Origin of the sequence: Novosphingobium sp. ZN18A2 (assembly GCF_036784765.1) — a bacterium.
GTDB lineage: Bacteria > Pseudomonadota > Alphaproteobacteria > Sphingomonadales > Sphingomonadaceae > Novosphingobium.
Window position 1 is genome coordinate 1,743,670 of record NZ_CP136651.1, and the last position, 57,671, is coordinate 1,801,340.

Here is a 57,671-nt window from a genome sequence, read left to right on the forward strand (position 1 = left end):
GGTTTGAAGCATTTCAAAGAAATGGCCCTTGGGGCTTGCATTAGAAAAATCTGAAATGCTAATCTACGACTCACGCACAAGAATGCATGCAGGACCGATCCGAACGACAGGCGGACTGCAAGAGGAGAGAATTTGATGGCGGAAAAGCTGATCATCGTCATGGCCAATACCGACCCGCGCAACGGCGAGGAGCTGGGCGCGCCGATCTTCCAGGCCACCGTCGCCGCGGCGATGGAATACGAAGTCGATGTGATCTGCACCGCCACGTCCGGTCGCCTGATGAAGAAGGGTGTTGCGGAAAGCCTGGTGGTAAAGCCCGGCTCTCCCAAGACCGTGTACGACTTCATCAAGGACGCGCACGACGCGGGCGCCAAGTTCTATTGCTGTTCGCCCAACCTCGACCTGTTCGACATGACCGAGGATGACCTCATCCCCGAATGCGAAGGCATCGTGGGCGGTGCCTACCTGATCGAAGAGGTCATGGAAGGCGATACCAAGGTCATGACCTACTGACGAGAGGCCGGGCAACAAGAACAGGCACTCCGGGGAGCTGAGACAGGATGCACGCGGGCACACGAGTTCAGGAGTTCATTGGCGATCCGGTCGCCGACAATCCCATTGTATCGCGCGATGCGCTTGAGGAGATCTTCGCCGATATCCAGGCGGATGAGCGTTACGATCACGAGCTGAACGGCTGCCTCAACTGCGGCATCTGCACGGCGACGTGCCCGGCGGCGCACTATTACGATTTCAGCCCGCGCGAGATCGTGCAGCTGCTGTGGACCGAAAATCTCGAAGGCATCTACGATGCGATGCAGGAAAAGATCTGGGCCTGCGCCCAGTGCTATACCTGCGCCGCGCGTTGCCCGTTCGAAAATTCGCCGGGCGGCCTGGTCATGCTGATGCGCGAAACGGCGATCAAGCACGGCATGGAAAGCGCGAAGAACGTGCTTCGCCCGTTCAGCCGCGTGATGCTGAAGCTGATTTCCACGGGCAACCAGCTTTCGCCGGACATGATCAACCCGGACGGTTTCGCCGACTGGGGGCCGAACATCGCGAAGATCGATGCGCCACTGAAGGTGCTGCGCTCGGCCATCCCGATGCCCACGCTCAACACGATCAAGACCGCGTGGGAAACGAACCTCAAGACGTCGGTCGAACTCTATACGATCTGGGAAGAAACCGGCGTTCTCGACCAGCTCGAGACCATCGACGAGAACCTGTTCGACGTGATTTCCGACATCATGGACGAGAAACGCGAGGACTGGGAAGACTTCCTAGACGAGCAGGACGACGACTGAATTTCGCGACCGGCCCTGCGAACCGGGCCGAACCCCAAAGTTGGACGGGGCCCCAGTTGACGGGGGAAGGAGAAACAAGATGACCAACGGAACCGGCGGAGAACGTTTTACCGGCCACGGCGCCGAATGGCGCGACAGCAACCTGAACGCAGCCGATGCGCAGGTTGCGACCGCGTGGGTCGAACAGCGCATCAACAAGCGCGCCATGCTGACCACCAAGCAGCGCGTCGATGACGTGCGAGACCAGATGTGGCAGCTTGAAAAGGAAGGCGAAATCGTCGTCCATCGCGTGAATGACGGCAACCAGCCGGTCATGGCGAAGACGCTTTACGGGTGGGACAAGAAGATCCCGACCAACCGGTTGTGGCACCACAAGAGCTGCGGCCAGTGCGGCAACATCCCCGGCTATCCCACGTCGCTGCTGTGGATGATGAACCAGTTCGATCTGGAGTATCTGGACGAGACGGACCAGACCAGCTGCACCGCGTGGAATTATCACGGATCGGGCATCGGCAACCTTGAAAGCCTTGCCGCGGTATTCCTGCGCAATTTCCACCAGGCCTATGTGGCCGCGAAGGCGGAAGGCAAGCCGGAAGGCTATTACTATCCGCTGGTCCACTGCGGCACCTCGTTCGGCAACTACAAGGAAGTGCGCGGCTACCTGCTCAGCTCTGCCACGTTGCGCGAGAAGGTGAAGAAGATCCTCGGCAAGCTGGGCCGCCTTGTCGACGGCAAGCTGCTGATCCCCGAAGAGATCGTCCACTATTCGGAATGGGTGCACGTGATGCGCAAGCGCATTGCAGAGCGCCAGGTGATCGACGCGTCGAACATCCGGGCGACCATCCACCCCGCCTGCCACGTGTACAAGATGGTGCCGCAGGACGTGATCTATGACGAGGAAGTGCTGGAAGGGGATCGCGTGGCGGTTTCCACCGGCGTCGTTGAGGCGCTGGGCGCGCAGGCGATCGACTATTCGACGTGGTACGATTGCTGCGGCTTCGGCTTCCGCCACATCATTTCCGAACGTGAGTTCACCCGCAGCTTCGCCATCGACCGCAAGATCAAGGTCGCCATCGAGGAAGCGAAGAGCGACGTGATGATCGGCCACGATACCGGCTGCATCACCACGCTCGACAAGAACCAGTGGATCGGGAAGGCCGAAGGCAAGGATTACGAGCTTCCGGTGCTGGCCGACATCCAGTTCGCGGCGCTGCTGTGCGGTGCGCATCCCTACAAGATCGTCCAGTCGCACTGGCACGCCTCGGCGACCGAAAAGCTGTTCGAAAAGCTGGGCATCGACTGGGAAGCGAAGAAGGCCGAGTTCGAAAAGTATCTCGAGCAGATCCAGGCGGGCGGCGAGCGCGAGACGCTCTACGATCCGCGTCGCATGATTACAGGTGGCCCGGGCTACAAGCCGGTGCACCAGATCGAGGGGTGAGGGAATGAGTGAACCTATTCTGGTTGTCGGCGGCGGCCCTGCCGGCCTGAGTGCGGCGCACTCGCTGGCTTCGGCGGGTCAGAAGGTCATCCTTGTCGAAAAGACCGATATCCTTGGCGGCGCGCCGATCCATTCGGGCTATGCCAAGCTGGTGCCGTCGGGCGAATGGGCCAAGGATGCGATCGGTTCGATGGTCGATCGCGTGACGGGCAACGCCGATATCGAGGTGGTGACCGGCGACGTGGTGCAAACCTTCGACGGCAAGCCGGGCGATTTCTCGGTAACGCTGAAAGGCGGCCGCACGTTCAAGACGCCCGCCGCGGTGCTGTGCACCGGCTTCACCCACTTCGACAGCGTGAACAAGCCGGAATGGGGCTTTGGCCGTTTCCCGGACGTGGTGACGACCACCCAGGTGGAACAGATGATCTCTAGCGGGGCCGGCGTGCGCCGCCCGTCGAACGGCGAGGCGCCCAAGCGCGTCGCGATCCTGCTCTGCGTCGGTTCGCGCGACCGCCAGATCGGCCGCGACTGGTGTTCGAAGATCTGCTGCTCCGTCTCCGCCAATATGGCGATGGAGATCCGCGAGGAACTGCCGGACTGCCATGTCTACATCTACTACATGGACATCCGCACCTTCGGTCTGCTCGAAACCAAGTACTATTGGCGCAGCCAGGAAGAGTTCAAGGTCAAGTACATCAAGGCGCGCATCGCCGAAGTGACGAGCGACGGCGACAAGGTGATCGTGAAGGGCGAGGACACGCTGGTGAAGCGCCCGATCACCATTCCGTTCGACATGGTCGTCCACGCCATCGGCATGGACCCGAATACGGACAACATGACGCTGTCGAGCGTGTTCGGCATCGATCTTGAAAGCCACGGCTTTATCGACCGGCAGAACACCTATGGCGTGTTCGGCGGCACCACGCGCGAAGGCGTGCTTGTCGCCGGATCGGCCACCGGGCCGGAGACGATAGACGATTCCATCAGCCAGGGTGCGGGCGCTGCCATGTCGGCGCTCGGCTTCGTCCGGTCGCTGACCGCCGCCTGATCCGATGGGACTGTTCTCCGCCCAGAAACGCGAACCGGAAATGCCAAGGCCGGTGCTGGAATTGTCCGGCCCGGCCCTGACGGCCGCGATAGAGCGTCTTGCGGCGGGATGCGAACAGACCGGCGGCGTGGAAGGCTATGTCAAGGCCTTGCGCCTGAAGGGCGAGGCTTTCCGCAAGATGTTGGACGAGGCCGGACCGGACGGTCCGGATGCGGAGCAGTTCGCCGTGCTTGCCGGGCTGATGCCCACGGTGCGCCGCAGGATAGGTTCCTATCTTGAAGGCGAGAAGTTCGAGGAATTGCGCGCGGCCGTCATGCGCCTTGTCAAAGGGCAGCACGATCCGGCCACGGTCGACCGCCGCATCGCCGAATTCTGCGTGACGTTCCCCACAGACCGCGCGCACCGCTGGGTACGCGATCTTGCGGGCGAAGTGCTCCACGCGCTCGATCCCGAACGCTATCCGCTGATGTGCCGCTGGGTGTGGGATGTGAAGGCCAACACCGGCGTATTGCGCGAGATCTGGCACGGCGACGTTGACCGCGCGACGATCGAAGTTGGCGACGGCTATGCGATGCACGTCATGCTGCGTGAGGAGCTTTCGCAGTTCCTCGCCGACAACGGCGTGTTCCGCGACACGCTTTATTACGTCGATCTGGTCCTTGCCCAGGTCTACGCCGAATACATCGCGGCGCAGGGCGGAAGTTACCTGCGCGCCGATTTTTCCGCCGCCGAGGACAGCAACGCCTATCTCAGGCGGCTGTTGGGCCTTGACGGCGTTCGCATAAAACATCCGGATCCGGCGTTGGCCGAGGCCGCCCGCGCGGCATTGCCGGGACTATAGGGGAGAGCACGTCAGGCCATGCCCATTCATGAAAAGAACCTGATCCGGCCGGAGAACCTTTCGACGCACGAGAACCTCGTGATCGACGGGGTCGACGTGTCGGGCGACTGGAGCACGTTCATCAAGACGCGCGTCGTTCCGGATTACAACGAGGAAATGCAGGAAGAGATCGCCGCGCTTCCCGGCGGCGAGAACATCCACCGTTGCTGGCAGTGCGGATCGTGCACCAATTCGTGCACGGTCAACGGCCTGAACCCGGATTTCAACCCGCGCCACTGGATCTACCTGATCCGCATGGGGTACGAGAGCGAGCTGGTCCGCGACAAGGACATCATCTGGCAGTGCGTTTCCTGCAACAAATGCACTTATGCCTGCCCGCGCGACGTTGTGCCCGAAGGCGTGATGAAGGCCACCGCGCACTGGCTCGAACTTAAGGGCTATACCGAACGGTCACCGTCGAGCGAGTTCGACGAGGAGTTCTCCAGCCAGGTCTTCAAGACCGGCAAGATCGAGGACGGCCGCGTGATGATGGGCTTCTTCAAGCGCACCGGCCAGCCGCTGATGCAGGACTGGCTGGTGGACATGGTGAAGAAGATGCTTCGCGGCCTGCCGGTAAGCTGGCTGATGAAGATGGGCATGGCCACGGTCATCCACCCGCGCACCAAGAACTGGGGCCCGGCCCGCGACGCTATCGAGGAATACGCGCGCGAGCAGGAAGAGAAGCACGCCGCGGCGGTGAAGGGCGCTCACCGCGACGCCATGTTCCACGCCGCCGACTAGACCCGCCGAGTAGGACCGAGAGATGAGCACCAAGAAAGACGCATACAAGAAGGTCGCCTACTACCCCGGCTGCGCGCTGGAAGGGACGGGCCACGCCTACAACAAGTCGACCAAGGCGCTGGGCAAGGCGCTGGGCCTCGAGCTTGAGGAAGTCGACAACTGGAACTGCTGCGGGGCGATGGAGGTCAAGAACATCGACCCCAAGATCCAGACCTATCTTTCCAGCCGCGTGATGAGCATCGCGGCCAACGAGATGAAGCACGACACCGTGATGGCGCCATGCAACGGCTGTTATCACAACCTGAAAAAGGCGGAATACGACCTGGCGAATGACGAAAAGTCGCGTGAGGTGGTAGAGCGCCTGTCGTCGAAGGCGGGGCACGAAACCTATCAGGCGGGGCAGATCGAAACGATCCACGCGCTTGACTGGATCAAGGATGCCATCGGCGAGGAAGAGCTTAACAAGCGAATCAAGAACTCGCTGAAGGGCCTGAAGGTCGCGAACTACTATGGCTGCATGTACACCCGTCCGCGCCACATTTTCCCCGAGAAGGACCAGGGCGAAGGGTCGGAATCGACAAGCAAGCCGCACTTCATGGATGACCTGCTGGAAGCGGCCGGTGCCGATAACGTGGACTTCGCGCTGAAAACCGCGTGCTGCGGCGGCGCGCACACGCTTTCGGACGCCGATACCTCTACCAAGCTGGTGACCAATATCATCCAGGCGGCAGAGGAAGCGGGCGCGGAAGTGATCGCGACCGAATGCCCCACCTGCCATTCCGGGCTTGAGATGCACCAGATCCGGGCCGAGAAGAAATTTGGCATCAAGAGCAACGTGAAGATCATCTATTTCACGCAGCTTCTGGGCATCGCGCTGGGGCTTTCGCCCAACAAGGTAGGGCTGAACCAGAACGTGTCCGACGGCAAGGCGGCGCTGCGCGCCCGGCAGATCGCCTGATCGTCATGCGCTCGCTTGGGGAAATCGAACGCTGGATGGAAGACTGGTCGCTTGCCGAAGCGGCCACGCTTGGCTCTGCCGCGCCGCGGCAATTGCTGGCCGCCGGCGAAGAAGTGATGGAACACTGGCTGACGGCCAACGGCAAGGAACCGACGTTCGATACGAAGGAAGGATTCCGCATCCTTGCCATGCACCGCCAGGCGGCGCAGGGCGATCCCAGCTTCAATGCCTGCCGCGAAACCTGCCGGGAATTGTGCTATCGTTTCAACCTTGCTGAAACAGAGCTTGATCCCGAAGGCTGGCGGAGCAATCTTTCGACTATGCGGCGGGTGGCCCAGCACCTGCTCTATTTCATCGCCGGCAAGATGCAGAATGCGGCGATAGGTGAGTTCTGCTGTTCCTCGCGGCCGGTGCGCAGCGCGGATACGGCCCAGTTGCTGGAAGGTGAGGAAACGAAATGACCCAAGTGCGCGGATGCAACCTGCCCGACGATCTGCTTTACGACGTCGACAACCACACCTGGTTCCAGGAAACCGGCGATGGCAAGGTCAAGCTTGGCATGACCACGGTCGCAACGGCCCTGGCCGGCGAAATCGTGGCCTTTACGCCCAAGAAGGTCGGCCGGTCGGTCTCGGCCGGAAAGTCGGTTGCCACGATCGAATCCGGCAAGTGGGTCGGTCCGGCGAAGTCGGCGGCGGCGGGCACCATCGTCGAGGTCAACGAAGCGATGGTTTCCAAGCCCAATACGGCGAACGACGATCCATATGGCGCGGGCTGGCTGGTCATTCTCGATCCCGAGGACTGGGCGAGCGTCAAGCCCACGCTGACGCCGGGTAGCGAAGTCGCTGCGCCCTATGAGGCCAAGATGGATGCTGACGGTTTCGCGGGCTGCGAAGCCGCCTGACCGGGCGAATATCGAAACACAGGGAAGGGGGCGTGCAGGAAACTGCCGCCCCTTTTCCCGTGTCTGCCTGTGGTCAAGGCCTACAGGCAGTGAATCAGGATGCGCATCCGCTCTGCATTGAACGCGTGCCAGGCGTCGAGCAGGCGCTCGTCGTCGATGTCGCCGTCCTTTTCGGCCCATAGCGCATCCAGCAACGGGGCAAGCGGTTCGGCCAGTTCCTTGCTTCGGAGGTCGCCCGGCGTCCAGCCCACGAACGGCGCCTGTTTGGCAAAGGCATCGTAACTGTCCGCTTCGCGTGCCAGTTCGCGTAACTTCGCAAGGCGCAGGGCATCCTCGCGGGCGAGGGCGGCGCGGAAATAGCTTTCGGTCTGTTCCGCTTCGGCGGCGATGTGCTGGTCAAGCGTAGTCATCGGGTTCCTGCCAGTGTTTCAAGGTCTTCGGCGCTGCCGTCGAACGGAACGTGCGGCAGCATCGCCGGTCCCGTTTCGACAAGAAAATCCTTCATGGCCCGTGTGGCCGGGGCAAGTGGCCGCCCCGCCGGGGCGATGCAGAACCACTGGCGGACAATGGGCATTCCGGCCACGTCCAGAACCGAAAGCCGGCCGGACTCCACTTCCAGCGCAATCGTGTGCGCGGAAATCATCGCGATGCCCAGTCCGGCCATCACAGCCTGCTTGATCGATTCGTTCGATCCCATCTCGAGCCCCGGATTTTCGGTCTTTTCCGGGATGTCCGAAAAGAACAGTTCAAGCGAACTGCGCGTGCCCGATCCGCGTTCGCGCAGCAGGAAGGTTTCCTGCGCCAGGCGCTCCTTGCGGATGCGGTGTTGCCCGACAAGCGGATGGTCCGGCGGGGCGATGACCACGAAGGGATGATCGCCGATTACCGATGCCTCGAACGGCTGACCGCGCGGCGGACGTCCCATGATCACAAGGTCGAGCTCACGCTGGCGAATCCTGTCGATCGTTTCCGACCGGTTGCCCACAAGCAGCGTCACCTCGATTCCCGGATGGGCGGCCTGGAAACCGGCGATCATGCTGGGCACGAAATACTTGGCGGTCGAAACCGCGCCCAGCCGCACCCTGCCGAGCCTTCCCGCGACGAGTGCGCCGATCTCGTCATCCAGCGCGCGCATCCGTTCGTGAACGTCGTGCGCGGCGGCAATCGCGACAAGGCCGATTTCCGTCGGCACCAGTCCTCCGCGTGTCCGCTCGAACAGTTCTGCGCCGATTTCCGCCTCCGCCTGCTTTACCTGCAGGGTGACGGCAGGTGGCGTAAGCCCCAGCTTTTCCGCCGCTTCGTTGATGCGGCCCACTTGCGCGACAACGCGCAGGGCCTGCATCTGTCGAAGGGTGAGGTTCAGCATCCGCTAAGATTAGAAAACCTTATTCATACCGTCAATCAATTAAACTTGGCATATCTTAGCAAGTGCTGGAATGTCTCTCCCGAGGAGAAGAGGGAGAGGCAATGTGACAACACTGGATGAAGCGTTGGGGCGGCTTGCCGAAGGCGGTTCCTGCCACGCGGATATCGCCGCCATCATTTCAAAGCTGGCCCAGGCGGCGATCACGGTTCGCGGCGTCATTACCGACGGCGCGCTGGGCAGCGCGTTTGCCGGACCGCGATCGAGCCGCAACAGCGGGGGCGACATCCAGCACGAACTCGATGTGCGGGCGGACGAACTGTTCATGGCCGCGATGCACAAGGCGCCCGTCGCGCTTTATGCCACTGAAGAACTCGACCGTCCGGTGCAACTCGATCGCCGCGCGCAGCTTGCCGTGGCGATCGATCCGCTGGACGGGTCATCCAACATCGACACCAACGTCTCCATCGGCACGATCTTTTCCATCCTGCCTGTTGCCGGCAATCCCTCCGAAGATCCGATGGCAACCTTCCTTCAGCCGGGTTCGGCCCAACTGGCGGCCGGGTTCTTCATCTATGGCCCGCAACTCGCGCTGGTGCTGACCTGGGGCGAAAAGACCGAGATATACATTCACTCCGCGCGCCACGACGCGTTCGTGCGTGCTCATGCCGAACGCCAGATTGCGCGCAAGGCGGGCGAGTTCGCGATCAACGCTTCCAACTATCGCCACTGGGACGAGCCGATCCGGCTCTACATCGACGATTGCCTTCAAGGTTCGGACGGCCCGCGCGAAAAGGATTACAACATGCGCTGGATCGCGTCGCTGGTGGCCGATTGCTATCGCATCATCATGCGCGGCGGGGTGTTCCTCTATCCCGGCGACAAGCGCCCCGGCTATGCCAAGGGGCGGCTGCGGCTGGTTTACGAAGCCAATCCGATTGCCATGCTGGTGGAAAACGCGGGCGGCATGGCGACCGACGGCCAGCGCAAGATCATGGACCTGCAGCCGTCCGAACTGCACGAACGCACGCCGCTGATCTTCGGTTCGGCCGACGAAGTGGCGCGCATCGGCCGCTATCACGCTCATCCGTCGGACATTCCCGAACGCGCGCCGCTTTTCGGCCTGCGCGGGCTGTTCCGGGTCTGAAGGGGGCGCGGGCGATGTCGCAGAAGCACCCCATCGTGTCGATCACCGGTTCGTCCGGCGCGGGCACGACCACCGTGAAGGACACCTTCACCAAGATCTTCGCGCGGGAAAAGGTGAAAGCCGCCTTTATCGAGGGCGATGCCTTCCACCGCTATGACCGCACGGGCATGAAAGCCAAGGTGGCCGAGGAGAAGGCCAAGGGCAACGAGTTCACCCACTTCCATGCCGACGCCAACGAGTTGGAGACGCTGGAAGGGATCTTCGAGGAATACGGGTGCCAGGGCACCGGTCGCACGCGGCACTATATCCACGACGAGGCCGAACGCGCGTTTCACGGCCAGGAGCCGGGCACCTTCACGCCGTGGAAGGATTTTGGCGAGACGGACCTGCTGTTCTACGAAGGGCTGCACGGTTGCGCGGTAACCGACAAGGTGAATGTCGCGCAGCATTGCGACCTCAAGATCGGCGTAGTGCCGGTGATCAACCTGGAATGGATCCAGAAAATCCACCGCGACCGGGCGACGCGCGGCTATTCCACCGAAGCGGTGACGGACACAATCCTGCGGCGGATGCCCGATTACGTGCACTACATCTGTCCGCAGTTTTCGCAGACGGACATCAACTTCCAGCGCGTGCCGATTGTCGACACGTCGAACCCGTTCATCGCGCGCTGGATACCGACGCCGGCGGAATCGATCCTGGTGATCCGCTTTTCGAACCCGCGCGGCATCGATTTTCCGTACCTGCTGTCGATGATCCACAACAGCTACATGAGCCGGGCGAACTCCATCGTTTGCCCTGGAGACAAGCTCGACCTTGCCATGCAGCTCATCTTCACGCCGCTGATCCACAAGCTGATCGAACGAAAGATCCGGGCGAGCTGAGAGGCGCCCGGTTTACCCGCCCCGCAATCGAGGGAGAGGACGATGGCCCGAATTACCCTGAGGCAAATGCTCGATCACGCCGCAGAGCGTGGTTACGGCGTGCCCGCCTTCAACATCAACAACATGGAACAGGCGCTTGCGATCATGGATGCGGCGCAGGAATGCGACGCGCCGGTGATCCTGCAAGCCTCTCGCGGCGCGCGATCCTATGCGGGCGACCTGATGTTGACCAGGATGGTCGATGCCCTGGTCGAAATGTATCCGGACACGCCAGTGTGCATGCATCAGGACCACGGAAACAGCGAAGCGACGTGCCTTTCCGCGATCCGTGGCGGCTTTACCTCGGTGATGATGGACGGCTCGCTGGAAGCCGACGCGAAGACGCCCGCCAGTTATGATTACAACGTGGGCATCACGGCCCGTGTCGCCGCAATGGCGCACGCCGTGGGCGCCTCGGTGGAAGGCGAGCTGGGCGTTCTCGGCTCGCTGGAAACCGGGCAGGGCGAGGCGGAGGACGGCCACGGCGCCGAAGGCGTGCTGAGCCACGACCAGTTGCTGACCGATCCCGACCAGGCGGTGGACTTCGTGCTGCGAACCGGCGTCGATGCGCTGGCGATTGCCTGCGGCACATCGCACGGCGCCTACAAGTTCAGCCGCAAGCCCGATGGCGATATTTTGGCGATGGGGGTGATCGAACAGATCAACCGCAAGCTGCCCGGCGTCCACCTGGTGATGCACGGTTCGTCCTCCGTTCCGCAGGAATTGCAGGACATCATCAACCGCTATGGCGGGGAAATGCCGCAGACCTTCGGCGTTCCCGTGGAAGAGATCGTGCGCGGCATCCGCCACGGGGTGCGCAAGGTCAATATCGATACCGATTGCCGCATGGCGATGTCCGGCCAGTTCCGCCGCGTGGCGATGGAAAACCCTGCGGAATTCGACCCCCGCAAGTTCCTGAAACCCGCGATGGACGCGATGCGCGAGCTTTGTCGCAACCGTTTCGAGGCATTCGGCGCGGCCGGCAATGCCTCGCGCATCAAGCCCGTTCCCATGGCCGAGATGGCCCGCCGCTATGCAGCGGGCGTGCTCGCCCCCGCAACCGCGCGATCCGACGCAGCCTGATCGAACGAACCGACCTGTCCGAAGGAAAGGACGAAACAATGAACGCTGAAACGCAGATCACCGGCAAGGCCCGCTATGCGGCGGGTGTCATGAAGTATGCCCAGATGGGCTATTGGCAGCCCGATTACGATCCGAAAGACACCGATATCATCGCGCTGTTCCGTATCACGCCGCAGGATGGCGTGGACGAGATCGAGGCCGCGGCGGCGGTTGCGGGCGAAAGCTCTACCGCGACGTGGACCGTGGTGTGGACCGACCGGCTGACCGCTTGCGAAAAGTATCGCGCCAAGGCCTATCGCGTCGATCCGGTGCCCAACGCGCCGGGCGAGTTCTTTGCCTATATCGCCTATGATCTCGACCTGTTCGAACCGGGTTCGATCGCCAACCTTACCGCGTCGATCATCGGCAACGTTTTCGGCTTCAAACCGCTGAAGGCGCTGCGGCTTGAGGATATGCGCCTGCCGGTCGCCTATGTGAAAACCTTTCAGGGTCCGGCCACCGGCATCGTTGTCGAGCGTGAGCGGCTCAATTGCTATGGCCGCCCGCTGCTGGGCGCGACGGTCAAGCCCAAGCTGGGCCTCTCGGGCCGCAACTATGGCCGTGTTGTCTATGAAGCGCTGAGGGGCGGGCTGGACTTCACCAAGGATGACGAGAACATCAACAGCCAGCCCTTCATGCACTGGCGCGACCGGTTCCTCTACTGCATGGAGGCCGTCAATCGCGCCAGCGCGGCGACCGGCGAAGTGAAGGGCACGTACCTGAACATCACCGCCGCGACGATGGAAGACATGTACGAACGCGCGGAGTTCGCCAAAAGCCTCGGCTCGGTCGTCGTGATGATCGATCTGGTGATCGGATATACCGCGATCCAGTCGATGGCGAAGTGGGCGCGGGCCAACGACATGATCCTGCACCTCCACCGCGCGGGCCATTCCACTTATACACGCCAGCGCAGCCACGGCGTTTCGTTCCGCGTGATCGCAAAGTGGATGCGGCTGGCTGGCGTGGATCACCTTCACGCCGGCACCGTGGTCGGCAAGCTGGAAGGCGATCCGGCAACGACCAGGGGGTATTACGACATCTTCCGTGAAGAGTTTAACCCGATGGCGCTGGAAAACGGCATCTTCTTCGATCAGGACTGGGCCAGCCTCAACAAGATGATGCCGGTCGCTTCGGGCGGCATCCACGCGGGCCAGATGCACCAGTTGCTCCATTACCTGGGCGAAGACGTGGTGCTGCAATTCGGCGGCGGCACGATCGGCCATCCGGACGGGATCGCGGCGGGCGCCACCGCCAACCGCGTCGCGCTGGAATCGATGGTCTATGCCCGCAACGCAGGGCGCGACATCTGGAACGAAGGGCCGGACATCCTGCGCGACGCGGCGAGAAACTGCTCCCCGCTCGAACGCGCGCTGGAGACATGGAAGGACGTGACCTTCGACTATGCCTCGACCGACGCGCCCGACTTCGCGCCCACGCCCGAAGTCGCGATGTAAGCGCCCGAACACACGGAGACATGACAATGCGCCTGACCCAAGGACAGTTCAGCTTCCTGCCCGATCTGACGGACGACCAGATCCGCACGCAGGCCCAGTACGCGATAGACAACGGCTGGGCGGTATCGGTGGAATATACCGACGATCCGCATCCCCGGAATTCCTATTGGGAAATGTGGGGCCGCCCGATGTTCGACAATCCCGATGCCGCCGCGCTGGTGTTCGAAGTGAACGAATGCCGCAAGGAACATGGCGGCAAGTACATCCGCGTGATCGCGTTCGACAGCGCGCACGGATGGGAATCGATCCGGATGAGCTTCATCGTCAACCGGCCTGCCGAAGAACCCGGCTTCCGCCTTGTGCGGCAGGAAGGGGAAGGGCGCTCTATCCGCTACACCATAGAAAGCTACGCCGTGCGTGAGCCGGAAGGAAGGCGTTACGCCTGATTCCTGAATGGGAGGAGCGGCGGTTCCTCTTCCTCTTGCCGCCGCTCCGACCCAGCGGGAAAGGATTGACCGGTCATGGACGATACGATGACAGCCGAAGACGATATCCGCACAGCTGAGGCCGGTCCGCCGCAGTCGGTGGACCTTGCCGCCGCGTTCGAGGACAGCGGCGTGAAGGACGTTCTGGCCGGGATCGACCGGACGATGATCGGCCTTGCCCCGGTAAAGCAGCGCATCCGCGAGATGGTGGCGCTGTTGCTGGTCGATCGCGCGCGCCGCGACATGGGACTGGCGACCGAAACGCCCACGCTGCACATGAGCTTCACCGGCAATCCCGGCACCGGCAAGACCACCGTCGCGCTGAAGATGGCGGACCTGCTCCATCGGCTCGGCTATGTCCGCAAGGGACATCTGGTAACGGTGACGCGTGACGATCTGGTCGGCCAGTATATCGGCCACACCGCGCCCAAGACCAAGGAAGTGCTGAAAAAGGCGATGGGCGGCGTGCTGTTCATCGACGAGGCCTATTACCTCTACCGGCCGGAGAACGAGCGTGACTATGGGCAGGAAGCGATAGAGATCCTGTTGCAGGTGATGGAAAACAACCGTGACGATCTGGTGGTGATCCTGGCCGGATATGGCGAACGGATGGACCGGTTCTTTTCCAGCAATCCGGGCTTTCGCTCTCGCATCGCGCACCATATCGACTTTCCCGATTATTCGGACGATGAACTGGTGCGGATTGCGGATGTCATGCTGGCGCAGCAAAACTATCACCTGGACGGAGAGGCGCACGCCGTGCTGCTTCGCTATGCGGGCCTGCGCCGCGCGCAGCCGCATTTCGCCAATGCCCGGTCGATCCGCAACGCGCTTGACCGGGCGCGGTTGCGGCAGGCCAACCGCCTGTTCAGCCGCGCCGATGGTCCGGTTTCTGCTGAAGACCTGTCCACGATCCGCGCGGAAGACCTGCTCGCCAGCCGCGTGTTCACGATGGGCGAGCCGGACGGGGAGGCCAAGCGAGCATGACACTGTTGACGCCGCCGCGCGCCCTGCTTCTCGACCTTGATGGAACGCTGATCGATTCCGCGCCCGACCTTGCCGATGCGCTGAATGCGGTGCTCCGTGCGCGCGGGCTTAACCCGCTGGCCGTGCAGGATGTGCGTTCGCGCGTGGGCCACGGCATTGGCCGCCTTGTCGATAGTGCGTTCAATGCCGCCGGCGCTCAGCTGAATGGGCGCGCGCTGGAAGAGGCGCGGGAAGACATGATGGCGCGCTATGGCGCGAGGCTTACCGAAAGGACGCAGCTTCTGCCCGGCGCGGCAGGGCTGATCGCAACCTGCGCGCTGCGCGGCATCACGCTCGCCTGCGTGACCAACAAGCCTGCTGAAATGGCGCGAACGATCCTGCGGCACTTCGGCATCCTGCACCGGCTGTCGCTGGTGCTGGGCGGTGACGGACCGCTGCCGCGCAAACCCGCGCCCGATCCCCTGCTGGCCGCCGTCGCCGCACTGGGCGTAAAGCCCGCCGAAGCGTGGATGATCGGAGACGGAATGCCCGACATGGAGGCCGCGCACGCTGCCGGAATCGCGCGTGTCGCCGTGCGAAGCGACTATGGCGACCAGCGCCCGGACATGCGCCATTGCGACGTGCTTGCGGACGATCTGGACGATGTCGTGCTGCTGCTCGATCGGGCATGCACGCAGTTGGCCTGACGGGCGCCGCCGCGATGGACTGGCCGCGCGCGATCATTTTCGACGTTGACGGCACGCTGGCCGAAACCGAGGAGTGGCACCGCAAGGCCTTCAACGAAGCGTTCCTCACGCATGGGCTCGACTGGCATTGGGACCGTGCGTGTTATCGCGACCATCTGAAGGTGACCGGCGGCAAGGAACGCATCCGCCATTTCGCCGGTGAACGATCGGCCGCGATTGACGTCGCGGCAATTCATGCCGCCAAGAACGCGATCTACCGCGAGTATGTGGCGAAGGGACATATCGCGTTGCGACCGGGCATTGCCGACCTGGTTTCGCATGCGCGGAAGCACGGCATCAGGCTGGCTATCGCGACAACCACAAGCCGCGAAAACGCATTTGGGTTGCTTGAGCGCGCGTTCGGCGGCGCGGGCCTGTTCGATTCCGTGGTGACGGGAGAGGACGTTGCGAGGAAAAAACCCGATCCCGAAGCCTATCGCCTGGTTTTAAGCGAACTGGGCCTGCCCGCCGATTCCTGTCTTGCGGTCGAGGATTCGCACAACGGGCTGCTGGCGGCGAGCGGTGCGGGGATCGATTGCCTGCTGTCGCCGTCCCAATATTGCCCGGTGGAAAATGTGACCACCGCCTGGCGGGTGGTCAATTCGTTTGCCGAGATGCCTCCCGGTCGCTTGCTGGCGCGAGATATGGGGTAGCCGCAGCCACCGGTTGGCGCCCGCGCTAAAACAATTTTGCTTTTCACATGAAAATATGATAATATTCTAATGCACAAATTTTAGGAAATGTGTGTTTCCATAGGGTGACATTCGGGTTGCAAATCCGTACATGCGCGGCAAACTTTGCCCTGCGGGACGCGAGAAAAAAGAATGGACGCAATGCTCCAAGACGTTGAAATCGAAATCCTTCGCAGCAGTGCGCATCGCGCATCGCGGCTTTTGAAGCAACTTGCAAACGAACAGCGGCTGCTGATCCTGTGCAAGTTGATGGAAGGCGAATGCGCGGTTTCCGATCTGGCGGATCACGTGGGCCTGGCGCAATCGGCCACGTCGCAACACCTTGCCAAGCTGCGGGAGGCGGGGCTGCTCAATACCCGGCGCGATGCCCAGTGCGTCTATTACCGGATAGAGGACGAAGATACCGTGCGGGTGCTGCGCACGCTTTGCGATATCTATCAGCCCGAAGTTCCGATCGACAGCGAAGCGGCCTGACGGCCTCCCCGATCCGGCCCTTCCTGAAATCCAGCCTTATCTTTTCGGGCCAGATTTTTCGGGCCAGATTTTTCGGGAACGCACGGCTTCCAGCGTGTATGGGGGCAGGCAAGCCGCATCGGGCGGCCTGAACCGCGAACGATGAACGCTCATACCATGTCCAAAGGTATCACCGGCACGTCCGGCAAGGTGTTGCTTGCCTCTATCCACGATGTGGGCCCGCGTTTTGAGCGGGAGGTGGATATTCTGGCCGAAAAGCTGTCTGCCCTGCTGGGCGGTCCCAACTTCGCCATGCTTGTCGTGCCCGATCACTGGGGCGAAGCGCCGCTGGCCGATGCACCCGCGTTTCAGCGCAAATTGCGCGAATGGGCCGATGCGGGAGTGGAAATGTTCGTCCACGGCTGGTTTCACAAGGATCTGGCCGAACACGACGGGATGGCCAGCTTCAAGGCGAAGCACATGACCGCGGGCGAGGGCGAGTTTCTTGGTCTGAGCCGCGAAGTCGCCGCGCAGCGCATGCGCGATGGCCGGGCGCTCGTGGAAGACGCCATAGGGCGCAGCGCGGCGGGCTTCATCGCGCCTGCGTGGCTTTATGGTCCCGGCACGATGGAGGCGCTGGACCAGAGCGGCTTCGCGCTGGCCGAGGACCACATGAAGGTCTGGCGGCCCGGAAGCGGGGAGGTGCTGGCCAAGGGGCCGGTCATCACCTGGGCCAGCCGCAGCAAGCCAAGGCAGGCCAGCTCGCTGTTCTTCGCCTCGCTGGCGCGCAAGGCGCTGCACCCGCTGGATGTCGTGCGTATCGCGGTCCATCCGGGCGATACGACCGTGCCCGCACTGATGCGCAGCATAGAGCGCACGTATTCCAGCTTCGTCCGCCGCCGCCGCGCCGGGCGATATGCAGAGTTGCTGGCGTGAAACGGCCACTGCGCATTGCAATCCCGATCCACAGCGGCGAGCCGGGCGGCGTGGAACGTGTCGCGCTTGGCCTTGCCCGCGAATGGCTGGCAAATGGCGATGCGCCGATGATCGTGCTCGGTCGGCGCGAAGGCGCGATGATCGACATGGTCGATGGCTTGCCGCAAGTGATGCGACCCAATCCGATCCCCACCGCACAGTGGGAGACCTTGTGGATGATCTGGTCGCTGTGGCGCTATCTGAAGGACAACGAAGCGGACGTTATCTTCTGTTCGGGCAATACCTATGCGGTGGTGGCCGTTGCGATGAAGTTGCTGCGCGGCAAGAAGTGTCCGCCGGTCGTCGCGAAAGTCAGCAACGATCTTGCACGCATCGATATGCCCGCGTTCGGCAGGCCGTTCTATCGCTTCTGGCTGCATGTGCAGGGACGGCTGTTCCAGCGCAACGTGGGCATGGCGGAACCGATGCGTGCCGAAATTGCCGACGCGATGGGGATCGAGGTGCGCGAGGTCGCCATAATCCGCGACCCCTCGCTTGCCGCCGGGCAATACGAACGGCTTTGCGCGATCGACCGGAAAACGCCGCGTTCAGGGCCGCCGGTGTTTGTCGCGGTCGGCCGGCTGGCTTCGCAGAAGAACTTTCCCTTGCTGCTTCGCGCATTCGCGACCGGGGCGCCAGCCGACGCGCAACTGGCCATTCTTGGCGAAGGCCCGGTGCGCGGCCAGCTTGAAAAGCTGGCGGAACGGCTTGGCATTTCATCGCGCCTGACGCTGGCGGGGCACGTTACGGACATAACCCCCTGGCTTGAAAAGGCGACGGCGCTGGTCATGTCATCCGACTATGAAGGCGTGCCGGCCGTGGTGATAGAGGCGCTGGCGGCCGGATTGCCCGTTGCGGCCACCGATTGCAGCGTATCGATGCAAAACCTGCTGGGGGAAGGGCGTTTCGGCATTCTTGCCCCGGTCGGGGACGAAGCGGCGTTTGCCGATGCGCTGGGCCGGATAGCGACATTTCGCTTGCCGGTGGACGAAGCGCGTGCCACGGCAGCCTCGTTCACCGTAGCGAAGGCTGCGCCTCGCTATCGCGCGCTGTTTGCAGCGGCAGGGTTTGAAGCGACGGGGTTTGAAACGGCCGGGACGGAATCGACCGGTTTCGAAACGGCCGGAGATCGATCGGGGACCGCTGATATGGTCGGAAAAATGACAGGCGAAAGCCTCTCCCAATTCGAAGCGTAAGATCCCGTGCGCAAGGACAGGTCAATCGATTCTGCGGCGGCGCCCGCGGCAGCAGTGCAGGAAGGCATGGCAGCGATGTATCAGGGCGATTTCGCCGCAGGCGAAAGTCCCGAGCCCGCTCCGGTGGAATTGCCGGAGTCGCAAACGGTAAAGTCCTCGCGACTGGCGGGGATTTTCAGCGCGCTCGTTTCCATCGCGCTGCTGGTCGCCGTGGCGTTCCAGTTCCGCGACATGAACTTTCGCGAGATCATGGCCATGATCCCGCGCCATCCGGGGTTCTGGATCGTTTTTGCCGGATATTACCTGGCCGGCCCGTTCTGCGAATGGATCATCTACCGGCGGCTGTGGCACATCCCGTTTACGGCGATGGGTGCCTTGTTGCGCAAGCTGGTAAGCAACGAATTGCTGCTCGGCTACCTGGGCGAAGCGCAGTTCTATGCCTGGGTGCGCAGCCGCCAGACGCTTGCCGCCGCGCCGTTCGGCGCAATCAAGGACGTGACGATCCTTTCCGCGCTGACGGGCAATATCGCGACGATCATCATGTTGATCCTGGCCTGGCCGCTGGTATCGGCAGGTATCGTCGGCGTAGAGATGAAGACGGCGTTCATGTCGCTTGGCATCGTGCTCGTCACGTCATTTGCGATTTTCCTTTTCCGACGGCGGCTGTTTTCGCTTCCGCAGGGTCAGCTATGGTTCATCGCAACAGTGCATTCTGTGCGTATCCTTGCGACGCTGGGGCTTGCGGCACTGATGTGGCACCTTGTCCTGCCCGACGTTGCGATCGGCATGTGGCTGGTTCTTGCGACCTTGCGCCTGCTGATCTCGCGCCTCCCGCTCCTTCCGAACAAGGATATCATGTTCGCTGGCCTTGCAGTGTTCCTGATGGGCCACGATGTTGAAATCACCAGCTTGCTTGCCATGATGGCGCTTGTCTTGCTGGTCACTCACCTGGTCGTCGGCACAACGCTTGCGCTGGTCGACCTCGCGGAGACAGGAAGGAATAAGTGAAATACGCAATGCTGATACCGATGCTGCCGCTGATGGCCGCGGCGACAATCCCCTCGACACCCGATCTCGGAAAGGCCGAAGCCAAGTGCAGGCCGGGAGAGACCGGTCCGGCGCTGCTGGTGACGGTGGACGGCCTGAAGGACCGCAAGGGCAACCTGAAGCTTGAGGTATATCCTTCGAACAACAAGGATTTCCTCCAGGACGACAATATCCTGATCAGCGAAGGCAAGACCTTCCGCCGCGTGGTGGAACCGGTGCCTTCCAGCGATCCGGTCGTGATGTGCGCGCGCGTGCCCGGCCCTGGCGCCTACAGCGTGTCGGTCCTGCACGATCGTGACATGAACCGCCGCTTTGGCTGGACGGTCGACGGGATCGGCTTTTCCGACAATCCGCGGCTGGGCTGGAGCAAGCCGAAGGCGGCCAAGACGCGCATCGAGGCCGGAGACGGACTGACGCGGCTCGATATCGTCATGAACTATCGCCACGGGCTGGGCGTCGCGCCGCTGAAGCGAGGCAAGTAAGGTGCGCATTGTCGATGTTTGCGCTTTCCACACACCGCATGGTGGAGGGGTAAAGACCTACATCGACCAGAAATTGCGCCTTGGCCCAGAACTGGGGCACGAAATCGTGATCCTCGCTCCCGCGGATCGGGACGAGGTGATCGAGCACGGACCGCGCGCGCGTGTTGTGACGATCAAGGCGCCGCGCTTCCTGCTGGACCGCAAATACTGGTATTTCGACGATCAGCCTGCGTTGCATCGCGCGCTCGATGCGCTGGAGCCGGATTTCGTGGAAGTGTCCTCGCCGTGGCGAAGCGCCGCGATGGTGGAACGGTGGAACGGCGGCGTTCCGCGCGCGCTGGTGATGCACGCCGATCCGCTTTCGGCCTATGCCTATCGCTATCTGGAACCGCTGATGAAGCGGGAGGATATCGACAAGCGCTTCGACGGGTTCTGGGAACATCTGCGTCAGCTGGGCAGCGCATTCGACAGGGTCGTGTGCGCCAGCCGCGAACTGCGTGACAGGCTGGCGGAAGGCGGCGTTCCCAATACCGTGCTGCACCCGATGGGCGTGGAGGCGGGGGTGTTCTCGCCCGAAAACCGCAACCCGGAATTGCGGCGGGCGCTGCTCGAACGGTGCGAATTGCCGGAAAGCGCGCATTTGCTGATCGGGGTCGGCCGCCTTTCCGCCGAAAAGCGCTGGCCGATGATCGTGGACGCCGTGACGGCCGCGAGCCAGCATCAGCCGATCGGCCTTGTAATCCTCGGCGCCGGCAAACAACGCGACAAGATCCTGCGCCATATCGGCGGAAATCCGCACATTCGCGTGCTTGCCCCCGAACGCGACCGCAAGCGTTTCGCGGCGATCCTCGCCAGCACCGATGCGCTGGTCCACGGCTGCGAGGCAGAGACGTTCTGCATGGCGGCAGCAGAGGCGCGTGCCAGTGGCGTGCCGGTGATCGTGCCGGACCGGGGCGGGGCAGCCGATCACGCGCGTGACGGTGCGGGGGTCAACTATCGTTCGGCCAGTGCGCTATCCGCCGCGCGGGCGATAACCACTCTGCTTGGCCAGCCCCGCAACAACGTGCCCGTATTACAGGCGACCATGCGCGACCATTTTACGGCACTTTTCGAGGATTATCGCTCGGTCACCGGCAAGTTGCTCGACGTCGCCTGACCCGCCGCGACGAAAATGGCCTGCGGGCCGCATCGCTTATGCGGCAGGCGACAGGTCGGCTTGCGGTGATTCGCTTTCGTCGGGCGGGACGCGATGCTTCCCGAATGGCAGCAGTTTCAGCAGGGCCTTGCCCGCCTTGCCCAGCGCCCTGTCGATCGCGCCGTCATCGTGCGTGATGCCATAGCGGACAAGCGCCACCGTCATCGCCAGCCACGCAAGCATGTGGATGCCCGCGGCCAGCAGCGGATGGGCTCCGTAACCCGTTTCCACGATGTCCGCCGTGCGCAGGAACAGCACGATCAGGCCGATCCCGATTGCTAGGCCCGCACCGCCTGATCCCCGCTTCGGCGGCAGGGCAAGCGCGAATGCCAGCCAGGGAAGCATCAGGCAGAACAGCGCGCTGGAAATCCGCGCCATCATGGCCGAAGCCGCAGGATGGGTAGGGTTGTCCGTTTTCAGGCCGGCAGCCGCCTCGCTTGCCAGTTGGGCGGTGCCGAGACGGTCCAGCCGGTCGGTAGGCGAAAGCTGCTTGCGTGGGACCGCCTTCAACTGCACCGAAAGGTGATATTCGCTGAAGCTCAGGATAGAACGGCTGCCGCCGCCTTCCTTGAGAAGTTGCTCTCCGTTGTAGAGATCGACATCCAGTCTGCCGGTCTGGTCGCGCGATGCGGTGGCGCGGCGGGCGGTGAACACGTCTCCCCCGCGTTTGACGAATACGGCGCCGGTTTCGCCGCGCGTGCCGCCGGGGGCAAGGTAGATGGCGGTGCGGTCATCCAGCTGGATGAACTTGTCCAGCGTGATGGGCGTGCCGTAATCGCCTTCGCGGATATCGTGGCCGATGGCGTCCAGCGTCCGTTCTCCGAGCGGCTCTATCTCTAAGCGGATGCCCAGTTGAAGCAGCGCGGCTGCAAGCGCAAGCAGCATTGGCGCGCGCATAATGCGCCACGGGGACAACCCCGTGGCCGGAAGCACTTGCCATTCGCCGCGCTTGGCAAGCCCGCGAATGGCAAGGGCCGGGGCAAGAAAACTTGCGATCGGCAGGCCGACGCCCACGTATTCCGGCACCAGTGCGGTCATCATCCGGGCCATCAGCAATCCGGGCGCATCGGTTCCCGATACGAAATCCCACATCCGCTGGACGTTTTCCAGGCTCAGCAGGATCACGACTATGCCGATCGTCGCGACAAAGCCGGTCACTTCCTGACGCAGGAGGTAGAGATCGATACGTTTCAACACGGTCCCGGCAGCGATTCAAATTCCCGTTGTTTCGATACGATCGCTGCAACCCGTCCGTCCCGCGTTTGGCGCAGTGGCGGACACAAGCCGTGCCCCCTTTCCGACGCGCGACGAAGCGATGTGGCCTGCTGACGCAATCGGAACGGATTGTCCAGCGCCGGAGCAATCATGTTGCGCGTGGCGGGACTATTCCGGATCATCTGTTGCACCCGGCCCGCCAGCGGGACGGAGCCGTTCCGGATCGGTCAGGATGTGTTCGCGTGCCACGCGAATGTCGCCCGCCTCGATCTGCTTTTTCAGCCGCTCACGATCGCGCGCGCGATACATGTCTTCGGCCCGGTCTATATCTTCCAGCGAATGCCCCAGTCCTTCAAGCGCGATGCGCGCCATGTAAATGGCCGATTCCATCACTTCGCGAACCAGTCCGGCGGCGGGTGAGGTCTTGAGCCGGATCACACCGCGCCGGTCGAAGGTGCGCACATATATGGCCGCGCGGGGAAAGGCTTCGTGCACCGCTTCCAGCAGGTCCGGCGATACTTGGTCGCGATCGATGCAGAACATGATCAGTTCCGCGTCCGCCGCGCCGGCCTGTCGCAACAGGTCCAGCCGGGTTCCGTCCCCGAAATAGACCTTGGCGCCGAACTGGCCGGCCGTGTCGATCATCTGGATGTCGGTATCGATCAGCGTTACCGGAACGTCGCTTGCCAGCAGCATTTGCGCCACCGTCTGCCCGAAGCGGCCGTAGCCGACGACGAGCGCGCTGGTCCCTTCACCGGTCGGGCCTTCGCGTTCCCCGGCGCTGACGGCGGGAGCATTGCGGATGCGGGCCGTCGCCATCATCAGGAACGGGGTTGTCGCCATCGAAAGCGTTACCACGGCACCGAACAGGCTGGCCGCTTCGGGTGCGATCAGCAGCGCGTTGCTGGCCTGGCTGAACAGCACGAAGCCGAATTCGCCCCCCTGGCTCATCAGCAGGCCCAGCGCCAGGGCGCTGCGCCACTTCATGCGGAACATCAGCCCGATGGCAAAGATCACAAGGCTTTTGATCGCGACGAGCGCCAGGGCCATGGAAAGCACGAATAGCGGGCGGTCGGCAATGGCATGCAGGTTCAGCATCATGCCCACGGCAAGGAAAAACAGGCCGAGCAGGATAGACCGGAACGGTTCGACGTCCGCCTCCAGTTCGTGCCGATAGGGCGAATCCGCCAGCATCACGCCCGCCACGAACGCACCCAGCGCCGTGGAAAGGCCCAGCGCCTCCATCAAGGCGGCAGAGGCCATGACCGTGAACAGTGCGGCCACGACGAACATCTCCCGCTCGCCCAGGTTGCCGATCAGGCGGAACAGGGGGCGGATCAGGAACCGCCCGGCGGCGATCAGTCCGCCAATCGCGACAACGGTGTAGAGCACCAGCAGCCAGCCCGGCGGACCGCCCGCGTCGGCCGGGTTGCGGCTCATCGCCGCGATGATCGTGATCAGCGGGATGATCGACAGGTCCTGGAACAGCAGGATGGCGAAGGCGCGCTCTCCAAACGGCGTGCGCATCCGGCCTGACGATTGCAGCATCGGCAGAACCTGCGCCGTGGACGAAAGCGCCAGTGGCAGGCCCAGTGCCAGCGCGGCTTCGGGTGTAAAGCCGACGGCGAGCCAGATCACCGCGGCAATCGCCAGGCCGCAAGCAGCGACCTGCAACAGTCCCAGCCCGAAAATCTCGCGCTTCATGCGCCAAAGGCGCGCCGGGTTCAGTTCAAGGCCCACGACGAACAGCAGAAGCGTGATGCCCAGTTCGGCAATGCCGATCTTCTGTTCGGGATCGCCCACAAGGCCGAGCGCCTGCGGCCCGACCAGTGCACCGGCGAGCAGATAACCGAGTGTGGCGCCAAGTCCCAGCCTGCGGAAAAGCAGCACGAAGACCAAAGCCGTGCCCAGAAGGAAGAAGCCGTCGTGCAGCAGCGTGGTCGGGTGATCGGCGGTCATGGCCTGCCCGGTTTAGTCGATTGTCTCTGCTGCGCCACCGTCATGCGGTGGGCAGTCCACCGAATGCTCGCAGGAACCTGTCCGTATGCACTCTTGCCCAGCATTCGTTCTCGGCCCGGCCGGGCGTTCCGTTGCTTTTGGCTAGCCGGGCATGGCCGATCATCGCTTCAAGCCAGAAGCACGCCGATTCTTCTATGTCGTCGAAATGCGCTTCCCCCGTATCCACTCCCGCCTGAAGGACATTCCTTATCGCTTCGAGGGCTGTGGCATATGAGGCGCCGCGCGCGGTCGGACCGTCATTTCCAGGTTCTTCATCGAGCCAGTCGATCAGGCGCTCGTAAAGCACGCCTTCGTCCGAGAAGAGGAGGTCCAGCACGGAACTGGCTTGCAGGCACAAGGCATCGCGGAACGGCAGGCCGCGGGTGATCTCGCGGATCGTTTCCGCGCGTTTTGCCTTCCGGCGTTCCAGCAGGGCTTTCATGAAGCCGCGCTTGTCGCCGAAGCGTGAATAGATTGTGGGCTTTCCTGTTCGCGCCGCGCGGGCGAGTTTTTCGAACGAGAAGTTTTCGAACCCGCCTTCAAGCAGCATGGCCCAGCCGGTATCGAGTATGTGATCGCTCAGCCGTTCAGCTTCGGCAGCACTGGGGCGGCCACGCCGCCCGAAAAGCGACCTAGTGCACGAGGCGCTTCTTGTTGCGCCGGATGGCGGTGCGGATTTGCTCACGACGCCGCTTGATGCGATCTTGCGCGCGTTCGCGGCATTGCACGGGGCAGGCCATTTGCAGCCCTTCGCGATACGAATCTATAACCCAGCGCGACGCGCCAGCCAGCCAGTCCATCTCTCCAATCCTTCTGACCTGTTGGTCTTGAATCGAAGAGTGCCGCAATTCCTGAATTTGTCAAGGATGGCATGGGTATGGGCAGGGTGGTCACGATGCACCGTCTGGCTGCGGCGCGCGCCAGCCAAGCCCCAGCGCTTTGGCTACCGCGATAAAGTCGGTCGTCAGGCCCGCGCGGGCCTGCACCGCACCAAGCTGTGCCTGAAGGGTCTGCCGGTCGGACCCCAGCGCATCGCCAAGACTGGTCGTCCCGGCCGCCGCGCGCTGGTGTTGCAATCCCGCGGCATGGCTGGCCTGCTGTTCGCTTTCCAGTGCCTTGGCGAACGTCACGCGCTGGCTGCCGAACCGGGTCAGCGAATTTTCCGCATCCTGCAGCGCGCCCAGCACCGTCTGGCGGTAATTCGCTTCGGCTTCGGCATAAGCGCCCTTCTTCACGCGGACCTGGGCTTTGTTGCGTCCGCCGTCGAACAGGGTCCATGTCAGGCGGGGCAGGGCAATGCCCATCAGCGTGCCGGGATCGAGCATGTCTGCAACCGCGCTGCCGCCAAGGCCAAGCAATCCCATGAAGCTGATCTTGGGCAATCCTTCGGCCATCTGCGCGCCAACGTCCGCATTGGCGGCGGCCAGCCTGCGTTCGGCGGCGCGGATGTCGGGCCTGCTGGCGATCAGCCGCGCGGGATCGCCCACGGCGACTTTTGCAGGTGGCAGGGGAACGGGTGCGGCCTGTTCCAGAACGGCGTCGAGCGCGCCGGGCGCCTGCCCGGTCAGGACGGCAAGCTGGTCTTTCAGAACCTGCACATCGGCGTGCGCGGTGGCGAGATCGCCTTCGCTCTGCGCGCGCTGCGCATTCGCCTGGTCCGCCACCTGTTTCGGCGCGGTCCCGCGCCTGAAGCGCTGATCGGCCAGTTGCACCAGCTTGCGGTCGATCTCCAGTTGCCGGGCAAGGACACTTTCGGCGGCCTGTCTGGCGCGCAGCGTGACATAGGCGCGCGCAACTTCGGCCGATAGCGATACCTGAGCATCGGCAAGGTCCGCTTCGGCGGCCTGTGCCTTGTCGCGGGCGGATTCGATCTTGCGCCGCGTGCCGCCGAACAGGCTCAGTTCCCACGACGCGTCGAAGCCGAGGCTGTAGGAATGGATGTCGGTCCGGCCGCCTGCGCCGGGATTGAGCAGGTCGGCGGGCAAGTTGGCATAGGGAACCGTTACGGACGTACCGACCGAAGGGATATACGCCGTCTTGTTCGCGGCAAGCCCGGCGCGCGCCTGCGCGATCCGCGCGTTGGCGACGGCGATACCGGGAGCGTCGGCAAGCGCGTCTGTCACCAGCTTGTCTAACACGGGGTCGCCAAGCGCCGTCCACCAGTGTGCGGCAGGCGCCGCATCCGTGGCCCCTTCCGGCGCGCGCAGGAAATTGCCGCGCGCGGCGGCTTGCGAAGCGACCTTGGGCGGCCCGGCATAGTCCGGTCCGGCCGCGCATCCGGCAAGCGAGGCCAGGACGAGCGCCATCGGGAGGGAGCGGAGAAGGGAATGTTTGCGGTTCATCAGTGCATCGCCACCTGGTGCGCGCCCTTTGGCAGGGGCTTGAGGAGGAAAACGAGGGGGAGGGTCAGCATGATCGCATAGACCATCACCGTGAAGTCGTCGGCATAGGCCATCGCCAGTGCCTGCCTGCTGACCATCCCGTCGATAGAACGAAGCGCCGCGGCAATGCCTTCCGGGCCTCCGCCGAACTGCGCGGCCTGCTGGTGCACCCATGCCTGGACCGTGTCCGAATTGGCCTGGAGCGTGGAGTGGAGGCGCCAGCGGTGAAACTCCAGCCGGTTGTCCTGCAAGCTGGCGAGGAGGGCCAGGCCGATCGAGCCGCCCAGGTTCCGCGCGGCGTTGAACAGGCCCGACGCGTCCGATGCGTCCTCGGTCGATACGGCGGCAATCGCGGCCTGGTTGAGGAACATCATGCTCAAGACCTGACCGACGCCGCGAACCAACTGCGAATCGGTGAAGGCCTCCCCGGTGGATGCGGCTGTCAGCGAGGTGTCGAACCAGCATGACAATGCCATCATCAGGAAGCCGAATGCCACCGCATAACGCAAGTCGACGCGCGCGATCAGGATTGGCACGATCGGCATCATCAGCATCGCCGGGATGCCCGAAATGAAGACCACCTGGCCCGCCTGCAGCGCGTTGTAATCGGCCAGTGCGGCCAGAAACTGCGGAATGACGAACGAGATGCCATAGAGCACCACGCCGATCACCAGCGCCATGACGAAAACCGCGAAGAATTCTCGCTGGAACAGCAGGCGCAATTTGATGACTGGCCTTCGTGCGAAGATCTGCCCTGCGATAAGCAGGCCGAAACCGATCGCCGTTACGATCGTCAGTTGCCAGATCAGCGTGGACTGGAACCAGAGTTCGCGATGTCCTTCCTCAAGCACGACCGTCAGCCCGCCAAGCCCCAGCGTGAGACCGGCGATGCCCATCCAGTCCGCGTCGAACAGCTCTTCCCATTCAGGGTCGGATTTTTGCAGGCCAAGCAGCAGAAGCGCCATCAGCACAAGGCAGACCGGCACGTTGACGAAGAACGAATAGTGCCAGGAAAGGTGCTCTGTCAGCCAGCCGCCGATCAGCGGCCCCAGAAGCGGGCCGAGGATGACGGTAGAGCCGAACATCGCCGTTCCGATCGGCTGCTGGTGCCGTGGAAGGCGGGTGGCGATGATGGTCATCGCGGTGGGGATCATGGCACCGCCGGTAAAGCCCTGTCCGATCCGCCCGAAAATCATCATGCCAAGGTTGCTGGATAGCCCGCACACGACCGAAAAGATCGTGAACAGGACGGAAGCGATCAGCAGGAACCGGCGAAGGCCGAACACGCGCTCAAGCCAGCCGGACAGCGGAATGATGATGATTTCGGCGACGAGATAGGCTGTGGCGATCCAGGTCGCCTCGCTGGAGGTCGCGCCGATTTCACCCTGGATCGTGGGGAGCGAGGCGTTGACGATCGATATGTCGAGCGTCGCCATGAGCGAGCCCACCGCGCCGGCCGCGACGGCCAGCCACGCATATATCGATGCGTTCTGTTCGTGGTGCACCGCCTGTGGCGCACCCGCGGAACCATCGCCGGGAAGGGCGGCAGCCGTGCTCACTTGTCGGCCTTCGCCTGTTCCTGCTTGATCTTGTCGATCGAATCCCTGGCCGAGCGGGTATCGACCGAGACCGTGACCGACAGGCCGGGGCGCAGCACCTTGCGCGATTCCGGGCCATCGTCGATCGAGATGCGAATCGGAACGCGCTGGACGATCTTGGTGAAGTTGCCGGTCGCGTTCTGCGGCGGGATCAACGAGAAGTTGGCCCCGGTTCCCGGCGTAAGGCTCTCCACGTGGCCGTGGAATTCGACGCCGGAGAGCGCGTCGACCTCGATCGTCACGGGCTGGCCGGGACGCATCAGGCCGATCTGCGTCTCCTTGAAGTTGGCATCGATGTAAAGGTGTTCGGGGACCACCGTCATAAGCCGCTGGCCGGGCTGGACGAACTGGCCCACGCGCACCGTCTTGCTGGCGACCTCACCGGGAATCGGCGCGGTAAGCGTGGTTTGCGCAAGGTTGGTGCGCGCGTTGTCCGCCTGGGCCTTCGCGGCCTCGATCTGGGCGGACGACTGGCCGACCTGCGCCTGCACGGCGGCGATCCGATCGCGCGCCTGCTTGAGCGCGGCCTGCTTCGCGGCGACGTCTGCGGCGGCCTTGTCACGGCTCGATTTGAACTGGGCGAGCGTTTGTGCCGGTTCGGCTCCGGTCGCGGCGAGGGGGGTATAGCGCGCGACTTCGCCCTTGAAATAGGCAAGATCGCGCTGCGCGGTGGCCAGCGCGGCCTGCGCCTGCGCGACGCCGGACTGCGCTTCCGTCACCTGCGCGCGGTTGGCCGCTTCGCCCGCGCGGGCAACGTCGATCTGCGCCGTCGCCTGCGCAAGGTTGCTGTTGTAATCGGACGGATCGATCTGGACCAGCAACGCGCCTTTGCCGACCTGCTGGTTTTCCTTGACCGGAACCGCGCGCACGAAACCGGACAGCTTTGACGAGATGTCGACGCTGTCGGCCTTCACATAGGCATCGTCGGTGGACTGGAAATAGCGCCCGTTCGTTTCGTATTTGTAGAGTTCCCATGCGCCGATCACCGCCGCAATGGCGAGAACACCCATGAAAATGCGCCCCATGCGCTTGCGCTTCGCGTTCCGTGCGGCGCGATCCGCCTCGTCTTCGGCATCTTCGTCTTCGAAATCCGGTTCGGCGGAAGGCGTCTGCGCGCCCGGGCCTTGCGCGGTCGCGGCGCTGGTTTCGTCTTCGGGGCGATCGGTGTCGTTCGGATTGGCCATAAGCGGGATCTGTCCAGATTAAAACGAAACGGTTTCGTTCAGTTATTGCGCCGCACAATTGGCGTCGGAATGGAGATGTTGCAATTGAAAATTTTGCAATCGCAGTTGCGCGCGGGCAATGGCTGCACTCGCAAGCTGCCGCCAGCGTTGAAATCCGGCAAATGCAATAGCGTTCCCGTGCAGACGAATGCGCTGGTTCGGGTGACCGGCCGGAAACCTGGCCGACCAAAGTTCAATGTTGTTCCGCCCCGGCCTGTGCGATGGGCTTGGCGATTTGGGGAGAACCGAGAGGACGCATATGCGCCATACGACCAGACTGATGACCGCGGTGACCGTTTCGCTTGCCGCCATGTCCATTGCCGGATGTTCGGGCAAGGCGCCCGACGCGCAGGCGACCGCGGCAGCAGCGGCGGCTGCGGAGGCCAGCGCGATGCCGGCGGAAGAGGCCTCTGCCGCGCCCGAGAGCTATGCGTCGGCAAGTGCTGCGGCAGAGCCGGCAGCACCCGCGCCAACGCCAACGGCAAAGCCGGCTCCATCCCCGACGCCAAGCGCATCGGCGACACCGCTGGCAAAGGCGTCTGCCAAACCCAATACCAATACAGCGCCCAAGCCCGAATCCACACCGTCGCCCGCAGCGAAAGTTGCCGATGCAGAGCCGCTTGCCCCGCCAAAATCGTTCGCGCGCTGCGCGGTTTGCCATAATGCGGCAAAGGGGGCGGCAGCGAAGATCGGTCCAAACTTATGGGGCGTCTATGGCACCAAGGCCGGTGAGATCGCCGGTTACAACTTTTCGGACGCGCTGAAGGCATCCGGCCTGACCTGGAACGAGGCCGCTCTCGACAACTGGATCGAGGCGCCGATGAAGGACGTTCCGGGCACATACATGAGCTTTCCGGGAATCAAGGATCCGGCCAAGCGCGCCGAAATCATCGCTTACCTCAAATCCGCCCGATAACCCTCTCCCGGGGCGGATAAACGAATGCCCGCGTCACGCAGATCGTGGCGCGGGCATTCTCTTTTGGGCGCAATCCGGTGTGCGGCCGCGTCGGTCAGTCGTTTGTGCGGAACACGTTGGGCTGGATGTCGGTGAACCTGGGAACGTCGCCCATCACGTCGGCGGTGCCGGGGCTGCCCATTGCCTTGTCGATCGATGCCTGGTCGGCGAACCGCAGGATCACCATCGCCGCGTAGGGCTGCGAATCGTCGGCGGGAAACAGGATTTCCGCTCCGGTCAGGCCGTGTGGTTCCCACGTCTTCTGTGCGAGCGGCACGTGGGTTTTGGCATAATAGTCCGCATCGAACTTTGTGCCCCCGCTGCGCGGGTATGAAACAACGATACTTGCCAAGGCTTCCTCCTCTTTATGGAAAAACGGTGTTCATTCGTGAACGCGTGCCGGGATGGCCGGAACAAGCTTTCCGCCCGCGTCGTGCCATCCATCGATTCCCTCCGCCAGCCACCAGACACCGGAGAACCCCTGGCTGGCAAGCCGCTTTGCGGCGTTCCAGCCCATCCAGCAATCGCTGCGGCAGAAAAGGACCACCGGGATGGAGGGATCGCGGCGGCGTGCCTTGCGCACGGCCGCAACAAGTCCGCGCCACAGGACGGGATCGGGCGAACCGCGCCCGGCCTCCGGATGCCACAGCGCGCCCGCAATCGTGACATGGCTGGCGGCAAGCCGCCACGCGCCGGTGGTGGGATCGCGCACGCCGCCCTCCGCCGGAAGCACGTCGATAAACTGCGCGTCCTTGCCAGGGTGGAGCAGCATGGCAGCGGGCAGGGCAAGCCTGGCCGCCGGTGCCGGATCGCGCGTGACGGGTGCGCGATAACGCGCCGCGCGATAGCCCGCGGCATTGAATTCACCGGCTGACGATGGGTCCGCCCGCGTTGCCGAATGCGGCAGCAACAGCGCGGCGGCGGCCAGTATCGCGGTTGTTGCACGCATCGTTTCCTCCCGCGCTGTTTGCCCGGTCATTCTCCGCCCGGTCATTCTCCGAAGGTGCAATGGTAGAGCGAAGCGGGGCCAGGCTACATTGTTCCTTGGTCCGATGCGAAAACCTGCACTCCTTCTGCTGGCATTCCTTTGCACGATCGCGCCCGGTCTTGCGACTGCTGCCGGCTATCCCGCAGACCCGCTCAAGTCTCCGATGTGGGATATGCACGCCAAACGCTTGTTCGGCGGTGCGCCTGTGGTTTTCGACAAGGCCCTGAAGATGGAAATGCCGGTTCTGGCAGAGGATCAGCACGTGTTTCCGGTTGCCGTCGATGCCACCGCGCTAAAGGACGTGCGGCGGATCGTTATCTTCGCAGACCTCAACCCCATTCCCGTTGCGCTGGATTACACACCGGTGCGCGCTGCCGCCTATGTCGCGACGCGCATCAAGCTGGACCAGCGAACGCCGGTACGCGCGGCCGTGCTGACCGCTGACGGCACGTGGCACGTCGCGGGTAACTGGGTGGACGCAGCGGGCGGGGGATGTTCCGCGCCGCCGCGCGGGAGGGTGAAGGGCGACTGGGCGGAACATCTGGGCGAGATGCGCGGCGAGGCATGGCAGGAAGGCGGCCACGTGCGCCTGCGATTCACCGTGCGCCACCCGATGGACACCGGCCTGGTCGAGAATGTTCCCGCCTATAACCTCGATGCGATGACGGTGCGCGATGCCGCCGGAACGGTGCTTGGCAGGATGGTGCTTTACGGCGCGCTGTCCGAAGACCCCGCCTTCACGCTGGCGGTCGATCCGTCGCGTCCCGGCCCCATTTCCATCAGCCTGCACGATACCAACGGGCGCGAGTTCGAAGGCAACCTGCCAGATGGCGGGGGTTCGAAGTGAGGGTTTGGCCGGGCAGGCTGATCGCGATTTTCGCGCTCTTTTTCCTGTGGTCCGGCGCGCTGCGTGCCGAGCCTTTTGCCGGCACCTATGCCCCCTCGGCAACGAATATCGCACCCGGTGTCTGGCTGGTGCGCGGCGCTGACGAGCCGATCCGCTTTTCCAACGGCGGGGCAATCGCCAACTCCGTGATTCTCGACAGTGCGCAGGGTGCGATCCTAGTCGATTGCGGGCCATCGCTTGCCTATGGCCGGGCACTTGGCGCACTGGCGCGCAAGGTGACTGGCAAGGCCGTCGCGCGCGTGTTCGTCACTCACCTGCATCCCGATCACATGATGGGATGCGGCGCCTTCGACAGGCGGATTGTGGCGGCGCTGCCGGAAACGATCCACGGCATCGAAGAGAACGGCAGCGGCTATTCAGATGCAATGTTCCGCATTCTTGCCGGCTGGATGAAAGGCACAGAGGTTGAAGTGCCGGGGATCGTGTTATCGCCGGGCGATGTCTCGTTCGGCGGGCGCAGGATCACGGCATGGCGCTTTTCAGGCCACTCCCGGTCGGACCTTGTGCTGCTTGACGAGGAGACCGGCACGCTGATTGCCGGGGATATGGTTTTCCATGATCGTGCGCCCGCCACGCCGGACGCTGACCTTTCCCTGTGGGAGCGAAATCTGGATGCGCTGGCGAAGATTCCGCACAAGCGTATCGTGCCCGGCCACGGACCGCTGGACACAGGCGAGGAGGGCGTTGACCAGACGCGCGCATGGCTGGTCTGGCTTGACGGCTCGCTTCACAAGGCGGTCGCGGATGGGCTGGACATGACCGAAGCCGGGCAAATTCCGATCCCCGCGTCGCTGTCGGCAATGGCTTTCGGCCGCTATGAACTGCAACGCAGCGTATCGCACTTCTATCCGCGCCTTGAAGACCAGCGCTTCCCGCGCATCGGTGGCGGATAAGGATTGGTCGCGTGGCTGCTTAGTTAGGTGTGTGTTCGACCTAAAGGTTGACGTTCGGGAAGCGACGCGGTTGCGGAGGTTGCGCATTTGCCCACCCCGTTGCGACTAGCACCGCCTTCAGCGGCGCAAGTCTCGCTCCCCTCCCGCTTGCGGGAGGGGTTGGGGGTGGGCAAGTGTGCAACGGCCGCCATCCCTTCATGCCTGCCATTCACGTTGCCTAAAGCGAAACGGCCTAAAGCGAAACGGACAGGCTGACCGTCAGGCGTCGCGGTGCGCCGGGGGCATAGGCGCGTGGATCGTTCGCGCCCGGTGCTTCGGTGAGGGCGATATCGCTCACTTCGCTGAACGTGCCGAAGGTCGCGTAATGGCGGTCGAACAGGTTCGAAACCCCCGCTTTCAGCGTTATGCCGCCGACAAGCGTATAACGGGCGCCCAGGTCAACGACTGCGAAGCCGGGGACAGGCGCATTGTCGTTGCCTTCGTCGCCGATCAGCACTTGCGAGGATTGCGCGCGCAACCCGGCCGACAAGCCCATTGCGCCTTTCGAATAGGCGATCGAAAGATTGGCGGTGTGGCGGGGAATGCCGGGTATCCGGTCTCCTGCCATTACCGCGATTGATCCGTTTGAGTCCGCTGCCGGGTTAGCGGGGCTGCTGATCGTGAAACCTTCGCGGAAGCGCGCGTCGGTGAAGGCATATCCGGCATTGATGCGCCACGGGCCTTTCGTCCACGTCGCGCCAAGGTCGACGCCCTGTCGCCGGCTGCGGCCGCCGTTGATGAAATAGGCGCGCCCGCGCACGCCCGAGGCGACGTGGCGGATATCGTCGCTTGCATCGCTGCGCCACACGTCGATGTGCCACTTGAGCGCGTCCGCACCACCTTGCGCGCCCGCCGACCAGCGCCGCGCGACAACCTGCCGCAGCGGCGGGTCTGCCACGAAAAAGCTGGCGAGGGCGCAGGGCGCTTGCGGATCGGCGCAGGAAAGCTCGGCGGGAGTCGGTGTCCGGCTGGTTTCGGCATAGCCTGCATTCAGCGAGACGCGCGATGCCAGGGCATAGTCGAACTCGACAGAGGGGTTGAGCCGGCGGAACGTGTGCGCCCCGTTCAGCGCGGTGCCGATGCGGTCTGTCAGCCTCACGTGGTTGGCCGCCCAGCGTGCACCCAGTTCCACCCGCAAGCGGCGCGACAATGGAACTTCGGCGCTGGCGAACAGGGCAAAATCGCTCATGTCCGATTGCACGTCCACCGGCGTGATGCTGCCATCGGCCGAGGTAATGACGGGGCCGAGACCCGAAATAACCCGTCCGTCGCCAAGCTCGCCCAGCTCCGAACCGGCGCGGAAGCGGGTGGATGCGCGTTCATACGACAGACCGATTGCGATGCGGCGTTTGCCGCGTTCGGTATCGCGCTCGTCCAGCAATTGCAGCGCGGCGCTTTGCGACCGCGTCAACTCGTCGCCGCGATTGATGACCGCGTATTCGTCGATTCCCGGCACGGTTGCCAGCGGTGCGCCGCTGGCGTTCAGCAAACGCTCGGTCAGGTTTCCGGCATTGTCTGCCAGGCACAGGAAACCGGCATCCGTTTCACATTGGCCGAAATCCGCGAGATCGCCGTTCGAAGACTTGCGACGGATCCAGCTCGCCGCAAACGCGCCTTCAACGCGCGTGCTTTCGGTCAGCGCAAGCCAGGGCAGGGCGGCAATGCGGGCATAGCGTGTGCGCGTGCTGTCGGGCAGGGTGAACACGGCGTTGTATTTCGCGTCCAGAAGCTGAACCGGGGCGACGCCGTTGCCGCCAAGATCGGTGTCGGCGGCGTTTACGCGGACCGTCATGCCCCAATTCGCGCGGTCGATGCCGCCGCTCAGCGCAAGGCGATAGATCTGCGATGGGCTGGAAACGCGCCAGCCCGGATCGTTCACAACTTCAGCGATGGCCAGCGCATGTCCGCCATCGCCCGACCAGCCCAGGCTGGCGCTGCCGCCCACGCCGCCGATCCCGTCAACCCAGCCGCTGGCGCGCACGCCGGGCAGGTCGCGCCCCGTCGCGCTTTGCAGAAGCAGCACTCCGCCCAGCGCGTTGCGTCCATAGACCGGGCTTGCCTCGCGCACTTCGGCGCGGACCAGCGCGGCCTGCGGAACAAGGTCCAGCGAAAGCGTATCGCCAAACGGCTGGTTGAAGCGGATACCGTCAAGATAGACGGCAATACCCTGCTCGGTCCCCTGCAGGGCCGAAACCGTATAGCCGCGCCACGAAATTCCGACCTGCCAGGGGTTTCCTTGCGGATCGGACAATGTGATGCCCGGAACCTCGCGCTGGAGCGTCGCCGCGATGTCGGGACGCGGGGCGTCTTCCAGAACGGAACGGGCGATGCCATCGGCCTCGTCGGCATCGATGGCACCGCCCGGTGCGGTTACGACAATGGGATGGGCCGGCGGCGCGTTGCCGGCGGCCGTTTCGCTTCCCGCCGCGCCTGCCAGCACGGCCGCCAGGGCGGGAAGCAATCCGGTCACATCATCCGCTTGAGGATGTCGTCCTTGACGACGCGGTGGTGATAGATCGCGGCGGCGATGTGCAGCACGATCAGCGCGATGGCGATGAAGCCCAGGATCTCGTGCCCTTCATGCGAAATTCCGGTGATAGCCATGTCCTTGGTTACCGCCAGCTTGGGCCAGGGGATACCGAACAGCGCGATCGGGTATTTGCCGGCCGACGAGAAAATCCAGCCGGTAATCGGCATCGCCAGCATCAGGAAATAGAGCGCAAGGTGCGTAAGCTTGGCGATCACCACCTGCGATTGCGGCATCGTGGCCGGCCAGGGCGGCATCTTGTAGGTAAAGCGCCAGAGAATCCGGATAACCGTGAGGATAAGCACCGAAAGCCCGAAAGACTTGTGCCACGTCATGACATTCCACGCTTTGGGCAGGCTTTCATGCGCGAGGCCAAGAGCGAGGTTTACGATGATGAGGATCGCGATGATCCAGTGCAGCGCGCGGGCCACGGCGTTATAGCGGGCAACGGCATTGGCGGTGGTCATGGTCAACGGACTCCGATCTTGAACCCGACCCACAGCGTGCGGGGCACGCCAAGGTCAATCGACCCGTCCTGATTGCGGGTCACCACCTTTTCATCCGTTATGTTCTCTCCGCGCAAGACCAAAGACACCGATGGCACGATCGGAATGGCGAAATACGTATCCAATGTGGTGTAGGCCGGCAGCACGTTGGTCTGCAGGTCGTCTTCGTATTGCTTGCCGATGTGACGCAACGTGGCCGCCAGTGTCCAGCCTTTCGCCGGGCGCCAGGCAACGGTTCCGCTGGCCGCGATCTGGGGCGTCTGCGCGGGGCGATACCCGTCAAGCGCGGCGGCCACGCCGCTCGCTTCCACTGTCGCGTCCGTATAGGCAAGCGAGCCGTCGAACGAGATCGTGCCGCGTGAAACGTGCGCGTTCAGTTCCAACCCCCGCGCGTGGACGGCATCCAGGTTCCGGCGCTGGCGCAGGTTGGTCGCAATCGTGACATTGGCGACGGCGTGCTTCACGCGGTCGTCGAATGCCGTTGCCGAAAGCATGACGCCTTCGGCCGGCATGACGTCCACACCGCCTTCAAAGCCGACAAGCCGTTCGTTGCGCAGGTCGGCATTCGCCTCCGTTACCACGGGGAACACAACGAACGGGCGGTAAAGCTCGTTCAGTGTCGGCATACGGATGCCGCTATAGGCCGCGGCGCGCAGGCGCACTGCCTTGGTCACGTTGAAGACCGCGCCGCCACGGAAAGTGGTGTCCCAACCGTCGCGGTCGGCATAGGTGTTGTCGGTGGTGATCGATCCGTTGGGCGCGCGTTCGATGTAGTGGCCGCCGCGGATCGTCCAGCGATCGGTGCGCACGCCGCCGGTCAGGACGACCGGGCCGATGGTCCAGTCGTCTTCAAGGAAGAACCCCAGGTCCGTGTTGGCGCCGCCCGCACGGCGCATGGCGGTCATTTGCCCGCTGAAAGCGGAATAGGGCTGTTCCTGCAATTCGCCGCTGGACTTGCGGTAATCCGTACCGATGCGCAGCACGTGCGCATCGCCGACCGGCGGGCGCAGTTCGAACTTGCCGCCAAGGCCGGTCGAAGGCGTGGCGCTCTGGTCCAGCACTTTCACGAATCGCGTGGATGAAATGACGACGTTGGCGAAATTGCGCGCCTGGACATAGGCCAGCGCATCGAACTTCCAGTTCCCGCGTCCGACAAGGCGGATGCTCGCGTCCTGGCCGGTCGAGGCACTGTCCGCACCCTGGAAGCGCAAGGTTCGATGGTCGGAAAAGCCGGAAACCTTCGCCTGTAGTTCCACCGTATCGGTCAGCGGGGCGACGGCCCTTGCACCTATCGACCACTGGTCGAACTTCGCGCGGGCGCTGGCGGGCACGCGCTGGTCTTCCGGTGTCGTCCAGAACCCGCGGCCCCGGTTCCACTGGCCGGAAACCACGGCAAAGCCTTCACCCAGTTCGGGCGCGAAGACGCCGGAAAGCTGCGTCTCGCCGCGGTCGTCAACCAGCGCCTGACCGCTGAACAGGCCGATCTGGTCGGGGCCGGCACTCGCCATGTCGATCACGCCGGATACCGCGCCCGAACCGAACGCCCCGCTGCCGCCGCCGCGCGTTACGCGGACAGCGGCGATCTGTGCGGGATCTATCGCGGAAAACGGGATGTAGCCGAAGAACGGATCGGCCAGCGGCACCCCGTCGAGGATCACGCTTGCCCGGCTTGTCGCGTTGCCGCCCAGCGCGCGCAGCGTAACGCCCTGTGCGCTGGGGTTTGACGATCGGCTGTCCGAGCGACGGAACTGCTGGAACCCTGCCGCCGAAGACAACACGTCCTCGATTCGACCAGATGCGGCAAGATCGATCTGGTCCTTGTCGATCACCTGCACGTCATAGGCGGGCGTGGCGGGCGTATCGTCCAGGCCATAGCCGGTTACGATGATCGGCTGTTCGTCCGCTTCGTCGGCGTGTGCGACGCCCGCACTTGCGACCAGCGCGATCAGCGAAACGAAGGCCCGCGCCTGCAATGTTCCCGCCCGTCTGGCGAAATTACGATCCATGGCGCCGCTTCCCTCCCGGTTTCCATGCCTGATATCGATTCACGGCGCCGCTTCTCATCCGTCTAGCTGACATGGGCCTGACGGTATCGGCGCAGATGCGTCGGCGGCCACGTTTCCGTGGCCGCCTGTTGCGGGCCTCCTAGACGCTTGTTGCGCCTTCGTCAGCCCTGACATTGCGCGGATCGGCGTCGCACGGTTTCATGTGCATCGCTTCAGAAGAACAGGATGCCGCCAAGCGCGAGCGCATCGCTCTTGGCCTCGTTGCCGTTGTGCGCCTCGGCCTTCGAATGCACATATTCGCCGATCAGCGTGACCCAGCTTGTCATGTTATAGCGAACCTGTCCCACCCAGCTGGAATTCTTGCGCACCAGCGTGGGGTTGGCGAGCGCATCCGCCGCGTTGGCATAGTCGAGGAAGCTGGCGCCATAGCTGCCGCCGATGCCGATCTTGCCGAACGTCGCCAGCGCCTGGGCATAGAAGCCGTGGCTGTCGCGCGGATTGCCCACGGCATCGGTATCGAGCAGGTTGAGCACGGTCGTGCCAAGCCCGGTGGCGTTGTAGTAATAACCCAGCGCCGCAATCGGCCCCACGGTGATCTTCGCCCCCGCGTCGAATCCGCGCCCGGTATAACTGACGCCCGAGATCGTATCGTGCTTCTGGGTGATCCCGGACAGCCACAGGTGCGCGGCGATATCGCTCCACTTGCCGTCATAGGTCAGCTTGCCCTGAAAGCCGGGCTCCGAATTGCTCTGTGCCGGGGCGGTGAGCGAGGCCAGCGGCTGAAACACGCCGGCGGATGCCTGGAATCCGCCGAAGCTGGGCGTGGTATAAGTGATCTGAGGCTGGAAATCGGTGTAGATATAGCCCGATCCGATCCGGCCCAGCGTGGTATTCGCGGGCGCGACGTTGCCGCCGGGCGAGCCCGACGAAAGCAGCGTGATGTCGTTCAGGATCGCGTCGGAACCGAACAGGCCGATGTCGCGACCGATCTTTACCGTGCCAAAGCCCTTGCGACCGAGCGTAAGGTAAGTCTGGCGGAAATCGATGCCCGCGGTGGCAAGCGCGGTCGGCTGGCCGCCGTTGTTGGCGCCGAGCGGTCCCCATGCGGCAGAGTTGATGCCCGGATACATCCCGAAATGCGCGCCCACGTCCCAGCCGCCCTGGGTCGTCGTTACGTCAACCTTGAGGAAGCCCGGCAAAAGGCCGTTGCGCACCGCACTGGAGTTGTTGCCGCCGACATTGGCGATGCCGCCCGCGACGGCCGTTGTCGCGCTTGCCATATCGGGATTGTCATGGACATAGAAGCCGTTGACCGATCCCGAAAACGTGATCGTCGCATCACCGACTTGGAAGCCGATGCCACTGTCGGTCATGTGAACCACCGTCTTGTCGTCGAGCGCGGCCTGGGCCTGCTGCATGGCCGGTGCAGGCGTGGCGGCAGCCTGTGCGGCCTTGGCTTCCTCGGCCTGTTCCTCGTTCAGCAGCGCCTGGTATTCGGCGTCATCGAGGATGCCCTTGTCGTGCAGTTTCTTGAGCAGCGCCTCGCTGGTTCCGGCGTATGCGGCCGGGGCCGTCACGGCCATGACCACGATGGCGGCAGTGCCGCCCAGCAATGTCTTCCGGAGCATCGTATCCCCCATTCGTTGAACCCGCCGTCTGATGCGGCGGGATGAGGATGCGCCGGTGCCGGGGCGTCTAGAAATTGGACTTTGGGTAATTGTACCTTGGTCGCAAGACCTTGGTAGAAGACGCGCGCGCTCAGGACGATTTCGCGCGATGCGGTCAATCGACCAGTGCGATTCCCCACGGACCGTTACCCGCCGGTATCGTCTGCGTGACCTGCATCCGGGCAAGGTCGACAACTGATACATCGTCGCTCATCCCGTTGGCGACGAGGGCGGTCTTGCCGTCCCTCGTAATGGCTAGATGCCAGGGACGGCCACCGACCTTCACGTATCCCTTCACCTTGCGGCTGGCGACGTCGACCAGTGCAATGTTGTCGGCACGGCCCAGCGCGATCACGGCGGTCTTGCCGTCGGGCGTGAACTCTATGCCGCAGGGAAGCACCTTGTAACTTGCCGCGCCCGGAGGCGCGAACGGCATCGTCGCGATAACGGCGCGCGTTGCCGTGTCGATCACCTGCACCACGCCCGCCGCTTCGGCAGCGACCCAAAGTTGCTTGCCATCGGCGGTAAACACCACGTGGCGGGGACGGGCCTCTGTTGCCGTTGTCGCGACCGGCCGGTGGGTCGTCAGGTCGATCCAGCTGACCGTGGAATCGTCTTCGCTGGTTACCACCATCCATTTGCCGTCCGGGCTTTCGGCAATGCCTTCGGGCTCCTTGCCCACCGGCACCTGCCAGGCAACTTTGCCGCTGGACAGGTCGATCGCGGTCGTTGCCGCATCGTTTTCGTTGGCGACGAACAGCAGCTTGCCATCGCGCGAGGGATAGAACTGTTCGGGGTCCTGTCCCGACGGAAGAATCTTGGTGCGCTTGCCCGTTGCCCGGTCGAAAACCTCCACTTCGTTGTCGGTCCCCGCGGCCACGAACACGGACTTGCCGTCGCGCGAAACGGCAATTCCTCGCGGTCGCTGGCCGACCGGCCATGTGGCGATCGCCTTGCCGGTGCCAACGTCGATCACCGTCACGGAGTTGCCGTGCTCGTTCGACACATAAGCGGTTTCGGCAGGCATCTCGGCCCGGGCGGCTCCGGCATGGGCCAAAAGTGCAAGGCACAGCCCGCCAGTCATGGGAATCCTCTTCATTGCGCCAGATTATCCCTGTTGCAGGCCAATCCCATAAGACCAAGGTACAATGTCCGCGCTTCGCGGGTTGGCCATAATCGGTGGCGCAAACAACGGGCCGGGACGGGGAAGGGGAGCCGGGCGGTCCACAAGTGCCACACCAAAGCATGGCCACACGAAGGATGCCGGATATCATGAACGCCAAGTTTCGTCGCGGCGCGCTCGCCGCCGCCGCGCTCACCTTATCGCTGACCGCCGCGACCCAGCTCTGGGCGCACGGCAACGTCACGCCGCAGCCGGTCGATACCAGCGCGCTGCCCGATATTCCGGGCGGCAACGATCACTGGGTCGAACACAATCCCTATCGCGGCAATCCCACCGCCATCAAGATCGGCGAATCGGCCTATGGCCAGAACTGCGCCCGCTGCCACGGGCTTGAGGCGATATCGGGCGGCATCGCGCCGGACCTTCGCCTTCTGGAAAAGGGCGACACCGGCGATGAATGGTTCATCTATCGCTACCAACACGGCTCTGTTCGCGACGGAAAGGTCTATATGCCGCCGCTTGGCCCGATCCTTGGGCAGAAAGCGGGATGGGCCATCCGTTCGTGGCTCGAAACCGTCCATACCGACGATTGAGCGGAGGCGGCTGACATGACCATGCGGCGGCACGTCATCGCCGGGCTGGGGGCCGCCATCGCGGCCTCCGTCCTGCCGCAGCAATCGCTTGCCGCGCCGCTGGCCAAGGTGAAGGAACTGGGCGTCCTGCGGGTCGGGGTCTATAAGGACAACCGGCCATGGTCGTGGGATGACAAGGGCACGCTGCGCGGGATCGATGTCGACCTTGCGAAGGCGATGGCCGATGCGCTGTCCGTGAAGCTGGACATTGTCGAGTTCATGGCGGGCGAGGATCTGTCCGACGATCTGCGCAACGTCGTGTGGCGCGGCGGACTGCTGGGCTTCAAGCCGTGCGACGTGATGATGCACGTGCCCTTCGATCGCAAGTTGCAGATCGACAACGACCAGGTCGTATTGCTCGCGCCCTATTACCGTGAAGGCTTCGCGGCGGTTTGCGGGAACGAGCAGGCGGACTGCGAAGTGCCGCCCGCGCAGTTCAAGGGCAAGCGGCTTGCGGCGGAACTGGCCTCGATCCCGGACATGTACCTGATGGGCAGTTTCGGCGGCGTGCTGCGCTCCGACGTCCATCATTACGACACAGGATACGAAGCGGTCGCATCGGTGGGTACGGGCCAGTCCGACGTCGCCGTTGCAACGCGCGCGCAGGTGGAAGCCGCGCTGCATGACATGGCCAATCCCGCCGTGAAGCGCCGCAAGGGACCGTTGCAGGCGATCATGTCGCCGGGGTGGGACATCGGCATAGCCGTAAAGGACAATAGCCGGACCCTGGGCGACGCGCTCGACACCATCGTGACAAAGCTGATCGCGGATGGCCGCATGGCGCGGATTTTCGCGGCGCACGGCGTTTCCTGGCATGCGGCGCTTGCCGCGTCCTGACCGCAATCGGACAGGGCCGCTTGGCCGAAGGTCCAATTGCTGGCTGCCCACCGGGGGATAGGTTCGTAACTGCAATTTGGGGAGGCCGGCGCACATCGGCTGCGACGGCGGTCAAAGCCACGATAACAGGAGGGCTAGGATGAAGGGCAAGTTCAAACTCGGCATGGCAGGCGTCGCAACGCTTGCTCTTGCGGCAACCGCCATACCGGCGACGGCGGCCGAAGACGGGCCGACCAGCGCGCAGTTGATGAATGACGCGAACACACCGGGCGACGTCCTGACCTATGGCCTCGGGCCGCAGGCGCAGCGTTTCAGCTCGCTGTCGATGGTCAACACGTCGAACGTGAAGCATCTGGTTCCCGCCTATGCGGCGTCGCTGGGCGGCGAGAAGCAGCGCGGGCAGGAATCGCAACCGCTCGTCTATGACGGCATGATCTATGTGACGGGTTCGTATTCGCGCGTCTTCGCCTTCGATTCGCACACCGGCGAAAAGGTGTGGGAATATGACGCCCGCCTGCCCGACGGCATCATGCCGTGCTGCGACGTGGTGAACCGCGGCGCGGCGATCCACGGTGACAAGATCATCTTCGCCACGCTCGACGCGCACCTCGTCGCGCTGGACCGCAAGACCGGCAAGGTCGTGTGGAACAAGAAGATGGCCGATTATCAGGCCGGTTATTCGGCCACCGCCGCGCCGCTGATCGTCAAGGACATGGTGATCTATGGCAACTCTGGCGGCGAATTCGGCATTACCGGCGAAATCCAGGCGCGCAACGTGGATACCGGCGAACTGATCTGGACGCGCCCGACCATCGAAGGAAACGTGGGCACATTGAACGGCCAGCCCAACGGCATGACCGGCAAGCTCAACGCAAGCTGGCCCGGCGATACCTGGAAGACGGGCGGCGGCGCGACCTGGCTGGGCGGGACATACGATCCCGAAACCAACCTGATCTTCATGGGAACCGGCAACCCCGGCCCGTGGAACAGCCATCTTCGTCCGGGTGACAACCTTTACACCAGTTCCACGCTGGCGATTAACCCGGACACCGGCAAGATCGTCTGGCATTACCAGACCACGCCGCACGACGGCTGGGATTTCGATGGCGTGAACGAATTCATCCCCTTCGACGCGAAAGTGAACGGCAAGGAGATGAAGCTGGGCGCGAAAGCGGATCGCAACGGCTATTTCTATGTGCTGGACCGCACCAACGGAAGGCTGCTCAGCGCCAGCAAGTTCGTGATGGAAACGACCTGGGCCAACGGAATCAACCTGAAGACCGGCCGCCCGAACTATGTCGCCGCCAACCGTCCGGGTGCGCCCGAAGGCGGCGGGAAGGGCACGTCTGTCTTCGCGTCGCCCAGCTTCCTTGGCGGCAAGAACTGGATGCCGATGGCCTATTCGAAGCAGACCGGGCTGTTCTACATCCCCTCCAACGACTGGGGCATGGACATCTGGAACGAACCCATCGCCTACAAGAAGGGCGCGGCCTACCTGGGCGCGGGCTTCACCATCAAGCCGATCGCGGAAGACCATATCGGCGCGTTGCGCGCGATGGACCCGAAAACCGGCAAGATCGTGTGGACCTACAAGAACAAGGCTCCGCTGTGGGGCGGCGTGCTCACCACGGCGGGCGACCTTGTGTTTACCGGAACGCCCGAAGGCTATCTGAAGGCGTTCGACGCGAAGACCGGCAAGGAACTGTGGAAGTTCAATACCGGTTCGGGCGTTGTCGGCTCTCCGATCACCTGGGAGCAGGACGGTGAGCAGTATGTTGCCGTCATGTCGGGCTGGGGCGGCGCGGTGCCGCTGTGGGGCGGAGAGGTTGCCAAGACCTTCAAGGAGATCAGCCAGGGCGGAATGCTCTGGGTGTTCAAGCTGCCCAAGAACTGACCCTGTGTGAACCATGGGGCGCGGCGGCAAGCTGTCACCGCGCCCCGAATTCTGGCATGACCGCATGAACCTTATGATGAGCCCGCTACCAGATCTTTCGCAGGGACCGCTTCCCGAGCGGGTCCTTATCGTCGACGACCATTCGCTGGTCCGCGACGGACTTCGCAGTGTGCTTGCGGTCAGTTTCGACGGCTGCGAAATCCTTGAAGCGGGGAGCTTTTCCGAAGCGCGCGAAATCCTGGCCGGGCATGACGACATCGACCTTGTACTGCTCGACCTCAACATGCCCGACGTCACGCGCCTGTCGGGCCTTCAGGCCCTGCGCGAAAGTCATCCGGCGACGCCGGTCGTGATGGTGTCGGGCGCGATGGACCGGGTGACGATCCATGACGCGCTGGCCGCCGGCGCGGCCGGGTTCGTTCCCAAATCGCTGAAGCGTAATGACATTATAGACGCGCTGCGCCATGTCATGGCAGGCGAAATCTATGTGCCCGAAGTGTTCGAGGCAGACGACGAAGGCGCGCGGGAGGAAGCATCGATCCGCGAAAGGATCGATTCGCTGACCCCGCAGCAGCGCGTGGTGCTGCGCCATCTTGTCGACGGAAAGCTCAACAAGCAGATCGCCTATGAACTCGATGTGTCGATGACGACGGTCAAGGCGCACGTTTCCGCGATCCTGCAAAAGCTCAACGTATTCAGCCGCACGCAGGCGGTTATCCTTGCAAACCGGGTCGGCTTTACCGGCTGACGGGCAAACCGCCCGCTCGCGCATCGCACGATGGCGCGCGTTTTCATTCCTGGATATTTGGCCCGGCTATTTGGCAAGAAGCGTGCGCAAAAGCGCGCGCAATTGCGCGGGCTTTACCGGCTTGTTGAGCTGGGGGAAGCCTTCGGCGGCGACGCGCGATTTCACTTCCTCGCTCCGGTCGGCCGTGATCACCGCGCCCGGCACCGCGCTTCCGGCGATGGCGCGCAGATCGATAATCGCCTGGTCGCCGCGCCGGTCTTCATCAAGGTGATAGTCTGCAAGGATCAGGTCGATCCCCTCGCGCGCCGCAGCGATGGCGGCGGGGTCTGCCGCGTCACGCGCCGTCTGGACCGCATAGCCCCAGTTCTCCAGCAAGGCCTTCATGCCCGAAAGGATCGCCTCGTCGTTGTCGACGATAAGGATCCGGCCCGAATCGCTGGCGGGGAATCGTCGCCGCGCCTTGCCGGTTTCGGCGGCGCTTGAAGGTTCTGCCTTCGGCACGCGGATCGTGAAGATCGATCCTTCGCCCTCGCGCGAATGAACGTCGATCTCATGCCCGAGCATGGCGCTTGTGCGCCGCACGATGGCGAGGCCCAGCCCCTTGCCGGGAATTTTCGCGCTGCCGTCCAGCCGGCGGAACTCTTCGAAAATTGTATCCAGCTTGTCGGCCGGGATGCCGGGGCCGGTATCGCTTACGTCGATCTCGATGGTGTCCCCGGCCGCCCTGGCATGGATGGAGACCGTTCCCTTCGAGGTGTAACGGACAGCGTTCGACAGGAAATTCTGCAACACGCGGCGCAGCATCCTGAGGTCGCTTCGCACCCACAGGGCGGTATCGGGTATCTCCAGCGCCAGCCCCGCGCCGCGGGCGATGGCGGCGAACTCTATGCGCAGCGCGGACAGTATCTGGTCGAGCGGAATTGCCGTAACATCAGGCTGGATCGCGCCGGAATCGAGCCGCGAGATTTCGAACAGCGCTTCCAGCAGGTCTTCGACCGAATCGAGCGCGACCGCCGTCTGGCGAACCAGGGCCCGCGTCGGCAGGGCCAGCCGCCGCTCGCCCAGCGCGGAAACGAACAGTCGCGCGGCGTTGAGCGGTTGCAGCAGGTCATGGCTGGCCGCGGCAAGGAAGCTGGTCTTGGACCGGTTGGCCTGTTCGGCGGCGGTCTTGGCCGAAAGCAGCTGTGCTTCCACCGCACGGCGCTCAGCAACTTCGGTTTCCAGTTCTGTCGTGCGTTCGGCAACGCGGCGCTCAAGCGTTTCCGCCGCTTCCCTCAGCGTTTCCTGGTAACGCAGGCGATCGGTCACGTCGTCGAAGCTGAAGGCCATGCCGTCAGGCTGGATCGGGGTTGACCGGATCAGGAACTCGCGCCCGTCGAAACTGCAATGCGCTTCGCGCCGCTCGCCGGGGGCATCGCGCCATTCCAGCATGTTCTCGCAGCCCATCCCGCGCGAAAGGCAATGGGAAACCAGCTGCGCGTGATCGGCAATCGGACGGCCGTCACCCGATTTCAGGCCCAGCAGCCTTTCCAGCCCGCCGTTATGCGCAAGAAGACGACGGTTCGCATCATACAGGCATACGCCTTCCGACAGCGTGTCTATCATCGCCTGCAGGGCAAGGTTGCGTTCGGCCAGTTCGCGGGCGCGTTCGCGTGCGTCTTCGGCCTTCACCTCGGTAATGTCGGTATAGATGCTGACCGTTCCGCCTTCGGACGTCCTGATCTCGCTGATCTGCACCCAGCGGCCATCGGTCAGGGCCTGGATGTGAACGCCTTCGGCCAGGCTATGGCGGGCGACGCGATCGGCAACCCATCGTTCGGGCGATCGCAGCGCGCCAACCACGCGCCGGTTGCGCGCGACGCTTTGCGCGATGTCGTCGAAACGCGGGGGATCGTCTCCCATCTCCTCGATCTCGGGCCAAAGGCTGGCATAGGCCCGGTTGCACATCACCAGCCTGTCGTCGGCATCGAACAGGGCGAACCCGTCGGACAGCGATTCGATCGCATCGCGCAGGCGCGCGCGCGCGAAATCCGCGTCGCGGTGGGCCTTGCCCAGGTCTGCATTGGCGGCGTTCAGGCTGGCGAGCGCATCCTCAAGCTGGGCCGTCCGGTCCCGCACCATGGCTTCCAGCGAAATCGCGGTCTCGAACATGGAGAACGCGTTGCCCTGCATGTCGCTCGACCGTTCGACGCGATCCACCAGCGCGGCGTTGATCTTTTCCAGCCGCCTGATGCGCTCTTCCAGTTCGGCGATGCGTTCGCTCTCGCCATCGGGGGCGGAAGGGGCTTGCGCTGCCGGGGGAAGGGACCGCGTCGCCATTGTCAGCAGCCGATCGCCAGCCCGCTCAAGGTCTGGTTGATATGCGCGGCGCGGTATTGCTCGCCATAAGTGTTGAAGCCGACGACCCTTCGTTCCGCATAGATTTTCGAGACTTCGTGCCCAAGCTGCCGGTTTTCCGCGTCAATGCGGTTCAGCACGCAGTCGAAGCCGATCACGTGATCGATGCTGCCCACCGTCTCTTCAATGTCTACCAGCAGGGAGCGCAGGCGTTGCAACCTGTCCACCGGCTCGCCGATGGACAGCACAATGCCGTTGTCGATCGCGCAATAGAAGGTCAGGCTGCCGTCCGCGTTTACCGACTGGATCGAGCGCACGTGATATTCGCCCCCGGCGCGGACCATCGGCGGGTGCGCTGCAAAGAACGCCGCATCCAGCTCCTCTCCCGGCCGTCCGGCCAGCGCACGGTATTCGTCCGCCGCGGGCATGGCGTTGATTTCATAGACCACCCGGCTTTTCGGATCGCTTTCGGTCACGATCATGCGCGCGGGGCCGGGCCGATAGTGGTTGGCCGAAAAGACGTGCATCGGCTTTATGCTGGAAAGGATCGCCACGACGGCGGCATCTTTCAGGAAATGTCCTTCGTAAAACACCCCGGTTTCGCGAAACAGCATCCCGTCGCCCGACGATCCGCCCACCATAACCGTTTCGCCCAGCGCGTCCTGCACCGTCATGGTGACAAGATCCTCTCGGTGGGAAAGCCCGTCGACCAGGAACAGCGCGACCTGGTTCACCTTGTCGCCAAGTTCGCGCGCGTCCTGTGCTGCGCTCGCCGCAAGGTGGCGGATCGCCTTTCGTCCGGCCTCGGGGTCGAACGCGTCGAGATCGTCGAAGCAGTGGAAGTTCATGCGGAAGGCATCCGCCGGAAAGCCAATGAACACCAGGCTGTCCTCATCGTATCCGCGTTCGGTCAGTTCGCCCGCGCTGGTGCATCCGATCAGCGGGAAGCCGGAAATCCGCGTCGCCAATGCCTTCGCCAGCCGTTCGCGCGGATAGCGGTGCGAACAGAACAGCAGCCCGCCTGCAAGATCCTTTCCCGCAATTGCAGCGGCCACGTCTCCCACGGCGCGCGCGGGGTCGCTTTCGTGCGACGAGACGACAAGCAGGCTTTCACGCCTTTCCGTTGCCGGTTCCCTGATCTTTTCCCTTGCTAGTGCCACCCTCCGTCTCCCCTTATCGGGGACTCTTCGCGGTCCCTCTTTCGGTTCAATACTCCCGACGCGCAGCTACGCCAAGAAAGTCATCCATTGCGGATGCGTTCGTCCTCAATCTGGTCTCCGCGCGGCGGTTCGCCCGACCGTTCCAGCGCTTCTGCTTCCTCGTCCGTGAATACGCGGCTGCGAACGATGAAGCGAATGCCTTCGGGCGCTTCAAGGCTCATGCCCGCGCCGCGCCCCGGCACGGCGTCTATCGTCACCTGGGTGTGCCGCCAGTATTCGAACTGCGCGGCGCCGATCCATACCGGCGTGTCACCTGAAACATGGCCCAGAAGCACGTCCTGCGCGCCCACGCGGAATTCGCCGCGGGTAAAGCACATGGGGGCGGAACCGTCGCAACAACCGCCGGACTGGTGGAACATCAGCGGGCCGTGAAGCGCAGCAAGGCGCTCTATCCATCCGGCCGCTTCCGGTGAGGCGAGGATGCGCGGGGGAGGGGGGATGTCGTTCATGATGCGGCACCCTGCGCCCATAGTGGACGAAAGGACAGGGACGGACGGTCCTGGAACCGTCCGTCCCCGCAGGTTCCGGCGCCTGACGGAGAGCTGGCACTTGGCTGCCGTATTGCTCTGGAAGCGCCGGGTAACCTTGCAAGGGCCCTGAGGCTGCCCGGCATCAGAAGAAGCCGAGCGCCTTCGGGCTGTAGCTGACCAGCATGTTCTTGGTCTGCTGGTAGTGTTCGAGCATCATCTTGTGGTTTTCGCGTCCGACGCCGGACTGCTTGTAGCCACCGAACGCCGCATGGGCCGGGTAGAGGTGATAGCAGTTGGTCCAGACGCGGCCCGCCTGGATCGCGCGGCCGAAGCGATAGCAGGTGTTGGCGTTGCGGCTCCAGACGCCCGCGCCAAGGCCGTAAAGCGTGTCGTTGGCGATGGAGAGTGCTTCCTCGTCGTCCTTGAACGTCGTCACCGAAAGGACCGGGCCGAAGATCTCTTCCTGGAAGATGCGCATCTTGTTGTGGCCTTCCAGCACCGTCGGCTTGACGTAATAGCCTTCGGCCATCTCGCCGTCGTGCGCCATGCGCTCACCCCCGGTGAGCACCCTTGCACCTTCTTCCTTGCCGATGCCGATATAGGACAGGATCTTTTCCAACTGGTCGTTCGATGCTTGCGCGCCAATCATCGTGGCGGGATCGAGCGGGCTGCCCATCCGGATCGATTCGACCCGCGCGATCGCCTTTTCCATGAACCGGTCATAGATCGATTCATGCACCAGCGCGCGGCTGGGGCAGGTGCAGACCTCGCCCTGGTTCAACGCGAACATCGCGAACCCTTCCAGCGCCTTGTCCAGATAGTCGTCATCGGCATCCATCACGTCGCCGAAGAAGATGTTCGGGCTCTTGCCGCCAAGCTCCAGCGTGCAGGGGATCAGGTTTTCGCTGGCATATTGCATGATCAGGCGGCCGGTCGTCGTCTCGCCGGTGAACGCGATCTTGGCGATGCGCTTGTTGGTGGCGAGCGGCTTGCCCGCTTCGACCCCGAAGCCGTTGACCACGTTCAGGACGCCGTCGGGCAGCAGGTCGGCAATCAGTTCCACCAGTACCATGATCGACATCGGCGTCTGTTCGGCGGGTTTCAGCACCACGCAGTTGCCCGCGGCAAGAGCGGGCGCAAGCTTCCAGACGGCCATCAGGATGGGGAAGTTCCACGGGATGATCTGGCCGACCACGCCAAGCGGTTCATGGAAGTGATAGGCGACCGTATCGTGGTCAATTTCCGCGATCGATCCTTCCTGCGCGCGGATACATCCGGCGAAATAGCGGAAGTGATCCACCGCCAGCGGCAGGTCGGCCGCCGTCGTCTCGCGGATCGGCTTGCCGTTGTCGATCGTCTCGACCAGCGCCAGCATGTCCAGGTTCGCTTCCATCCGGTCGGCGATCTTGTTGAGGATGATGGCGCGCTCTGTCGTTGATGTGCGGCCCCAGGCGTCCTTCGCCTTGTGCGCGGCGTCCAGCGCAAGTTCGATATCCTCGGCCGTGCCGCGCGCCACCTGGCAGACAGGTTTGCCCGTAACGGGCGAGATATTATCGAAATACTGGCCTTTCGCCGGGGCGACCCACTTGCCGCCGATGAAGTTTTCAAACCTGTCGCGGATCAGCGATTGACCCGAAAATTTGCTCAGTGCCTGTTCCAGCATGGTCCTCTCCTGTGGCGATGCGCCAAATGGTTCGGACGGGACAATGCGCCTGCGCGTGCGGGCCAACAATTAGACCTTGGGACGACGCGTGCCCGATTTGCGCCCGGCAAATTCGCGTCGGCAGGTTTCGCTTTCAGTTGAAGCCGCTAGGAAGCGGGATGTGAAAGAGGACAAGTGGCAATTCTGGGTCGATCGCGGCGGCACGTTTACCGACGTTGTCGCGCTGGCGCCCGATGGTGGGCTTCACACGATGAAGCTGCTGTCGGAAGATCCCGGCCGTTACGACGATGCGGCGGTGGAAGCGATGCGGCGGTTGACCGGGGTGCGCGAAGGGCCGCTGCCGCCTGCCGAATTGCGGCTGGGCACCACGGTTGCAACCAACGCATTGCTGGAACGCAAGGGAGAGCCGACGCTTCTGGCGATCACGCGCGGCTTTGGCGATGCATTGAAGATCGGAACGCAGGAACGCCCCGACATCTTCGCGCGCGAGATCGTGCTGCCCGATGCGCTTTATGCAGATGTGGCAGAGATCGAAGAGCGGGTGATGGCCGATGGTATGGTGCTGCAACCACTGAACGAAGCGGCAGCGCGCGCGGCATTCAGCGATGCCTATGCGCGCGGGCTGCGGTCGGTCGCCATCGTGCTGATGCACGGATGGCGCCATACCGCGCATGAAGAGGCGCTGGCCCGCATCGCGCGCGAGGCGGGGTTTACGCAAGTTTCCGCCAGTCACCGGGTTGCCCCGCTTATCAAGCTGATCGCGCGCGGCGATACCAGCGTGGTCGATGCCTATCTGTCGCCGGTGCTTGCCCGTTATGTCGCAGGACTGGAAGCCGGGCTGGGCGAAGCGGTGACCGCGCTGTTCATGCAATCGAGCGGCGGGCTGGCCCCCGGCGCGATGTTCCACGGCAAGGATGCGGTGTTGTCCGGCCCGGCAGGGGGAATCGTGGGCATGGCGGCCACCGCGAAGGCGGCGGGCTTTGGCCAGGTAGTCGGCTTTGACATGGGCGGCACGTCGACAGACGTTTCCCACTATGCCGGATCGTATGAGCGCGAGGGCGAGACGCGCGTTGCCGGCGCGCGCATCCGTGCACCGATGATGCGCATCCACACGGTCGCAGCGGGCGGCGGATCGATCTGCTCGTTCGACGGTGCGCGCTTCCTTGTCGGCCCGGAAAGCGCGGGGGCCGTGCCCGGCCCCGCCTGCTACCGGCGCGGTGGGCCGCTGGCCGTAACCGATTGCAACCTGCTTCTGGGCAAGCTCCAGCCCGGTCATTTCCCGCAGGTGTTCGGGCCGGAGGGCGACCAGCTGCTGGACCCGCAAGCTGCCGAAGCGCGGATGGCCGACGTGCTGGACGCGGTTGAAGCATCAACCGGCAGGCGTCCGACGGCTCAGGAAGCGGCGGAAGGGTTCCTGACCATCGCTGTGACCAACATGGCGCACGCGATCAAGGCGATCTCCGTGCGGCGGGGGCATGACGTTACGCGCGCGGTGCTCTCCTGCTTCGGCGGCGCGGGTGGGCAGCACGCCTGCCTTGTCGCCGATGCGCTGGGGATCGATACCGTGCAGTGCCACCCCCTTGCCAGCCTGCTTTCGGCTTATGGCATGGGCCTGGCAGACCGCCGGGCGGTGCGCGAGGGCACGCTGGCGCTGCCCCTGGATAACGCAGAGATGGCGCCGATCGTCGCGCGGGTGGAAGACCTGGCGCTTGCCGCTGAGGAAGAGCTTCGCTCGTCAGGCGTTGGCGATGTCGTGCTCGACCGTGAAATCACCATCCAGATGCGCCCCGAAGGCACGGAAAACACGGTGGAAATCGCGTGGGATTCGCTCGATGCCATGCGCGACGGATTCGGTAAGGCATGGCAACGGCGTTTCGGCTTCTCTCCCGACGGGGCCATCGTGGCCGAAGCCGTGCGCGTGGAAGCCGTGGCGCGATCCGGCCATGCGGATGTGCGCGTTGCCGCGCTGCCCGCGCAGAGCGCGCCGCCGCTGGCCGATGCAAGGTTCTATTCCGGCGGAGCGTGGCGCACCGCGCCGCTGCATGATCGCGCCGGACTGGCCGATGCCGCCGAAATCGAAGGACCGGCGCTGGTGGTGGACCCGGTTTCCACAATCGTGATCGAACCCGGCTGGAAGGGCCGCGTGGATGCGTTGGGCAACCTGATACTGACGCGTGTTGCCGCCCGTAAATCGTCGGGCCGGGACAACACCGCTCTCGATCCCGTGCGGCTTGAAATCATGGGTGCGATGTTCATGGCCGTGGCCGAAGAGATGGGCGCCGCGCTTCAGCACAGCGCCAGTTCGGTGAACATCCGTGAGAGGCTGGACTTTTCGTGCGCGGTTTTCGACCGGAGCGGCAACCTTATCGCCAATGCGCCGCATATGCCCGTCCACCTCGGCTCGATGGGCGAAAGCGTTCGCACGGTGATGGCGCGGCGCGAAGGGAAGATGCGTCCCGGCGATGCCTATGCGCTGAATGCCCCCTATGATGGCGGCACGCACCTGCCAGATATCACAGTGATCATGCCGGTATTCGCGGACGGGGACGAATGCGCCCCAGCATGGTTCGTCGCCGCGCGAGGGCACCATGCGGACGTGGGCGGCATCGCACCCGGATCGATGCCGCCGGGCAGCCGCGATATCCAGGAAGAGGGCGTTTTGCTCGATACCGTCCAACTGGTTGAAGGCGGGCGCTTTTGCGAGCGGGAAATCCGCGCTCTGCTTGGCGGCGGGCGCTATCCCTCGCGCAATCCGGACCAGAACATCGCGGACCTGAAGGCGCAAGTCGCCGCCTGCGTGCGCGGGGCCGAAGAACTGCGCCGCATCGCCGGGGAGCAGGGGCGGGCGGTGGTCGATGCCTATATGGGCCATGTTCAGGACCACGCCGAAGCGGCGGTGCGTGCGCTGATCGGGCGCTTGCGCGACGGAAGCTTCACGTATCCGATGGACAACGGCGCACAAGTGTCTGTTTCCGTGCGGATCGATCGAAAAGCGCAAAGCGCGGTGATAGACTTCGCCGGATCGTCTCCGCAGTTGCCGGACAACTTCAATGCGCCGCTTCCGGTGGTGCGCGCGGCGGTGCTTTACGTGGTTCGCACGCTGATCGACGATGCCGTGCCGATGAATGAAGGATGCCTGCGCCCGCTTGCTTTGCGCGTGCCCGAAGGTTCGATGCTCCACCCCCTGCCGCCCGCCGCGGTCGTGGCCGGAAACGTCGAAACCAGCCAGGTGGTGACGGACGCCCTGTTCGGCGCGCTGGGCGCAATGGCGGGGTCGCAGGGGACGATGAACAACTTCACCTTCGGCAATACCGCGCACCAGTATTACGAAACGATCGCCGGCGGATCGGGCGCCGGACCCGATTTTGACGGGGCGGACGTGGTTCAGACGCACATGACTAACAGCCGCCTGACCGATCCCGAAGTGCTGGAAACGCGTTTTCCGGTGCTGCTTGAGGAATTTTCGATCCGGCGCGGATCGGGCGGGAAGGGCGCACACCATGGAGGCGACGGAGCGGTGCGGCGCATCCGGTTCCTTGAGGACATGGAGGCGGGCATCCTCTCCAACCGGCGCAAGGTTCCGCCCTTCGGCCTGGATGGCGGCGCGGACGGCGCGCCGGGGATCAACCGGCTGGAGCGTGCGGACGGGACCGTGCAGGACCTTACCGCGACCGCATCGGTAAGGGTCGGGCCGGGCGACGTGTTCGTGATCGAAACGCCGGGCGGGGGCGGATATGGACGGGGGGAGGGCGCATGATGGTCCTGATCGGCATCGTCATCATCGCGCTCGGCTTCCTGCTGCGCTTCAATCCCCTGCTGGTGGTGGTCGCCGCAGCAATCGCCACCGGGCTGGCCGCCGGCATGGACCCGGTGGCGATCGTTTCCGCGCTTGGAAAATCATTCAACGATACGCGATATATCTCTGTAATATGGCTGGTTTTGCCGGTCGTCGGGATGCTTGAGGCGAAGGGTCTGCAGGAACGCGCGCGCGCCATCATATCGGGCATGAAAGGTGCGACCACCGGGCGGCTTCTGGCGGGATACATGCTGCTTCGGCAGTTGACCGCAGCCGTCGGGCTGACGTCCATCGCCGGACACGCACAGACGGTGCGGCCGTTGCTGGCGCCCATGGCCGAAGCGGCGGCGGAAAAGCAGGGCGTGACAGACGAGGACGGGCAGGAGCGGGTAAAGGCGCTGTCCGCCGCGACCGATAACATCGGCCTTTTCTTCGGCGAGGACATCTTCCTTGCCATCGGCTCCATCCTGCTGATGAAGGGCCTGCTGGATCAGGAGGGGATCGACATCGAACCCTTCCACTTGTCCGTCTGGGCCATTCCCACCGCGATCTGCGCGTTCGCGATCCACGGCTTCCGGTTGTGGAGGCTGGATCGCAAGCTGGCGCGTGCCAACACCGTGCAAGACGACACGGAAAGGGGCGATGCATGATCACGCTGCAATGGGTCTATGTCCTTGCCGGGATCGCCTTCGCGGGCTTTGCGCTGCTCGGCCTGTTCGACCGGCGGCTGGGAATGGGTGCCTCGGCATTCTGGGCGCTTCTGGCGATTTCCATGCTGGCGGGCGACAGATTGGGCGATTTCGGGAACGGGTTGCTTGTGCTCGCACTTGTCGCCATCGCGGCGTTGGGCGGGTTGAAGCATCGCACACTGCCTGTCGAGGATGCCGAACACCGCGCGCAAGGTGCGGCGCGTTATGGCAATGCGCTGTTCGCGATTGCGCTGGTCATACCCATCACCGCGCTCGCCGGTACGCTGGGGTTCAAGTACGTGCCGGGTCTTGTGGAAGTGAAACAGGTAACGCTGATCTCGCTGGCGCTCGGCGTGGTGCTTGCCCTGCTGATCGGCCATTTCGTACTTCGCGCACCGGCGATGATGCCGCTCAACGAAGGGCGCCGCCTGATGGACCAGGTGGGATGGGCCGCGATCCTGCCGCAGATGCTGGCCAGCCTTGGCGCGATCTTCGCGCTGGCGGGTGTGGGTGACGTGGTGGGCAGGCTGATCGGAGAGGCCGCGCCCGGCGCGGGCCTGTTCGCACTGGTGGCCATCTATGCGGTGGGCATGGCGGCGTTCACGATGGTGATGGGCAACGCCTTTGCCGCGTTCCCGGTGATGATGGCCGCCGTCGGCCTGCCGCTGCTGATCCACGGCCACCACGGCAATCCCGCACCGATTGCGGCGATCGGTATGCTGGCGGGCTTTTGCGGCACGCTGATGACGCCGATGGCCGCGAACTTCAATCTGGTGCCCGCCGCCCTGCTGGAACTGAAAGACCGCAACGGCGTGATCCGCGCGCAAGTGCCCACGGCGATCCCGCTGCTTGGGGTAAACGTATTCCTGATCTGGTGGCTGGCCTTTCCCGCATGACCCGACTGACCGCAGAAACCGCCGCGCGCTTCATGGCGCTGACGCTGGGCCATCTTGGCAAGCGTTATCCCTACAAGGCCGATCTTGTGATGACCGGGCCGGAGGACGTGCGCCCGCACTGGGAAAACCACCCCATTTTCCACGGCAGTTTCGACTGGCACAGCTGCGTCCACGGCTATTGGCAGGTGCTGCGGCTTGCCCGGCTCTATCCGGACTTGCCGGAAGCTGCCGCGGTGCGGGCGCGCGCGGATTTGATGTTGGTGCCGGAGAACGTGGCGGGCGAACTGGCGTTCCTTTCGCGGCCGATGTCCGCAGGGTTCGAACGTCCCTATGGCTGGGCCTGGTTGCTGGCTCTGCATGACGAGGCGACGCGGCACGTTGACGCTCCGTGGGGCGCGGCGCTTGAGCCGCTGGCGTTGGCCTTTGCGGACCGGTTCCACGCCTTCCTGCCCCGCCTCACATATCCGCTGCGCGTGGGCACCCATTTCAACATCGCGTTCGCGCTGACGCTGGCGCGCGGCTGGGCCGAGGCGCGCGATCCGGCACTCGCCGCGCTGATAGACCGCAAGGCGCGGGACTGGTTCATGGATGATCGCGACTGTCAGGCATGGGAACCGGGCGGAGACGAGTTTCTGTCACCCGCCCTGATGGAAGCCATGTTGATGAGCCGCGTGCTGGGCGACGGGTTCGCCCCGTGGTTCGATGCCTTCCTGCCGCGCGTCGCGTCGCGTGAACCCGAAACCTTGTTCGTTCCCGCAACCGTCAGCGATCGCACCGACGGAAAGATCGCTCACCTTGACGGGTTGAACCTCAGCCGCGCCTGGTGCTGGCGCGCAATCGCCGGGGCGTTGGGAGAGTTCCATCCGGTCAGCGCCGTCGCCGAGCAGGCCGCGCAAGACCACCTGGCCGCCAGCCTGCCGCACGTCGCGGGCGATTACATGGGT

General features: G+C 63.8%; 55 protein-coding genes (2 of these 55 only partly in view). 35 read left to right on the top strand and 20 right to left on the bottom strand.

Translation table 11 applies throughout. The features are described 5' to 3' along the window. The 10 genes from RXV95_RS08450 to RXV95_RS08495 form a co-directional block, all read left to right on the top strand. A protein-coding gene (locus tag RXV95_RS08450; RefSeq protein ID WP_338465612.1) for a hypothetical protein crosses the window boundary here: on the top strand, window positions 1-7 show its end. The gene continues 686 nt to the left of window position 1, outside the view; the window shows 7 of its 693 coding nt (coding positions 687-693); its start codon lies off the left edge, out of view; its stop codon occupies window positions 5-7. Window positions 8-135: 128 nt separating this feature from the next. Further along, a complete protein-coding gene (locus RXV95_RS08455) occupies window positions 136-513 on the top strand; it encodes a DsrE/DsrF/DrsH-like family protein (protein ID WP_338465613.1) in 378 nt (125 codons plus the stop codon). Window positions 514-560: 47 nt separating this feature from the next. Next, complete coding sequence (locus RXV95_RS08460; RefSeq protein ID WP_338465614.1) at window positions 561-1,301, top strand: 4Fe-4S dicluster domain-containing protein; 741 nt, start codon at window positions 561-563, stop codon at window positions 1,299-1,301. 79 nt (window positions 1,302-1,380) lie between these two features. Further along, window positions 1,381-2,739 (top strand): heterodisulfide reductase-related iron-sulfur binding cluster, encoded by a 1,359-nt coding sequence (locus tag RXV95_RS08465; protein ID WP_338465615.1) that lies wholly within the window; start codon window positions 1,381-1,383, stop codon window positions 2,737-2,739. A 4-nt stretch (window positions 2,740-2,743) separates the two neighbouring features. Further along, complete coding sequence (locus RXV95_RS08470) at window positions 2,744-3,787, top strand: FAD-dependent oxidoreductase (protein WP_338465616.1); 1,044 nt, start codon at window positions 2,744-2,746, stop codon at window positions 3,785-3,787. 40 nt (window positions 3,788-3,827) lie between these two features. Continuing rightward, window positions 3,828-4,628: a hypothetical protein gene (locus RXV95_RS08475; protein WP_338465617.1), complete on the top strand. Its 801-nt coding sequence runs from the start codon at window positions 3,828-3,830 to the stop codon at window positions 4,626-4,628. Between the two features lie 18 nt (window positions 4,629-4,646). Then, window positions 4,647-5,408 carry a 4Fe-4S dicluster domain-containing protein gene (locus RXV95_RS08480; protein WP_338465618.1) on the top strand — a complete coding sequence of 254 codons (762 nt, stop codon included), beginning with the start codon at window positions 4,647-4,649 and terminating at the stop codon, window positions 5,406-5,408. 22 nt (window positions 5,409-5,430) lie between these two features. Then, entirely contained in the window at window positions 5,431-6,366 is a 936-nt protein-coding gene (locus RXV95_RS08485) for a CoB--CoM heterodisulfide reductase iron-sulfur subunit B family protein (RefSeq protein ID WP_338465619.1), read from the top strand. Between the two features lie 5 nt (window positions 6,367-6,371). Next, complete coding sequence (locus tag RXV95_RS08490) at window positions 6,372-6,827, top strand: hypothetical protein (RefSeq protein ID WP_338465620.1); 456 nt, start codon at window positions 6,372-6,374, stop codon at window positions 6,825-6,827. After that, a complete protein-coding gene (locus RXV95_RS08495; RefSeq protein WP_338465621.1) occupies window positions 6,824-7,270 on the top strand; it encodes a hypothetical protein in 447 nt (148 codons plus the stop codon). The genes RXV95_RS08490 and RXV95_RS08495 overlap by 4 nt, the downstream gene beginning before the upstream one ends. A gap of 80 nt (window positions 7,271-7,350) precedes the next feature. On the opposite strand, the gene RXV95_RS08500 is transcribed toward RXV95_RS08495, so the two are convergent. Beyond that, entirely contained in the window at window positions 7,351-7,680 is a 330-nt protein-coding gene (locus RXV95_RS08500; protein WP_338465623.1) for a hypothetical protein, read from the bottom strand. Continuing rightward, entirely contained in the window at window positions 7,677-8,636 is a 960-nt protein-coding gene (locus tag RXV95_RS08505; protein ID WP_338465624.1) for a LysR family transcriptional regulator, read from the bottom strand. Before RXV95_RS08505 ends, RXV95_RS08500 begins: the two co-directional genes overlap by 4 nt. Window positions 8,637-8,739: 103 nt before the next feature. Between RXV95_RS08505 and RXV95_RS08510 the strand changes: the two genes are divergently transcribed. From RXV95_RS08510 to RXV95_RS08575, 14 genes are all read left to right on the top strand, one after another. Continuing rightward, the gene (locus RXV95_RS08510) at window positions 8,740-9,780 is read left to right on the top strand and encodes a class 1 fructose-bisphosphatase (RefSeq protein ID WP_338465626.1); all 1,041 of its coding nucleotides are present in this window, start codon (window positions 8,740-8,742) and stop codon (window positions 9,778-9,780) included. Window positions 9,781-9,794: 14 nt separating this feature from the next. After that, window positions 9,795-10,664 carry a phosphoribulokinase gene (locus RXV95_RS08515; RefSeq protein WP_338465627.1) on the top strand — a complete coding sequence of 290 codons (870 nt, stop codon included), beginning with the start codon at window positions 9,795-9,797 and terminating at the stop codon, window positions 10,662-10,664. A 42-nt stretch (window positions 10,665-10,706) separates the two neighbouring features. After that, a complete protein-coding gene (gene fba / locus RXV95_RS08520) occupies window positions 10,707-11,786 on the top strand; it encodes a class II fructose-bisphosphate aldolase (protein WP_338465628.1) in 1,080 nt (359 codons plus the stop codon). A gap of 38 nt (window positions 11,787-11,824) precedes the next feature. Continuing rightward, a complete protein-coding gene (locus RXV95_RS08525; RefSeq protein WP_338465629.1) occupies window positions 11,825-13,282 on the top strand; it encodes a form I ribulose bisphosphate carboxylase large subunit in 1,458 nt (485 codons plus the stop codon). Between the two features lie 26 nt (window positions 13,283-13,308). Continuing rightward, entirely contained in the window at window positions 13,309-13,728 is a 420-nt protein-coding gene (locus RXV95_RS08530) for a ribulose bisphosphate carboxylase small subunit (protein WP_338465630.1), read from the top strand. Window positions 13,729-13,803: 75 nt separating this feature from the next. Further along, complete coding sequence (gene cbbX, locus RXV95_RS08535) at window positions 13,804-14,754, top strand: CbbX protein (protein ID WP_338465631.1); 951 nt, start codon at window positions 13,804-13,806, stop codon at window positions 14,752-14,754. Then, on the top strand, window positions 14,751-15,440 hold the full coding sequence (locus RXV95_RS08540) for an HAD-IA family hydrolase (RefSeq protein WP_338465632.1): 690 nt from the start codon (window positions 14,751-14,753) through the stop codon (window positions 15,438-15,440). The genes cbbX and RXV95_RS08540 overlap by 4 nt, the downstream gene beginning before the upstream one ends. After that, complete coding sequence (locus RXV95_RS08545) at window positions 15,422-16,132, top strand: HAD-IA family hydrolase (RefSeq protein WP_338465633.1); 711 nt, start codon at window positions 15,422-15,424, stop codon at window positions 16,130-16,132. Before RXV95_RS08540 ends, RXV95_RS08545 begins: the two co-directional genes overlap by 19 nt. A 171-nt stretch (window positions 16,133-16,303) precedes the next feature. Then, complete coding sequence (locus RXV95_RS08550) at window positions 16,304-16,645, top strand: metalloregulator ArsR/SmtB family transcription factor (protein ID WP_338465634.1); 342 nt, start codon at window positions 16,304-16,306, stop codon at window positions 16,643-16,645. Between the two features lie 156 nt (window positions 16,646-16,801). Next, entirely contained in the window at window positions 16,802-17,560 is a 759-nt protein-coding gene (locus tag RXV95_RS08555; protein ID WP_338465635.1) for a polysaccharide deacetylase family protein, read from the top strand. Next, a complete protein-coding gene (locus RXV95_RS08560) occupies window positions 17,557-18,795 on the top strand; it encodes a glycosyltransferase (protein ID WP_338465636.1) in 1,239 nt (412 codons plus the stop codon). The genes RXV95_RS08555 and RXV95_RS08560 overlap by 4 nt, the downstream gene beginning before the upstream one ends. Before the next feature lie 66 nt (window positions 18,796-18,861). Beyond that, window positions 18,862-19,803 (top strand): hypothetical protein, encoded by a 942-nt coding sequence (locus tag RXV95_RS08565; RefSeq protein ID WP_338465637.1) that lies wholly within the window; start codon window positions 18,862-18,864, stop codon window positions 19,801-19,803. An 8-nt stretch (window positions 19,804-19,811) separates the two neighbouring features. Beyond that, window positions 19,812-20,324 (top strand): DUF2141 domain-containing protein, encoded by a 513-nt coding sequence (locus RXV95_RS08570; protein WP_338465638.1) that lies wholly within the window; start codon window positions 19,812-19,814, stop codon window positions 20,322-20,324. 1 nt (window position 20,325) lies between these two features. Beyond that, entirely contained in the window at window positions 20,326-21,480 is a 1,155-nt protein-coding gene (locus tag RXV95_RS08575; RefSeq protein WP_338465639.1) for a glycosyltransferase, read from the top strand. 36 nt (window positions 21,481-21,516) lie between these two features. Here RXV95_RS08575 and RXV95_RS08580 read toward each other — a convergent pair whose 3' ends face one another. The 7 genes from RXV95_RS08580 to RXV95_RS08610 all read right to left on the bottom strand — a co-directional run bounded on the left by RXV95_RS08580 (window position 21,517) and on the right by RXV95_RS08610 (window position 29,895). Further along, window positions 21,517-22,713, bottom strand: coding sequence for an LptF/LptG family permease (locus RXV95_RS08580; protein ID WP_338465640.1), 1,197 nt, complete (start codon window positions 22,711-22,713; stop codon window positions 21,517-21,519). A 189-nt stretch (window positions 22,714-22,902) separates the two neighbouring features. Further along, window positions 22,903-24,693, bottom strand: coding sequence for a cation:proton antiporter (locus tag RXV95_RS08585; RefSeq protein ID WP_338465641.1), 1,791 nt, complete (start codon window positions 24,691-24,693; stop codon window positions 22,903-22,905). A 40-nt stretch (window positions 24,694-24,733) separates the two neighbouring features. Beyond that, entirely contained in the window at window positions 24,734-25,417 is a 684-nt protein-coding gene (locus RXV95_RS08590; protein ID WP_338465642.1) for a TetR/AcrR family transcriptional regulator, read from the bottom strand. Continuing rightward, window positions 25,365-25,532, bottom strand: coding sequence for a hypothetical protein (locus RXV95_RS08595; protein ID WP_338468629.1), 168 nt, complete (start codon window positions 25,530-25,532; stop codon window positions 25,365-25,367). Before RXV95_RS08595 ends, RXV95_RS08590 begins: the two co-directional genes overlap by 53 nt. Window positions 25,533-25,622: 90 nt before the next feature. After that, entirely contained in the window at window positions 25,623-27,074 is a 1,452-nt protein-coding gene (locus RXV95_RS08600) for an efflux transporter outer membrane subunit (RefSeq protein ID WP_338465644.1), read from the bottom strand. Continuing rightward, window positions 27,074-28,618 (bottom strand): MDR family MFS transporter, encoded by a 1,545-nt coding sequence (locus RXV95_RS08605; protein WP_338468535.1) that lies wholly within the window; start codon window positions 28,616-28,618, stop codon window positions 27,074-27,076. Before RXV95_RS08605 ends, RXV95_RS08600 begins: the two co-directional genes overlap by 1 nt. 50 nt (window positions 28,619-28,668) lie before the next feature. Next, the gene (locus RXV95_RS08610; protein WP_338465645.1) at window positions 28,669-29,895 is read right to left on the bottom strand and encodes an HlyD family secretion protein; all 1,227 of its coding nucleotides are present in this window, start codon (window positions 29,893-29,895) and stop codon (window positions 28,669-28,671) included. Between the two features lie 298 nt (window positions 29,896-30,193). Here RXV95_RS08610 and RXV95_RS08615 point away from each other — a divergent pair, with 298 nt between their 5' ends. After that, entirely contained in the window at window positions 30,194-30,850 is a 657-nt protein-coding gene (locus tag RXV95_RS08615; protein WP_338465646.1) for a c-type cytochrome, read from the top strand. Between the two features lie 94 nt (window positions 30,851-30,944). Here the strand turns inward: RXV95_RS08615 and RXV95_RS08620 are convergent, their stop codons facing one another. Together RXV95_RS08620 and RXV95_RS08625 are read right to left on the bottom strand one after the other, a co-directional pair. Further along, window positions 30,945-31,241, bottom strand: a complete 297-nt coding sequence (locus tag RXV95_RS08620; RefSeq protein ID WP_338465647.1) for an EthD family reductase — start codon at window positions 31,239-31,241, stop codon at window positions 30,945-30,947. A gap of 30 nt (window positions 31,242-31,271) precedes the next feature. Beyond that, window positions 31,272-31,838: a rhodanese gene (locus tag RXV95_RS08625; RefSeq protein WP_338465648.1), complete on the bottom strand. Its 567-nt coding sequence runs from the start codon at window positions 31,836-31,838 to the stop codon at window positions 31,272-31,274. Window positions 31,839-31,941: 103 nt separating this feature from the next. Between RXV95_RS08625 and RXV95_RS08630 the strand changes: the two genes are divergently transcribed. Both RXV95_RS08630 and RXV95_RS08635 read left to right on the top strand, forming a co-directional pair. Continuing rightward, on the top strand, window positions 31,942-32,724 hold the full coding sequence (locus RXV95_RS08630; protein WP_338465649.1) for a quinoprotein dehydrogenase-associated SoxYZ-like carrier: 783 nt from the start codon (window positions 31,942-31,944) through the stop codon (window positions 32,722-32,724). Then, complete coding sequence (locus RXV95_RS08635) at window positions 32,721-33,677, top strand: quinoprotein relay system zinc metallohydrolase 1 (RefSeq protein ID WP_338465650.1); 957 nt, start codon at window positions 32,721-32,723, stop codon at window positions 33,675-33,677. The genes RXV95_RS08630 and RXV95_RS08635 overlap by 4 nt, the downstream gene beginning before the upstream one ends. Window positions 33,678-33,909: 232 nt before the next feature. Here RXV95_RS08635 and RXV95_RS08640 read toward each other — a convergent pair whose 3' ends face one another. The 5 genes from RXV95_RS08640 to RXV95_RS08660 all read right to left on the bottom strand — a co-directional run bounded on the left by RXV95_RS08640 (window position 33,910) and on the right by RXV95_RS08660 (window position 41,521). Next, a complete protein-coding gene (locus RXV95_RS08640; protein ID WP_338465651.1) occupies window positions 33,910-36,186 on the bottom strand; it encodes a TonB-dependent receptor in 2,277 nt (758 codons plus the stop codon). Then, window positions 36,183-36,710 (bottom strand): cytochrome b, encoded by a 528-nt coding sequence (locus RXV95_RS08645; protein WP_338468536.1) that lies wholly within the window; start codon window positions 36,708-36,710, stop codon window positions 36,183-36,185. Before RXV95_RS08645 ends, RXV95_RS08640 begins: the two co-directional genes overlap by 4 nt. Before the next feature lie 2 nt (window positions 36,711-36,712). Further along, the gene (locus RXV95_RS08650; protein WP_338465652.1) at window positions 36,713-38,755 is read right to left on the bottom strand and encodes a TonB-dependent receptor; all 2,043 of its coding nucleotides are present in this window, start codon (window positions 38,753-38,755) and stop codon (window positions 36,713-36,715) included. Between the two features lie 212 nt (window positions 38,756-38,967). Then, window positions 38,968-40,383, bottom strand: a complete 1,416-nt coding sequence (locus RXV95_RS08655; RefSeq protein WP_338465653.1) for a porin — start codon at window positions 40,381-40,383, stop codon at window positions 38,968-38,970. 154 nt (window positions 40,384-40,537) lie between these two features. After that, window positions 40,538-41,521, bottom strand: a complete 984-nt coding sequence (locus RXV95_RS08660; RefSeq protein WP_338465654.1) for a PQQ-dependent catabolism-associated beta-propeller protein — start codon at window positions 41,519-41,521, stop codon at window positions 40,538-40,540. A gap of 173 nt (window positions 41,522-41,694) precedes the next feature. On the opposite strand from RXV95_RS08660, the gene pedF reads away from it, so the two are divergent. From pedF to RXV95_RS08680, 4 genes are all read left to right on the top strand, one after another. Next, the gene (gene pedF / locus RXV95_RS08665) at window positions 41,695-42,138 is read left to right on the top strand and encodes a cytochrome c-550 PedF (protein WP_338465655.1); all 444 of its coding nucleotides are present in this window, start codon (window positions 41,695-41,697) and stop codon (window positions 42,136-42,138) included. Between the two features lie 15 nt (window positions 42,139-42,153). Next, on the top strand, window positions 42,154-43,014 hold the full coding sequence (locus RXV95_RS08670; RefSeq protein ID WP_338465656.1) for a transporter substrate-binding domain-containing protein: 861 nt from the start codon (window positions 42,154-42,156) through the stop codon (window positions 43,012-43,014). A gap of 139 nt (window positions 43,015-43,153) precedes the next feature. Beyond that, the gene (locus RXV95_RS08675) at window positions 43,154-44,908 is read left to right on the top strand and encodes a methanol/ethanol family PQQ-dependent dehydrogenase (RefSeq protein WP_338465657.1); all 1,755 of its coding nucleotides are present in this window, start codon (window positions 43,154-43,156) and stop codon (window positions 44,906-44,908) included. A 64-nt stretch (window positions 44,909-44,972) separates the two neighbouring features. After that, entirely contained in the window at window positions 44,973-45,656 is a 684-nt protein-coding gene (locus RXV95_RS08680) for a response regulator transcription factor (protein ID WP_338465658.1), read from the top strand. 66 nt (window positions 45,657-45,722) lie between these two features. On the opposite strand, the gene RXV95_RS08685 is transcribed toward RXV95_RS08680, so the two are convergent. From RXV95_RS08685 to adh, 4 genes are all read right to left on the bottom strand, one after another. After that, window positions 45,723-47,975 carry a NahK/ErcS family hybrid sensor histidine kinase/response regulator gene (locus tag RXV95_RS08685; RefSeq protein ID WP_338465659.1) on the bottom strand — a complete coding sequence of 751 codons (2,253 nt, stop codon included), beginning with the start codon at window positions 47,973-47,975 and terminating at the stop codon, window positions 45,723-45,725. A gap of 2 nt (window positions 47,976-47,977) precedes the next feature. After that, entirely contained in the window at window positions 47,978-49,099 is a 1,122-nt protein-coding gene (locus RXV95_RS08690; RefSeq protein ID WP_338468537.1) for an FIST N-terminal domain-containing protein, read from the bottom strand. 134 nt (window positions 49,100-49,233) lie between these two features. Further along, complete coding sequence (locus RXV95_RS08695) at window positions 49,234-49,662, bottom strand: DUF779 domain-containing protein (protein ID WP_338465660.1); 429 nt, start codon at window positions 49,660-49,662, stop codon at window positions 49,234-49,236. Between the two features lie 163 nt (window positions 49,663-49,825). After that, on the bottom strand, window positions 49,826-51,346 hold the full coding sequence (gene adh / locus RXV95_RS08700) for an aldehyde dehydrogenase (RefSeq protein ID WP_338465661.1): 1,521 nt from the start codon (window positions 51,344-51,346) through the stop codon (window positions 49,826-49,828). A gap of 160 nt (window positions 51,347-51,506) precedes the next feature. Between adh and RXV95_RS08705 the strand changes: the two genes are divergently transcribed. The 4 genes in view from RXV95_RS08705 to RXV95_RS08720 are tightly spaced (each overlapping or abutting the next) and all read left to right on the top strand, a layout consistent with a single transcriptional unit that may run on beyond the window. Next, window positions 51,507-55,103, top strand: a complete 3,597-nt coding sequence (locus tag RXV95_RS08705; protein ID WP_338465662.1) for a hydantoinase B/oxoprolinase family protein — start codon at window positions 51,507-51,509, stop codon at window positions 55,101-55,103. Next, on the top strand, window positions 55,100-55,792 hold the full coding sequence (locus RXV95_RS08710; RefSeq protein WP_338465663.1) for a DUF969 domain-containing protein: 693 nt from the start codon (window positions 55,100-55,102) through the stop codon (window positions 55,790-55,792). Before RXV95_RS08705 ends, RXV95_RS08710 begins: the two co-directional genes overlap by 4 nt. Continuing rightward, window positions 55,789-56,727, top strand: a complete 939-nt coding sequence (locus RXV95_RS08715) for a DUF979 domain-containing protein (RefSeq protein ID WP_338465664.1) — start codon at window positions 55,789-55,791, stop codon at window positions 56,725-56,727. The genes RXV95_RS08710 and RXV95_RS08715 overlap by 4 nt, the downstream gene beginning before the upstream one ends. Then, on the top strand, window positions 56,724-57,671 hold the 5' portion of the coding sequence (locus RXV95_RS08720; RefSeq protein WP_338465665.1) for a DUF2891 domain-containing protein. Its footprint extends 72 nt past the window's final position; the window shows 948 of its 1,020 coding nt (coding positions 1-948); the start codon lies at window positions 56,724-56,726; its stop codon lies off the right edge, out of view. The genes RXV95_RS08715 and RXV95_RS08720 overlap by 4 nt, the downstream gene beginning before the upstream one ends.

Coding starts and splice junctions, on each gene's coding strand:
- RXV95_RS08600 (WP_338465644.1), bottom strand. CDS start 27,074: ATGAACCGCAAACATTCCCTTCTCCGCTCCCTCCCGATGGCGCTCGTC.
- RXV95_RS08680 (WP_338465658.1), top strand. CDS start 44,973: ATGAACCTTATGATGAGCCCGCTACCAGATCTTTCGCAGGGACCGCTT.
- RXV95_RS08540 (WP_338465632.1), top strand. CDS start 14,751: ATGACACTGTTGACGCCGCCGCGCGCCCTGCTTCTCGACCTTGATGGA.
- RXV95_RS08625 (WP_338465648.1), bottom strand. CDS start 31,838: ATGCGTGCAACAACCGCGATACTGGCCGCCGCCGCGCTGTTGCTGCCG.
- RXV95_RS08595 (WP_338468629.1), bottom strand. CDS start 25,532: ATGGACTGGCTGGCTGGCGCGTCGCGCTGGGTTATAGATTCGTATCGC.
- cbbX (WP_338465631.1), top strand. CDS start 13,804: ATGGACGATACGATGACAGCCGAAGACGATATCCGCACAGCTGAGGCC.
- RXV95_RS08650 (WP_338465652.1), bottom strand. CDS start 38,755: ATGGATCGTAATTTCGCCAGACGGGCGGGAACATTGCAGGCGCGGGCC.
- RXV95_RS08460 (WP_338465614.1), top strand. CDS start 561: ATGCACGCGGGCACACGAGTTCAGGAGTTCATTGGCGATCCGGTCGCC.
- pedF (WP_338465655.1), top strand. CDS start 41,695: ATGAACGCCAAGTTTCGTCGCGGCGCGCTCGCCGCCGCCGCGCTCACC.
- RXV95_RS08500 (WP_338465623.1), bottom strand. CDS start 7,680: ATGACTACGCTTGACCAGCACATCGCCGCCGAAGCGGAACAGACCGAA.
- RXV95_RS08675 (WP_338465657.1), top strand. CDS start 43,154: ATGAAGGGCAAGTTCAAACTCGGCATGGCAGGCGTCGCAACGCTTGCT.
- RXV95_RS08610 (WP_338465645.1), bottom strand. CDS start 29,895: ATGGCCAATCCGAACGACACCGATCGCCCCGAAGACGAAACCAGCGCC.
- RXV95_RS08485 (WP_338465619.1), top strand. CDS start 5,431: ATGAGCACCAAGAAAGACGCATACAAGAAGGTCGCCTACTACCCCGGC.
- RXV95_RS08695 (WP_338465660.1), bottom strand. CDS start 49,662: ATGAACGACATCCCCCCTCCCCCGCGCATCCTCGCCTCACCGGAAGCG.
- RXV95_RS08470 (WP_338465616.1), top strand. CDS start 2,744: ATGAGTGAACCTATTCTGGTTGTCGGCGGCGGCCCTGCCGGCCTGAGT.
- RXV95_RS08565 (WP_338465637.1), top strand. CDS start 18,862: ATGGCAGCGATGTATCAGGGCGATTTCGCCGCAGGCGAAAGTCCCGAG.
- RXV95_RS08530 (WP_338465630.1), top strand. CDS start 13,309: ATGCGCCTGACCCAAGGACAGTTCAGCTTCCTGCCCGATCTGACGGAC.
- RXV95_RS08475 (WP_338465617.1), top strand. CDS start 3,828: ATGCCAAGGCCGGTGCTGGAATTGTCCGGCCCGGCCCTGACGGCCGCG.
- RXV95_RS08685 (WP_338465659.1), bottom strand. CDS start 47,975: ATGGCGACGCGGTCCCTTCCCCCGGCAGCGCAAGCCCCTTCCGCCCCC.
- RXV95_RS08655 (WP_338465653.1), bottom strand. CDS start 40,383: ATGCTCCGGAAGACATTGCTGGGCGGCACTGCCGCCATCGTGGTCATG.
- RXV95_RS08480 (WP_338465618.1), top strand. CDS start 4,647: ATGCCCATTCATGAAAAGAACCTGATCCGGCCGGAGAACCTTTCGACG.
- RXV95_RS08555 (WP_338465635.1), top strand. CDS start 16,802: ATGTCCAAAGGTATCACCGGCACGTCCGGCAAGGTGTTGCTTGCCTCT.
- RXV95_RS08710 (WP_338465663.1), top strand. CDS start 55,100: ATGATGGTCCTGATCGGCATCGTCATCATCGCGCTCGGCTTCCTGCTG.
- RXV95_RS08505 (WP_338465624.1), bottom strand. CDS start 8,636: ATGCTGAACCTCACCCTTCGACAGATGCAGGCCCTGCGCGTTGTCGCG.
- RXV95_RS08645 (WP_338468536.1), bottom strand. CDS start 36,710: ATGACCACCGCCAATGCCGTTGCCCGCTATAACGCCGTGGCCCGCGCG.
- RXV95_RS08515 (WP_338465627.1), top strand. CDS start 9,795: ATGTCGCAGAAGCACCCCATCGTGTCGATCACCGGTTCGTCCGGCGCG.
- RXV95_RS08660 (WP_338465654.1), bottom strand. CDS start 41,521: ATGAAGAGGATTCCCATGACTGGCGGGCTGTGCCTTGCACTTTTGGCC.
- fba (WP_338465628.1), top strand. CDS start 10,707: ATGGCCCGAATTACCCTGAGGCAAATGCTCGATCACGCCGCAGAGCGT.
- RXV95_RS08630 (WP_338465649.1), top strand. CDS start 31,942: ATGCGAAAACCTGCACTCCTTCTGCTGGCATTCCTTTGCACGATCGCG.
- RXV95_RS08490 (WP_338465620.1), top strand. CDS start 6,372: ATGCGCTCGCTTGGGGAAATCGAACGCTGGATGGAAGACTGGTCGCTT.
- RXV95_RS08455 (WP_338465613.1), top strand. CDS start 136: ATGGCGGAAAAGCTGATCATCGTCATGGCCAATACCGACCCGCGCAAC.
- RXV95_RS08465 (WP_338465615.1), top strand. CDS start 1,381: ATGACCAACGGAACCGGCGGAGAACGTTTTACCGGCCACGGCGCCGAA.
- RXV95_RS08570 (WP_338465638.1), top strand. CDS start 19,812: ATGCTGATACCGATGCTGCCGCTGATGGCCGCGGCGACAATCCCCTCG.
- RXV95_RS08715 (WP_338465664.1), top strand. CDS start 55,789: ATGATCACGCTGCAATGGGTCTATGTCCTTGCCGGGATCGCCTTCGCG.
- RXV95_RS08495 (WP_338465621.1), top strand. CDS start 6,824: ATGACCCAAGTGCGCGGATGCAACCTGCCCGACGATCTGCTTTACGAC.
- RXV95_RS08585 (WP_338465641.1), bottom strand. CDS start 24,693: ATGACCGCCGATCACCCGACCACGCTGCTGCACGACGGCTTCTTCCTT.
- RXV95_RS08670 (WP_338465656.1), top strand. CDS start 42,154: ATGACCATGCGGCGGCACGTCATCGCCGGGCTGGGGGCCGCCATCGCG.
- RXV95_RS08550 (WP_338465634.1), top strand. CDS start 16,304: ATGGACGCAATGCTCCAAGACGTTGAAATCGAAATCCTTCGCAGCAGT.
- RXV95_RS08525 (WP_338465629.1), top strand. CDS start 11,825: ATGAACGCTGAAACGCAGATCACCGGCAAGGCCCGCTATGCGGCGGGT.
- adh (WP_338465661.1), bottom strand. CDS start 51,346: ATGCTGGAACAGGCACTGAGCAAATTTTCGGGTCAATCGCTGATCCGC.
- RXV95_RS08545 (WP_338465633.1), top strand. CDS start 15,422: ATGCACGCAGTTGGCCTGACGGGCGCCGCCGCGATGGACTGGCCGCGC.
- RXV95_RS08615 (WP_338465646.1), top strand. CDS start 30,194: ATGCGCCATACGACCAGACTGATGACCGCGGTGACCGTTTCGCTTGCC.